Origin of the sequence: Aquirufa esocilacus (assembly GCF_042715595.1) — a bacterium.
GTDB lineage: Bacteria > Bacteroidota > Bacteroidia > Cytophagales > Spirosomataceae > Aquirufa > Aquirufa esocilacus.
Map to the genome: position 1 here is coordinate 556,987 of NZ_JBBKXX010000001.1, position 56,687 is coordinate 613,673.

Annotated in this window: 56 protein-coding genes and 1 tRNA gene (1 of these 57 running past the window's edge); 29 read left to right on the plus strand and 28 right to left on the minus strand. The window is 40.6% G+C overall.

Features of this window, described 5'->3' with window-relative positions; genetic code table 11:
* Positions 1-182 precede the first annotated feature (182 nt).
* Positions 183-3,542 (plus strand): TonB-dependent receptor, encoded by a 3,360-nt coding sequence (locus SKC37_RS02355; protein WP_377979928.1) that lies wholly within the window; start codon positions 183-185, stop codon positions 3,540-3,542.
* 415 nt (positions 3,543-3,957) lie between these two features.
* Here SKC37_RS02355 and SKC37_RS02360 read toward each other — a convergent pair whose 3' ends face one another.
* The 4 genes from SKC37_RS02360 to SKC37_RS02375 are packed head-to-tail and all read right to left on the minus strand — an operon-like array spanning position 3,958 to position 8,278.
* The gene (locus SKC37_RS02360) at positions 3,958-4,929 is read right to left on the minus strand and encodes a UDP-glucuronic acid decarboxylase family protein (RefSeq protein ID WP_377979929.1); all 972 of its coding nucleotides are present in this window, start codon (positions 4,927-4,929) and stop codon (positions 3,958-3,960) included.
* Between the two features lies 1 nt (position 4,930).
* Entirely contained in the window at positions 4,931-6,241 is a 1,311-nt protein-coding gene (locus SKC37_RS02365; RefSeq protein ID WP_377979930.1) for a UDP-glucose dehydrogenase family protein, read from the minus strand.
* 4 nt (positions 6,242-6,245) lie between these two features.
* Positions 6,246-7,838: an alkaline phosphatase PafA gene (gene pafA / locus SKC37_RS02370; protein WP_377979931.1), complete on the minus strand. Its 1,593-nt coding sequence runs from the start codon at positions 7,836-7,838 to the stop codon at positions 6,246-6,248.
* On the minus strand, positions 7,835-8,278 hold the full coding sequence (locus tag SKC37_RS02375) for a type I restriction enzyme HsdR N-terminal domain-containing protein (RefSeq protein WP_377979932.1): 444 nt from the start codon (positions 8,276-8,278) through the stop codon (positions 7,835-7,837). The genes pafA and SKC37_RS02375 overlap by 4 nt, the downstream gene beginning before the upstream one ends.
* Positions 8,279-8,346: 68 nt before the next feature.
* Between SKC37_RS02375 and SKC37_RS02380 the strand changes: the two genes are divergently transcribed.
* Entirely contained in the window at positions 8,347-9,120 is a 774-nt protein-coding gene (locus SKC37_RS02380) for an AMP nucleosidase (RefSeq protein ID WP_377979933.1), read from the plus strand.
* A 37-nt stretch (positions 9,121-9,157) separates the two neighbouring features.
* Here SKC37_RS02380 and SKC37_RS02385 read toward each other — a convergent pair whose 3' ends face one another.
* Genes SKC37_RS02385 through argS form a run of 4 tightly spaced genes read right to left on the minus strand, consistent with a single transcriptional unit; the run spans position 9,158 to position 13,851 of the window.
* Positions 9,158-10,510, minus strand: coding sequence for a tetratricopeptide repeat protein (locus SKC37_RS02385; RefSeq protein ID WP_377979934.1), 1,353 nt, complete (start codon positions 10,508-10,510; stop codon positions 9,158-9,160).
* A gap of 33 nt (positions 10,511-10,543) precedes the next feature.
* Entirely contained in the window at positions 10,544-11,452 is a 909-nt protein-coding gene (gene menA, locus SKC37_RS02390) for a 1,4-dihydroxy-2-naphthoate octaprenyltransferase (protein WP_377979935.1), read from the minus strand.
* Position 11,453: 1 nt separating this feature from the next.
* On the minus strand, positions 11,454-12,035 hold the full coding sequence (locus tag SKC37_RS02395) for a glutathione peroxidase (RefSeq protein ID WP_377979936.1): 582 nt from the start codon (positions 12,033-12,035) through the stop codon (positions 11,454-11,456).
* 46 nt (positions 12,036-12,081) lie between these two features.
* On the minus strand, positions 12,082-13,851 hold the full coding sequence (gene argS, locus SKC37_RS02400) for an arginine--tRNA ligase (protein ID WP_377979937.1): 1,770 nt from the start codon (positions 13,849-13,851) through the stop codon (positions 12,082-12,084).
* Positions 13,852-13,964: 113 nt separating this feature from the next.
* On the opposite strand from argS, the gene SKC37_RS02405 reads away from it, so the two are divergent.
* Both SKC37_RS02405 and SKC37_RS02410 read left to right on the plus strand, forming a co-directional pair.
* Positions 13,965-14,519: an L-threonylcarbamoyladenylate synthase gene (locus SKC37_RS02405; RefSeq protein WP_377979938.1), complete on the plus strand. Its 555-nt coding sequence runs from the start codon at positions 13,965-13,967 to the stop codon at positions 14,517-14,519.
* Positions 14,520-15,959 (plus strand): CCA tRNA nucleotidyltransferase, encoded by a 1,440-nt coding sequence (locus tag SKC37_RS02410; RefSeq protein WP_377979939.1) that lies wholly within the window; start codon positions 14,520-14,522, stop codon positions 15,957-15,959. It begins immediately after the preceding gene.
* Between the two features lie 48 nt (positions 15,960-16,007).
* Here the strand turns inward: SKC37_RS02410 and SKC37_RS02415 are convergent, their stop codons facing one another.
* The 3 genes from SKC37_RS02415 to SKC37_RS02425 form a co-directional block, all read right to left on the minus strand.
* Positions 16,008-16,637, minus strand: a complete 630-nt coding sequence (locus SKC37_RS02415; protein WP_377979940.1) for an NAD(P)H-dependent oxidoreductase — start codon at positions 16,635-16,637, stop codon at positions 16,008-16,010.
* Between the two features lie 167 nt (positions 16,638-16,804).
* Complete coding sequence (locus tag SKC37_RS02420) at positions 16,805-17,380, minus strand: YceI family protein (RefSeq protein ID WP_377979941.1); 576 nt, start codon at positions 17,378-17,380, stop codon at positions 16,805-16,807.
* Positions 17,381-17,392: 12 nt separating this feature from the next.
* Positions 17,393-17,857, minus strand: coding sequence for a MarR family winged helix-turn-helix transcriptional regulator (locus tag SKC37_RS02425; protein WP_377977899.1), 465 nt, complete (start codon positions 17,855-17,857; stop codon positions 17,393-17,395).
* A 110-nt stretch (positions 17,858-17,967) separates the two neighbouring features.
* On the opposite strand from SKC37_RS02425, the gene SKC37_RS02430 reads away from it, so the two are divergent.
* Positions 17,968-18,576, plus strand: coding sequence for a Maf family protein (locus SKC37_RS02430; RefSeq protein ID WP_377979942.1), 609 nt, complete (start codon positions 17,968-17,970; stop codon positions 18,574-18,576).
* On the opposite strand, the gene SKC37_RS02435 is transcribed toward SKC37_RS02430, so the two are convergent.
* Positions 18,569-18,895, minus strand: coding sequence for a HesB/IscA family protein (locus SKC37_RS02435; RefSeq protein WP_130896345.1), 327 nt, complete (start codon positions 18,893-18,895; stop codon positions 18,569-18,571). The two genes, SKC37_RS02430 and SKC37_RS02435, sit on opposite strands and share 8 nt — an antisense overlap.
* A 150-nt stretch (positions 18,896-19,045) precedes the next feature.
* On the opposite strand from SKC37_RS02435, the gene sufC reads away from it, so the two are divergent.
* Genes sufC through SKC37_RS02465 form a run of 6 tightly spaced genes read left to right on the plus strand, consistent with a single transcriptional unit; the run spans position 19,046 to position 23,447 of the window.
* Positions 19,046-19,798 (plus strand): Fe-S cluster assembly ATPase SufC, encoded by a 753-nt coding sequence (sufC, locus tag SKC37_RS02440; protein ID WP_223130438.1) that lies wholly within the window; start codon positions 19,046-19,048, stop codon positions 19,796-19,798.
* A 1-nt stretch (position 19,799) separates the two neighbouring features.
* The gene (gene sufD / locus SKC37_RS02445) at positions 19,800-21,011 is read left to right on the plus strand and encodes a Fe-S cluster assembly protein SufD (RefSeq protein WP_377979943.1); all 1,212 of its coding nucleotides are present in this window, start codon (positions 19,800-19,802) and stop codon (positions 21,009-21,011) included.
* Between the two features lie 2 nt (positions 21,012-21,013).
* Positions 21,014-22,240: a SufS family cysteine desulfurase gene (locus SKC37_RS02450; protein ID WP_377979944.1), complete on the plus strand. Its 1,227-nt coding sequence runs from the start codon at positions 21,014-21,016 to the stop codon at positions 22,238-22,240.
* Positions 22,240-22,656: a SufE family protein gene (locus SKC37_RS02455; RefSeq protein ID WP_377979945.1), complete on the plus strand. Its 417-nt coding sequence runs from the start codon at positions 22,240-22,242 to the stop codon at positions 22,654-22,656. Before SKC37_RS02450 ends, SKC37_RS02455 begins: the two co-directional genes overlap by 1 nt.
* A 31-nt stretch (positions 22,657-22,687) precedes the next feature.
* On the plus strand, positions 22,688-22,999 hold the full coding sequence (locus tag SKC37_RS02460) for an iron-sulfur cluster assembly protein (protein WP_223131844.1): 312 nt from the start codon (positions 22,688-22,690) through the stop codon (positions 22,997-22,999).
* Between the two features lie 34 nt (positions 23,000-23,033).
* On the plus strand, positions 23,034-23,447 hold the full coding sequence (locus SKC37_RS02465; RefSeq protein WP_130896355.1) for a BrxA/BrxB family bacilliredoxin: 414 nt from the start codon (positions 23,034-23,036) through the stop codon (positions 23,445-23,447).
* A 65-nt stretch (positions 23,448-23,512) separates the two neighbouring features.
* Here the strand turns inward: SKC37_RS02465 and SKC37_RS02470 are convergent, their stop codons facing one another.
* The gene (locus tag SKC37_RS02470; protein WP_377979946.1) at positions 23,513-26,341 is read right to left on the minus strand and encodes a M16 family metallopeptidase; all 2,829 of its coding nucleotides are present in this window, start codon (positions 26,339-26,341) and stop codon (positions 23,513-23,515) included.
* 77 nt (positions 26,342-26,418) lie between these two features.
* Positions 26,419-27,822 (minus strand): tetratricopeptide repeat protein, encoded by a 1,404-nt coding sequence (locus tag SKC37_RS02475; RefSeq protein ID WP_377979947.1) that lies wholly within the window; start codon positions 27,820-27,822, stop codon positions 26,419-26,421.
* A gap of 86 nt (positions 27,823-27,908) precedes the next feature.
* Between SKC37_RS02475 and SKC37_RS02480 the strand changes: the two genes are divergently transcribed.
* The 6 genes from SKC37_RS02480 to SKC37_RS02505 all read left to right on the plus strand — a co-directional run bounded on the left by SKC37_RS02480 (position 27,909) and on the right by SKC37_RS02505 (position 34,031).
* Complete coding sequence (locus SKC37_RS02480; RefSeq protein ID WP_377979948.1) at positions 27,909-28,838, plus strand: Ppx/GppA phosphatase family protein; 930 nt, start codon at positions 27,909-27,911, stop codon at positions 28,836-28,838.
* Between the two features lie 55 nt (positions 28,839-28,893).
* Positions 28,894-29,643 carry a MotA/TolQ/ExbB proton channel family protein gene (locus tag SKC37_RS02485; RefSeq protein WP_377979949.1) on the plus strand — a complete coding sequence of 250 codons (750 nt, stop codon included), beginning with the start codon at positions 28,894-28,896 and terminating at the stop codon, positions 29,641-29,643.
* A 4-nt stretch (positions 29,644-29,647) separates the two neighbouring features.
* Positions 29,648-30,049 (plus strand): ExbD/TolR family protein, encoded by a 402-nt coding sequence (locus SKC37_RS02490; RefSeq protein ID WP_377979950.1) that lies wholly within the window; start codon positions 29,648-29,650, stop codon positions 30,047-30,049.
* Positions 30,050-30,053: 4 nt separating this feature from the next.
* A complete protein-coding gene (locus tag SKC37_RS02495) occupies positions 30,054-30,566 on the plus strand; it encodes a DUF421 domain-containing protein (protein WP_377979951.1) in 513 nt (170 codons plus the stop codon).
* Positions 30,567-30,631: 65 nt separating this feature from the next.
* On the plus strand, positions 30,632-33,094 hold the full coding sequence (gene thrA, locus SKC37_RS02500; protein WP_377979952.1) for a bifunctional aspartate kinase/homoserine dehydrogenase I: 2,463 nt from the start codon (positions 30,632-30,634) through the stop codon (positions 33,092-33,094).
* A 1-nt stretch (position 33,095) separates the two neighbouring features.
* Positions 33,096-34,031 (plus strand): homoserine kinase, encoded by a 936-nt coding sequence (locus SKC37_RS02505; protein WP_377979953.1) that lies wholly within the window; start codon positions 33,096-33,098, stop codon positions 34,029-34,031.
* On the opposite strand, the gene SKC37_RS02510 is transcribed toward SKC37_RS02505, so the two are convergent.
* A complete protein-coding gene (locus tag SKC37_RS02510) occupies positions 34,028-34,897 on the minus strand; it encodes a tyrosine-type recombinase/integrase (RefSeq protein ID WP_377979954.1) in 870 nt (289 codons plus the stop codon). The two genes, SKC37_RS02505 and SKC37_RS02510, sit on opposite strands and share 4 nt — an antisense overlap.
* Before the next feature lie 37 nt (positions 34,898-34,934).
* Positions 34,935-35,129, minus strand: coding sequence for a 30S ribosomal protein S21 (gene rpsU / locus SKC37_RS02515; protein WP_130896373.1), 195 nt, complete (start codon positions 35,127-35,129; stop codon positions 34,935-34,937).
* Positions 35,130-35,254: 125 nt separating this feature from the next.
* Between rpsU and metG the strand changes: the two genes are divergently transcribed.
* The gene (gene metG / locus SKC37_RS02520; protein WP_377979955.1) at positions 35,255-37,285 is read left to right on the plus strand and encodes a methionine--tRNA ligase; all 2,031 of its coding nucleotides are present in this window, start codon (positions 35,255-35,257) and stop codon (positions 37,283-37,285) included.
* 230 nt (positions 37,286-37,515) lie between these two features.
* Here the strand turns inward: metG and SKC37_RS02525 are convergent, their stop codons facing one another.
* Together SKC37_RS02525 and pth are read right to left on the minus strand one after the other, a co-directional pair.
* Entirely contained in the window at positions 37,516-37,974 is a 459-nt protein-coding gene (locus SKC37_RS02525; protein ID WP_377979956.1) for a hypothetical protein, read from the minus strand.
* A 248-nt stretch (positions 37,975-38,222) separates the two neighbouring features.
* Positions 38,223-38,783 carry an aminoacyl-tRNA hydrolase gene (gene pth, locus SKC37_RS02530; protein ID WP_377979957.1) on the minus strand — a complete coding sequence of 187 codons (561 nt, stop codon included), beginning with the start codon at positions 38,781-38,783 and terminating at the stop codon, positions 38,223-38,225.
* Between the two features lie 82 nt (positions 38,784-38,865).
* Between pth and SKC37_RS02535 the strand changes: the two genes are divergently transcribed.
* Positions 38,866-39,615 carry an SDR family NAD(P)-dependent oxidoreductase gene (locus tag SKC37_RS02535; protein ID WP_377979958.1) on the plus strand — a complete coding sequence of 250 codons (750 nt, stop codon included), beginning with the start codon at positions 38,866-38,868 and terminating at the stop codon, positions 39,613-39,615.
* Here SKC37_RS02535 and rlmB read toward each other — a convergent pair.
* Complete coding sequence (gene rlmB / locus SKC37_RS02540) at positions 39,612-40,406, minus strand: 23S rRNA (guanosine(2251)-2'-O)-methyltransferase RlmB (protein ID WP_377979959.1); 795 nt, start codon at positions 40,404-40,406, stop codon at positions 39,612-39,614. The genes SKC37_RS02535 and rlmB overlap by 4 nt on opposite strands.
* A gap of 90 nt (positions 40,407-40,496) precedes the next feature.
* On the opposite strand from rlmB, the gene SKC37_RS02545 reads away from it, so the two are divergent.
* Positions 40,497-41,267 (plus strand): class I SAM-dependent methyltransferase, encoded by a 771-nt coding sequence (locus SKC37_RS02545; RefSeq protein ID WP_377979960.1) that lies wholly within the window; start codon positions 40,497-40,499, stop codon positions 41,265-41,267.
* Positions 41,267-41,905: an O-methyltransferase gene (locus SKC37_RS02550; protein ID WP_377979961.1), complete on the plus strand. Its 639-nt coding sequence runs from the start codon at positions 41,267-41,269 to the stop codon at positions 41,903-41,905. The genes SKC37_RS02545 and SKC37_RS02550 overlap by 1 nt, the downstream gene beginning before the upstream one ends.
* Here SKC37_RS02550 and SKC37_RS02555 read toward each other — a convergent pair.
* Positions 41,882-42,790, minus strand: coding sequence for a lytic transglycosylase domain-containing protein (locus SKC37_RS02555; RefSeq protein WP_377979962.1), 909 nt, complete (start codon positions 42,788-42,790; stop codon positions 41,882-41,884). The two genes, SKC37_RS02550 and SKC37_RS02555, sit on opposite strands and share 24 nt — an antisense overlap.
* A 58-nt stretch (positions 42,791-42,848) precedes the next feature.
* Between SKC37_RS02555 and SKC37_RS02560 the strand changes: the two genes are divergently transcribed.
* Together SKC37_RS02560 and SKC37_RS02565 are read left to right on the plus strand one after the other, a co-directional pair.
* The gene (locus tag SKC37_RS02560; protein ID WP_377979963.1) at positions 42,849-43,421 is read left to right on the plus strand and encodes a DUF3109 family protein; all 573 of its coding nucleotides are present in this window, start codon (positions 42,849-42,851) and stop codon (positions 43,419-43,421) included.
* A complete protein-coding gene (locus tag SKC37_RS02565; protein ID WP_377979964.1) occupies positions 43,421-43,738 on the plus strand; it encodes an MGMT family protein in 318 nt (105 codons plus the stop codon). The genes SKC37_RS02560 and SKC37_RS02565 overlap by 1 nt, the downstream gene beginning before the upstream one ends.
* Here the strand turns inward: SKC37_RS02565 and mtgA are convergent.
* The 3 genes from mtgA to SKC37_RS02580 are packed head-to-tail and all read right to left on the minus strand — an operon-like array spanning position 43,730 to position 46,887.
* The gene (mtgA, locus tag SKC37_RS02570; RefSeq protein WP_377979965.1) at positions 43,730-44,512 is read right to left on the minus strand and encodes a monofunctional biosynthetic peptidoglycan transglycosylase; all 783 of its coding nucleotides are present in this window, start codon (positions 44,510-44,512) and stop codon (positions 43,730-43,732) included. The genes SKC37_RS02565 and mtgA overlap by 9 nt on opposite strands.
* Positions 44,513-44,537: 25 nt before the next feature.
* Positions 44,538-45,653: a radical SAM family heme chaperone HemW gene (hemW, locus tag SKC37_RS02575; protein WP_377979966.1), complete on the minus strand. Its 1,116-nt coding sequence runs from the start codon at positions 45,651-45,653 to the stop codon at positions 44,538-44,540.
* Positions 45,654-45,657: 4 nt separating this feature from the next.
* Positions 45,658-46,887: a M16 family metallopeptidase gene (locus SKC37_RS02580; protein WP_377979967.1), complete on the minus strand. Its 1,230-nt coding sequence runs from the start codon at positions 46,885-46,887 to the stop codon at positions 45,658-45,660.
* A gap of 68 nt (positions 46,888-46,955) precedes the next feature.
* Here SKC37_RS02580 and SKC37_RS02585 point away from each other — a divergent pair, with 68 nt between their 5' ends.
* On the plus strand, positions 46,956-47,954 hold the full coding sequence (locus tag SKC37_RS02585; RefSeq protein WP_377979968.1) for a glycosyltransferase family 9 protein: 999 nt from the start codon (positions 46,956-46,958) through the stop codon (positions 47,952-47,954).
* Here SKC37_RS02585 and SKC37_RS02590 read toward each other — a convergent pair.
* Genes SKC37_RS02590 through rfbC form a run of 3 tightly spaced genes read right to left on the minus strand, consistent with a single transcriptional unit; the run spans position 47,927 to position 49,957 of the window.
* Positions 47,927-48,847 (minus strand): aspartate carbamoyltransferase catalytic subunit, encoded by a 921-nt coding sequence (locus SKC37_RS02590; RefSeq protein ID WP_130896400.1) that lies wholly within the window; start codon positions 48,845-48,847, stop codon positions 47,927-47,929. The genes SKC37_RS02585 and SKC37_RS02590 overlap by 28 nt on opposite strands.
* Positions 48,848-48,849: 2 nt before the next feature.
* Positions 48,850-49,392 (minus strand): bifunctional pyr operon transcriptional regulator/uracil phosphoribosyltransferase PyrR, encoded by a 543-nt coding sequence (pyrR, locus tag SKC37_RS02595; RefSeq protein ID WP_377979969.1) that lies wholly within the window; start codon positions 49,390-49,392, stop codon positions 48,850-48,852.
* A 25-nt stretch (positions 49,393-49,417) separates the two neighbouring features.
* A complete protein-coding gene (rfbC, locus tag SKC37_RS02600) occupies positions 49,418-49,957 on the minus strand; it encodes a dTDP-4-dehydrorhamnose 3,5-epimerase (RefSeq protein ID WP_377979970.1) in 540 nt (179 codons plus the stop codon).
* 88 nt (positions 49,958-50,045) lie between these two features.
* Between rfbC and pyrF the strand changes: the two genes are divergently transcribed.
* Both pyrF and SKC37_RS02610 read left to right on the plus strand, forming a co-directional pair.
* Entirely contained in the window at positions 50,046-50,870 is an 825-nt protein-coding gene (gene pyrF, locus SKC37_RS02605) for an orotidine-5'-phosphate decarboxylase (RefSeq protein WP_377979971.1), read from the plus strand.
* A gap of 1 nt (position 50,871) precedes the next feature.
* Complete coding sequence (locus SKC37_RS02610) at positions 50,872-51,279, plus strand: DUF2721 domain-containing protein (protein ID WP_377979972.1); 408 nt, start codon at positions 50,872-50,874, stop codon at positions 51,277-51,279.
* 203 nt (positions 51,280-51,482) lie between these two features.
* Here SKC37_RS02610 and glgB read toward each other — a convergent pair whose 3' ends face one another.
* Positions 51,483-53,381 (minus strand): 1,4-alpha-glucan branching protein GlgB, encoded by a 1,899-nt coding sequence (gene glgB / locus SKC37_RS02615; protein WP_377979973.1) that lies wholly within the window; start codon positions 53,379-53,381, stop codon positions 51,483-51,485.
* Positions 53,382-53,509: 128 nt separating this feature from the next.
* Between glgB and SKC37_RS02620 the strand changes: the two genes are divergently transcribed.
* A tRNA-Glu gene (locus SKC37_RS02620) sits at positions 53,510-53,581 on the plus strand.
* 83 nt (positions 53,582-53,664) lie between these two features.
* Positions 53,665-55,014, plus strand: a complete 1,350-nt coding sequence (locus SKC37_RS02625; protein WP_377979974.1) for an alginate export family protein — start codon at positions 53,665-53,667, stop codon at positions 55,012-55,014.
* Here SKC37_RS02625 and SKC37_RS02630 read toward each other — a convergent pair.
* The gene (locus tag SKC37_RS02630) at positions 54,991-56,448 is read right to left on the minus strand and encodes a sodium:solute symporter (RefSeq protein ID WP_377979975.1); all 1,458 of its coding nucleotides are present in this window, start codon (positions 56,446-56,448) and stop codon (positions 54,991-54,993) included. The genes SKC37_RS02625 and SKC37_RS02630 overlap by 24 nt on opposite strands.
* Positions 56,449-56,499: 51 nt before the next feature.
* Here SKC37_RS02630 and SKC37_RS02635 point away from each other — a divergent pair, with 51 nt between their 5' ends.
* Positions 56,500-56,687, plus strand: the 5' portion of a protein-coding gene (locus SKC37_RS02635) for an ATP-dependent Clp protease adaptor ClpS (RefSeq protein WP_223130470.1). It continues 145 nt past the right edge of the window; only the first 188 of its 333 coding nucleotides appear in the window; it begins with the start codon at positions 56,500-56,502; its stop codon lies off the right edge, out of view.

Consider the following 56,687-nt stretch of genomic DNA (forward strand, 5'->3'; position numbering starts at 1 on the left):
AGGACTATAAGAGGCTGCTACTGCTAGGATATTGCAGGTTTTTTAAAGATTAGTCCTAAATATCAACGAATTACCCCATTTTCAGTGAAAATACTTTTTTGAGATATTTTGGAGTATTTGATTTTTCTAGTTTATTTTGTGTTATCATTTCTCAAATTATTATATAACTAAATTCCAAATTTATGCAGAGAAGGTTTATTACTAAATCAGTGTTATTAGGAGCGTTTTTTGCGCTTGTGATGGCACTACCTGTTGGGCAAGCCTTTGCTCAGGGGTCTACAACATCCGCTTTGTCGGGTACTGTTGTGGATGAAAAAGGAGAAGGGTTACCAGGTGCTACGGTAATCGCAGTTCACGAACCTACGGGTTCTCGTTACGGTGCATCCACTCGTGGAGATGGTCGTTACAACATCGTTAACATGCGTGTAGGTGGTCCTTACAAAGTGACTGTATCTTTCGTAGGTTACAAAGAATCTGTTCAATCAGGTATTTCTTTGACGTTGGCTTCAGAACTTCGTCAAAACTTTAAATTAGAATTAAACCAAGCTCAACTAGAAGAAGTTAAGGTGGTTGCGTCTCGTTCCTCTGTGATTAACTCTGGTCGTACGGGTGCTGCTACTACAGTTTCTAACAGCTCTATCACTACTTTACCTACGTTAAACCGTTCGTTAGGTGATTTCGCTCGTTTAGATCCTCGTGCAAACGGATTGAACTTCGCTGGTCGTAATGCATTATACAATAACGTAACGGTAGACGGTGCGTTCTTTAACAATGCGTTCGCTTTATCTCCTACGATTGGTGGTCAAGCTGGTGCTTCTCCAATCTCTGTAGACGCGATTGATCAATTCCAAGTATTAATTGCTCCTTATGACGTTCGTCAAGGTATGGCAACGGGTGCTAACATCAACGTAGTAACGAAATCAGGTACAAATGATTGGACTGGTTCTGCTTACTATTTTGGTACAGACCAAAACCAAGTAGGTAACAAAATCGGTGACGTAACTAACCAATATGGTAACTTCCAAAGAGGTCAATTCGGTGGTCGTATCGGTGGTGCTATCGTAAAAAACAAATTGTTTATCTTCGGATCATTTGAGCAAGAATTACAAACTCAACCAGGATCTAACTTTGTGGCGCGTCGTGCGGGTTCTACAGCTGGTAACCAATCGGTTGCAACTGTTGAGCAATTAGAAGCTATTAAAAGCTTGTTGAAATCGAAGTTTAACTACGATCCAGGTGCTTACGAGAACTGGGACAAAGAAAATTATTCACAAAAAGCGAACATTCGTTTAGATTGGAATATTTCTGACAAGCACAAGTTTAACTTGAAATACAACTACCTACGTTCTTATGCTGATGTTAGCCCATCTTCATCTGGATCTTTATCAGGTGGTCGTAACCCATCAGCTACGGTATTACCTTTCCAAGGTTCATTATACCGTATCAACAACAACTTAGATTCGTACATTGCTGAATTGAACTCAACGTTCTCAAGCAAATTAGCGAATAACTTGACTGTTGGTTACACACAAATGCGTGACTTCCGTCAATCACCTGTAAATAACACTCCGTTCCCTACAGTTGATATCGGTAACAATAACTTGAACGAGTTAACTGCTTTTGGTTTCGAGCCATTCTCAGCTAACAACATCTTGGATTCAGATATCTTCCAATTATCTGACAACTTGACTTACTATGCAGGAAATCACGTATTTACCTTAGGTGCTGCGTTTGAGATGAATGCATTTAGAAATGGTTTTGCTCCTAACTACTATGGTGGCTACCAATTCAAGTCAGTAGATGACTTTATTGCCTCTGTAAATACAGGTGTTTCTAATGCAGTTCAATACCAACAATCTTGGTCTAACTACGCTACGTTCCCATTTGCGGAAATGAAGGGTAATACGACTTCATTGTATGTACAAGATGAAATCACAGCAGCTAAAGGATTGAAATTAACTTTCGGTCTACGTGCAGATGGAACTTCATTCCCAGTAGATAATGATCCTAAGTATAACAATGCGTATGTTCCTAGCTTGACTTTCCGTAATAACACGGTGTTAAGAACAAACCAATTGCCAGACTTTACGACTTTATGGTCTCCACGTTTTGGATTTAACTGGGATGTGAAAGATGATAAGACTACACAAGTACGTGGTGGTTTAGGTATCTTCTCTGGACGTGTTCCTTACGTTTGGTTATCTAACCAATTGTCTAATAATGGTGTGTTATTTGGATCTGAGCGTTTAACAAATCCAACAAACCGTCCATTCAACGCGAATGTAGATGCTTACCGTCCAGCGGTAGCTACTTCTATTATCCCTACGTCTTATAACTTAGCGGTAACAGATCCTAACTTCAAGTTCTCTCAAGTATTCCGTGCTAACTTAGCGGTAGATAAGAGCTTAGGTAATGGTTGGTTAGTATCAGTGGAAGGTATCTACACGAAGGATATCAACGCTGTCTATTTGGAAAACGTAAACTTACCAGATTCGAAAGTGAAAGCGGTAGGTGCTGATAACCGTGTTATTTATTACACAGCAACGAACGGAGTTCCTACCAATACGAAGATCAACCAAATCTATGGTAACGTTAAAGGAGTTAACGCTCCAGCTGCGGGTAATTCAGGCTTGAATCCAAACATCTCTGATGCGATTGTCATCAAGAATACACAATTAGGTTATTCTTATGCATTAACGGCAACGGTTTCTAAGGCATTTGATAATGGTTTATTTGCTTCCTTATCTTACACAAACTCTGATTCTCGTTCAGTGAATGACGGTGGTTCTATCGCTCAATCACAATGGAGAGATCGCGTTGTGTCTGGAGATCCTAACGAAGACGTAGCTTCTTATTCTTCTTATATGCAATCACACCGTTTCAACGCGTATGGTTCATATAAATTGAATTACTTGAACGATAAGGCTTCAACTACATTTGGATTTACGTATTCAGTTGCTCCAGCAGGTCGTTTCTCTTACACGTATTCAGGTGATATGAATGGTGATGGCCAAACAGCGAATGACTTAATGTACATCCCTCGTGGAGAAGGTGAAATCATCTTGAAAGACAAAGTTATTTCTTACAACGTTTCTCAGAAATTCACTTACACGGCAGCACAACAATGGGCTGATTTAGATAAGTACATCTCTCAAGATGCTTATTTGAACTCTCGTCGTGGTCAATATGCTGAGCGTAACGGTGCTGAATTACCTTGGGCTGCAAACTTTGACTTCAAAGTAATCCAAGATTTCTACATCAATGTAGGTGGTAAGAAAAATACGTTACAATTCACTTTGGATGTATTTAACTTAGGTAACTATGCATCGTCACAATGGGGCTTAAATCAAACAGCTTTACGTGCTGGTTTAGTATCTTACTTAGGTAATGATGCTGCTACAGGTAAGCCAACGTTTGAATTCCCTCACCGTTACCAAGGTAACCCAACATCATCTGTACCATTGACAGATTCATTCCAACGTAGCTTTGGTTTAGGATCAAGATGGCAAGCACAGTTTGGTGTACGTTATATCTTTAACTAATAAAAAAGGGGACTTAGGTCCCCTTTTTTATAGAGTATAGATTATAGAGCATAGAGTATAAAGTAGGTTAACAAAAAAGGCGCTTTAAGCGCCTTTTTTGTTTGTATAGGAAATAATTTCCTCCGGGCTGATTTCCTCCGGACTCATTGACTAAGCCGAGGGTGGCTCCGCAGCTTGAGGCGACTCTTTGACTACTGTTTTAGAGTAGAGATTGTAGAGTAGAGAGCATAGATTTGGTTAACAAAAAAGGCGCTTAAAGCGCCTTTTTTGTTTGTATAGGAAATAGGTTCCTCTGGACTCTTTTCCTCCGGACTCTTTTCCTCCGGACTCTTTTCCTCCGGACTCATTGACTAAGCCGAGGGTGGCTCCGCCGCTTGAGGTGACTCTTTGACTACTGTTTTAATCCGCTTCGCGACTAAAACTCTTTATGATGCGCCATTCTAAACAAATCGTCCTTACTCAACGACTTGAAATAATCGTAAGTGATCTTCAATCCCTCTGCACGACTCACCTTGGGTTCCCAGCCTAGAATGCTGCGCGCTTTGGTAATGTCTGGTTTGCGTTGTTTAGGGTCATCTGTAGGTAATGGAAGTGAGATAAGTTTCTGCGAGGTACCCGTTAATTTGATGATTTCCTCGCCAAATTCTTTGATCGTTATCTCATCCGGATTTCCAATATTCACAGGTTGAGCATAATCGCTCAATAAGAGGCGATAAATGCCTTCAACTAAATCATCTACGTAACAGAATGAACGTGTCTGAGAACCATCGCCAAACATCGTTAAATCCTCACCACGTAACGCTTGTCCGATGAACGCAGGCAATACACGACCATCGTTTAGTCGCATGCGAGGACCGTAGGTATTAAAAATGCGAATAATACGTGTTTCTAAACCGTGGTAGGTATGATACGCCATCGTCATGGCTTCTTGGAAACGTTTGGCCTCATCATAAACGCCACGTGGTCCTACGGGATTCACATTTCCCCAATATTCTTCTGGTTGTGGATGTACGTTCGGGTCACCATACACTTCGGAAGTGGAGGCAATCAACACACGTGCATTCTTAACGCGGGCTAAACCCAAACAATTATGAATACCTAATGATCCTACTTTTAAAGTTTGAATAGGTATCTTCAAATAATCAATAGGAGAGGCAGGCGAGGCGAAGTGCAGGATATAATCCAATTCTCCCGGAACGTGAATGAACTTGGAAACATCGTGGTGGTAGAACTCAAAGTGTTCTAATTTGAACAAATGTTCGATGTTCTTTAGATCGCCCGTGATTAAATTATCCATAGCGATGACGTGGTAACCCTCTTTGATAAATCGATCACATAAATGAGATCCTAGAAATCCAGCTCCGCCGGTGATTAAAATTCGTTTCATATTAGTGTATGGTTTGGCGGCCAATGGAATAATAGGTGTAGCCTAGTTCCTGCATTTGGTTTAATTCATACAGATTTCTTCCGTCAAAAATGACTTTATTCTTCAATAAGCTATCCATTCGATCAAAGTCTGGCGTTCTGAATTGAGGCCATTCTGTGACGATTAAAAGAGCATCAGCGCCTTCTAAAGCTTCATATGGGGTTTTGGTAAACGTAATTTTATCCCCCATTAATTGCTTTACATGTTCCATTGCCTCTGGGTCATAGGCACTCACAGTGGCTCCTAATTCAAGTAAAGCATCGATATTGTACAAGGATGGTGCCTCACGTATGTCATCGGTATAAGGTTTGAATGCCAAACCCCACATCGCAATCTTCTTTCCAGCTAAATCACCTTTGAAGTGTTTCGCTAGGTGAGGAATGAGTTTTGTTTTTTGGCTTTCATTTACCTGCATTACCGAGTCCAAAATCTTAAACTCATAATCGTTTTCTGCTGAAGTCTTCGCTAGTGCTTGCACGTCTTTAGGGAAGCAGCTTCCTCCGTAACCAATCCCTGCGAACAAGAAGCGTTTCCCGATGCGAGAATCTGTTCCGATTCCTTTGCGCACCTCGTCCACATTCGCACCTACGAGTTCACATAAGTTTGCAATCTCGTTCATAAAGGTGATTTTGGTCGCTAAAAAGGCATTAGCTGCGTATTTTGTTAATTCAGCAGATCTTTCATCCATAAAGATGATGGGATTTCCTTGCCGAACTAAAGGGGCATATAAGCGTGACATTAAGTCTTTTGCACGATCTGATTGAGTACCGATTACCACTCGATCGGGTTTCATGAAATCCTCCACTGCTACCCCTTCGCGTAGGAATTCGGGATTAGAAACTACATCGAATTCGACTGTAGCGTTTTTAGCAATAGCTGCTCTAACTTTATCAGAGGTTCCCACGGGAACTGTACTTTTGTCGATGATAACGGTATAATCTGATAAGATGGGTCCTAAGTCATTCGCCACCTGCAGAATGTATTTTAAATCGGCAGATCCATCCGCGCCTGGAGGGGTAGGGAGGGCTAAGAAAATGACTTTCGCTCCATCAATACCCTCTTTCAATGAAGTGGTGAAATGAAGTCTACCTTCTTGGGTATTTCTTTGGAATAAATCATCTAATCCAGGCTCGTAAATGGGAATTTTCCCTGCCTGCATTTGCTGAACTTTTTCTGCATTGATGTCTACGCAAGTCACTTGGTTTCCTGTTTCAGCGAAACAAGTCCCTGTCACTAAACCTACGTATCCGGTTCCTACAACGGCTATTTTCATATAATTACTGTATTACTTTTCCAATACTTCCTGTGGGTTCGCTAATTTTTAACCAATTGGCTAACGTACTTGCGATATCACTGATATTTGTTCTTTGGCTTATTTCTCTTGGTTTAACATTCCATCCGAAGAAAAGAAGTGGCACGTGTGTGTCATAAGCGTATACGGTGCTATGAGAAGCGCCCGTTTTGTAACCTGAAACCCATTGTGGTCTCAACAAGTACATAAAATCGCCACTTCTTGCTTGGTTGTACCCATTCGTTAAAATTTCTCGGTAAATGGCAGGAATAGGGCTTAGTCCTACTTCTCGCATATTGATGAATTCAGCGACACCGGGTTGGCTTTTAAATGATTTCTCCAAAATTTTACCTACGGCCTCCTTTGAAATTTTGAACTTGTCTAAGTTCGCGTGATTCAAGTAGATTTGGTTATTTTCCACCCCCACGATTAAATTAACATCCCCGAATTCCTTATTCAAAGCCGCTTTTGCATCACTTACTGACTTGCCATTATCAAATGTTCCTCCTGGCATACGTTTGCTATTCAAATAATTTTGATTATCCGCAACGGCATGGTCTGCTGTTAGAAAAACGAGGTACTGATTCTTACCAATTTTGGCATCCAAATAGTCCAAGATATCTGAAATGTCTTTATCTAAGCGTAAATACGTGTCTTCTACTTCAATAGATTGAGGCCCAAACGCATGTCCAACGTAATCGGTTGAAGAAAAACTAAGTGCCAAGAAATCGGTTGTTCCATTCTTGCCTAATTTCTCTTCCTCTAATGCCTTTAGCGCAAAATCTTTCAGTAAGCTATTGCCATAAGGAGTTCTGCGAAATCCTTCTAGCATATTATTTCCTTTTAAATCGTGTGGAAATGTGGACGATTTTTCTGCCCCAATTCTTCCCTCATACGGGCTGTCATCTTCGGCAGAGCGCGTGTAGGTGGTAATGGGATATAACGTGTTCCAGCCTTGGTTTAAGTATTTTTGAGGTCTACCTTCTCCATTGAATTTTTGCACCCAAGTGGGTAATTCTTTCAGATAGAATGTAGAGGAAATCCAAAAACCATCGGCTGAATCATACCAATAGGAGGCATCTGCCGTATGACCACCCGGAATGATAGAGCCGCGATCCTTTAACGAAATGGCGATGGTTTTCGACTTATAATTCTGCGCCATCTTTAACTGATCGGTAATCGTTGAAGTAAAAAGATTGCGCGGTGACATCATGCCTGCTTTGCTTTTGCTTCCTACCGTTTGTACCGTAGAATCATCTACACAATATACTTTTTTGCCTGATGCTACATCGATCCAGTCGTTCTCTACAATGCCATGAATGGCAGGAACTGATCCTGTATAAATACTAGCATGGCCTGCGGCTGTGACTGTAGGAGCGTAATTGTAGTGATTGTCGGTGCAATTAATACCCTCTCTCATCAGACGCTTGAATCCTTTGTCAGAATAGCGGTCGTAATATTTATAGAGGTATTCGTAGCGCATTTGATCTACGACAATACCCACCACTAAGGCTGGTTTCTTTTGTGCTAACGTTGGGAATGATAAGAGTCCTAAGAAAATGAAAAGTAGTTTTTTCATAGATAAGGGGGGAATTCGTTGATAGTTTTTGTTGAATGATGTAAAATGGTATTTTGTAAGCCATTGGTAATGACTAGGTACTCTGCTTTTTGTGTTTTCTGGTATTGGCTAATTTGTTGTAATGTTGTTAAACTAATATCCACCTGCGGCGCTTTGCATTCAATCAACATAAATACCTCACCAGTTGACTTATAAATGCGGATATCCGTTCGTCTATTTAATTTATCTACTTTCATTCCTCCCTCGATTTGGAATAAAGAGGCAGGGTATTTTAAGTAGTTAACCAAATAGTGTAAGCAATGTTGCCTAACCCATTCTTCAGGAGTCAGTAATCGATATTTCTTAGAGATCTCCTCGAAAATGTATAGTTTTCCTTCATTTTTCTTTACTTTGTACGAATAGGCAGGAAAGACTAGGTTTATTTCTGGAGATGTAATCATCTATTCATCGATATAACCTCTAAATTAATCTTTTTGCTTTATTAATTCATCACATCCAAGCGTATAATATGAAAACGAAAGAGGAAATTGTTCAAAATTGGTTGCCGCGCTATACAGGAACGAATTCGGAGGATTTTGGACAGTATATCTTATTGACCAATTTTAAGAATTATGTGGATATGTTCGCGGAGAAATTTGGCGTGGATATAAAGGGTCACGATCGCCCCATGCAGACTGCTACGGCACATAATATTACCATCATCAATTTCGGGATGGGGTCGCCCATGGCCGCTACGGTAATGGATATTTTATCAGCAATTAGTCCGAAAGCTGTCCTTTTCTTGGGGAAATGTGGTGGATTGAAGAAGAATCTAGCCCTTGGGGATCTGATTCTGCCCATTGCTGCCGTTAGAGGGGAGGGAACATCGGATGAATATATGCCTAAAGAAGTGCCAGCTTTACCGTCTTTCCGTTTACAAAGAGCAGTTTCTTCTATGATCAAGAAACACGAATTGGATTATTGGACAGGTTTAATCTATACAACGAATCGCCGTGTTTGGGAGCATGATGAAGTATTTAAAACCTATTTATCAGATATTCGAGCGATGGGAATTGATATGGAAACAGCCACCATTTTCACCGTGGGTTTTAAAAATAAAATTCCACATGGCGCCTTATTATTAGTATCTGATAATCCAATGACCCCTGATGGCGTAAAAACGGATGCCAGTGATAAAAAAGTGACGGCAAATTTTGTCGACAAACACCTCCAAATAGGTATTGATGCCTTAGAAGAATTAGCTAATTCCGGAGAATCCGTTAAACACTTACGGTTTGATTAATCATAAAAAAGGCCTTTAAATTCAAAGGCCTTTTTTATTAGTTACAGTAATCGCGTATTACATTATAAGCTGGAGAATAACCTAATTCACCTGCTTTACTTAAGTCTAAGCATCCTGTAGGATCATTTAGGGCAAGTTTAATAATGCCTCTTACGAAATAAGCATCTGCAAATTTCCCATTTAATTCGATCGCATTATTGCAATCTTGAATGGCATTGCGTTGGTCCCCTAAGCTAGATTTAGCGATACCACGTTGGAAATAAGCAGCTGCATAGGAGGGTTGAAAGGAGATAGCGCGGTTGTAGTCTTCAATAGCGCTTTTTGGGTCCCCTGATTTTGTCTTTGCCAAACCTCGGTGGAAGAACACTTCCGCTCTTCCAGCACTCATATCGCTCATTTTTGTTCGATCTACTAAACCGTTACGAAGTTCGTCTAACTGGATTTTGCCTAATTTAGCGGTATAAAGAATCTTTGCATTTTCATTGTTACCAAACTCAATCGCTTTCGTGAAGTCTTCCATCGCAGCTCGTTGGTCGCCTAATTTTGCTTTGACAAAACCTCGTCCATATACGGCCTCAATTTTTTCCGGATCTAATTCTAAAGCCTTGTTGAAGTCCTCCAGAGCTCCTTTTTCGCCATTTTCCCCTCGGTAATTTTCAAGATAGGCTTTGCATAAGCCAGAGTAATACCACTCATCCGCTTTTTCAGGACTTAATTTCAAGACTTCAGAGAAGTCAGCCAATGCCCCTTTATAGTCAGCCAATTTCATCTTTGCAAAAGCCCGACCCGAAAGGTAATTAGTCCGTTTAGGAGTAATCTCGATAGCTTTGTTATAATCTTCGATACTACCCGCGAAGTCCCCTAATTTTGATTTACTATCTGCTCTTACAGCTAAGGTAGGCGCATAGTCTGGGATTAACTCAAGGGATTTGTTGAAATCAGTAATCGCTCCACGGAAGTTTTCCAATTTGTACTTAGAAATACCGCGGCTTAAATAGGCTGTGCCTTCTAAGGGATTCAATCGAATTGCTTCATTGTAATCTTGAATCGCTAGTGGATGGTTATCTTGTTTGCTATAACTTTGGCCACGCGCCACATAGGCTTCAAAGTAACTAGGCTTTAATTCTAAGGCTTTGTTGAAGTCCAAAATGGCTCCCTGAAAATCTTTTAAATTATACTTAGCGAAACCTCGATTATAAAAGGCGATTGGATTAGGATTTGCTGCTGATTTTTCAATTTCTAAGCTGAAATTTCTCAAGGCATCTGCATAATTACCAGTCTTGTTTTGATTTAACCCAATCTCTAAATGATTGATTTCAGTAGATTGCGCTGTTAAATTTAAACTGCTTGTTGCTAATACAAATACAAGTAGGAATGTATGGAGTTTCATTTCGCTAGGTTTATTCTGTAAAAATAAGCGAAATTACTGGCTTGTTAAAATTTGAATGATTCCGAAAACTAGGATCAAAAATAATGTACGCAGTGCTGTTTTTTTCAAATAGGGATCTATTTGTACGGAGCTCATCCCCGGGTGTAATTCACGGAACAAAACAATGATCGGGTAAATGCCCAAGATGAGCAATTGTTGGTAGCCATTTACCGGAATGCCAGCCGCAAATGGGTAGGCATAAAAACAGGCCATTGCTAAAATATAAAGAGCTTTTTGGTAATAAAACCCATTTATCTTGCCTATTCTTACGGGAATCGAATTCTTGCCTGACTTTATATCATTATCGATATCTCTCAGGTTATTTAAATTTAATACAGCGACAGATAAAAAACCACATCCTGAGGCGGGCAATAATAAGATTAAATTTAAGCTAAATGTTTGTAGGTAATAAGTCCCCATCGTTCCTATTAGACCAAAAAATAGAAATACGGATATATCCCCTAAGCCCATATATCCATAGGGTCTTTTGCCCACGGTATACGCGATGGCTGCGGCGATAGCCGCTAGGCCTAGGCCTAGAAAAGTGCCCCATACTTCTAGTGGAGCATTCTTGAGTCCGAAAAATAATAAGGAGTTACCTGAAAAAAAAGAAAGAACTGCAGTCCAGATAACGGCAGTTCTCATCTCTTGTTGACTAATTTTTCCTGTTTGAACAGCTCTTAAAGCCACTTTACGATCTGCGTTATCGACTCCATTCGAAAAGTCTCCTAGGTCATTCGCAAAGTTCGACAAGATTTGTAATAAAAGGGTAGTTAGGGTCGCGAGAATGGCTATGAGCAAATCAAATTTTCCAGAAGCGTATGCTAAAAAATTACCTAATAAAATACTCCCTAAAGCTAGCGGTAAAGTTCTTGGTCTTGCCGCGTCTACCCATCTATTCATCTTATTTTCCGATCGCAGCTAAAAATTCTGGACTGTTGGGTTTGATGCCTGAAGCAAAGAAGTTTTGTAATTCTCCTTTCTCGTTGATCACGTATTTGCAGAAATTCCAGCTAGGCTCTTTCTCGTTCCAGCCATTCTTAGATTTATCCGAAAGCCATTGGTATAGGTCACATTTTCCTGATCCTTTCACTACGACTTTTTCCATCATTTGAAAAGAAACACCGTAATTTAATGAGCAGAATGAAGAAATCTCTTCGTTTGATCCTGGTTCTTGTCCCCCAAATTCATTCGCTGGAAAACCTAAAATAACGATGTCTTTGTTCTCTTTGTGGAATTTTTCCCAGTCTGCGTATTGTGGAGTGTAACCACATTTAGACGCCGTGTTCAATACGATAATTTTCTTTCCTTTGAATTGAGAGAAATCAATCTCTTTTCCATCGATTCCTTTCATTTTGAAGGAATGGAAGTTCGTAGCTGCTGCTGATATTTCCATTTTTTCTGGTCTGTTTAAGACTGTTTTCTGTGTAAATGGTAGGGCCAAAGCCGTCAATAACGATCCGATTTTCATAAAACTTGCGATCATAATGATGATTATTAAAAGGGTGAGGTAAAGGTATTTACGTTTCAAATTACATTCGATTAGGTGAAACTATACCTAATAACGACGTAGCATGCTGAATTGTTTTTCCAGTGAGCTCAGCTAAGGTAAGTCGAATGTTTCGCTTCACCTCATTTTCCTCTGATAGAATACTCAATTCATTATAGAACTTATTAAAAGTTTTTGCTAAATCGTAGGAATAATTGGCAATCACGGAGGGAGCAAAGTTCGCTGCTGCTTGTGCAATTTGAGCCTTATATTCCCCTAATAAATAAATCAATTCTTGTTCTGATTCGGCTAAGTCTGAATCAATAGAAACAGTCGAAATGGAACCGCCTTTGCGTAGAATAGAACAGATTCGGGCGTGAGTATATTGAATGAAAGGTCCTGTATTTCCTTGGAAGTCGATGGATTCTTCCGGGTTGAATAACATGCGTTTCTTCGGTTCTACCTTTAATAAGAAATACTTCAAGGCTCCTAATCCTAGGTTATGGAATAATTCGTTTGATTCCGCTTCTGTGAAGCCATCGATCTTGCCTAATTCTAAGGTACGATCTTTCGCCGTTTGAATCATTTCAGCCATCAAATCATCGGCATCAACCACCGTTCCCTCTCGCGACTTCATCTTGCCGCTTGGTAAGTCTACCATTCCATAGGAAAGATGAAAGTTGCCTTTTGAAAAAGGCTTGTTTAATTTCTTTAAAATATGGAATAGCACCTCGAAGTGGTAATCTTGTTCGTTACCCACCACATAAACCGATTGATTTGCTTTGAAATCTTCGTATTTTAATTGGGCTGTTCCCATATCTTGGGTGATATAAACGGAAGTTCCGTCCTTACGTAATACCAGTTTTTCATCTAGTCCCTCGGCCTCTAAATTGATCCAAACGGATCCGTCTGGCTTTTGAAAAAATACACCCGCAGCTAATCCTTCGTCTACTAATTGCTTTCCTAACAAATAGGTATTGGATTCGCGGTAAATTTTATCAAAAGAAACGCCCATCGTTTGGTAGGATTTTTCAAATCCTGCGAAAACCCAGGCGTTCATTGTATTCCACAAGTTCATCACCTCTTCGTCGCCTTGTTCCCATTTCAACAGCATTTCCTGCGCTTTTAATAGAATGGGAGCTTGTTTTTTAGCTTGCTCTTCGTCTAAACCATTGGCCTTTAACGCTGCGATTTCTTCCTTGTAAGCTACATCGAAGGCCACGTAGTATTTACCCACTAGGTGATCGCCTTTTAAACCTGATGTTTCAGGAGTCTCCTGGTTGCCAAAAAGCTGGTAAGCCAGCATTGATTTGCAAATATGTATGCCGCGGTCGTTCACTAAGTTCGTTTTGACCACTTCATAGCCACCTGCCGCTAAGATTTGGGCCACAGAAAAACCTAAAAAGTTATTACGTAAATGGCCTAAGTGCAAGGGTTTATTGGTGTTAGGAGAAGAATATTCTATGAGTACTTTTTCCCCTTTTGATTCAATTTGGAATGGATTATTGTCTGATGCCACGCTTGCAAGCAATCCTAACCAAGCAGAATCGTGAACAGAAATATTTAAAAAACCTTGAACAACTTGATAGGCTTTAACGATTGAACAATTCGCTACCAAATACTCACCTAAATCCGTCGCAATAGCTGCAGGAGCCTTGCCAGCTTGCTTAGTGTAAGGGAAAACAACTAAGGTGTATGCCCCCTCAAATTCTTTTTTTGTTTCTTGTAACGCGATTTCGGTTACGTCGATTTGGAAAAGATTTTTTAATCCTTTAGCGAGTTCTAGCTGTATTTGTTGTTGAATTGTTGACATCTAAATGGCTGTAATTTATCAATCTTCAAAGGTAGCTAAATTCGCTCTAAACATTGCTTCTGATGCTCAGAAATGAATAAATTAATCTTACCTTTGCCCTAATTATGCAAAATATGTACCACGAAGCAATACAAACTTTAAAATCAGGAGGCGTGTTATTATACCCGAGTGACACGATTTGGGGCTTAGGCTGTGATGCGAGGAATGATAAGGCGATTGAGGCAATTTTTGAATTAAAGAATCGACCAGCCAATAAGGGTTTGATTTTGTTGATTTCAAAGATTGAACAATTGAGTGAATACGTGGAGCAGGTGCCAGATCTTGCTTGGGATTTAGTAGAATTTGCGGAGGATCCTTTGACAATTATATATCCGAAAGGCAAAAATGTATCTCCCTTATTACTTGGTCCAGACGGTAGCATTGCCATTCGTTTGGTGAAAGATGAGTTCTGTAAAGGGTTGATTTATCGTTACCAAAGAGGTATTGTTTCTACTTCTGCTAATCTTTCAGGGGAACCATCTCCCATTAATTTTGCAGGAATTGCACCATCCATCGTAGCTGGGGTAGCTCAGGTGTTAAAGAATCCAGCAGGGGAGGGGCCGGCGAAAAAGGCGAGTAAAATTGTGCAATTAGGCCTATATGGCGATTATAAGTTAATTAGAGGATAGATGAAAGATGGGATGGAGATTGTAGCAGATCCAATATTCTCCAAAATAGGCTCAGCAGCTGATCGTTTGGGGGTGGATAGTTACGTCATTGGTGGGTATGTGCGTGATGCGATCTTAGGTCGAGATTGCAAAGATATCGATGTGGTTTGCATCGGTTCTGGCATTGATTTAGCCCTAGAAGTAGCCAAAGAATTCGATTTGCCTGAGCACGCGGTGTCTGTATTTAAGAACTTTGGCACAGCTATGATCAAAGTCGATGACTGGGATCTTGAGTTCGTAGGCGCGCGCAAAGAATCCTATAACCGCGATTCCCGCAAGCCCGTAGTGGAAGAGGGGACTTTAGAAGATGACCAAAACCGCCGTGATTTCACTATCAACGCGATGGCGGTTCAATTGAATAAGGCGAATTGGGGCAAATTATTGGATCCATTTAATGGCCTCGATGATCTAAAGGCCAAAATCATTCGCACCCCTTTAGCACCTGGAATTACCTTTTCAGACGATCCACTTCGGATGATGCGGGCGGTTCGATTCGCCGCTCAACTCGGATTTGATATTTTACCTGAAACATTTGAAGCCTTAAAAACAGAGAAGGATCGCTTAGCTATCATCTCGATGGAGCGCATTTCAGATGAGTTGAATAAGATGATTCTCTGCAAAAAGCCGTCTTACGGCTTCCTTTTGCTTGATGCTTGTGAAATTCTCCCCATCATTTTTCCTGAGTTCATGAAGCTAAAAGGCGTGGATACAGAAGATGGAAAGGGGCACAAAGATAATTTTTACCACACCTTGCAGGTTTTAGATAATATTGCCGAAAACACGAATGATCTTTGGTGGCGTTGGGCTGCTATTTTGCACGATATTGCCAAGCCGCAAACCAAACGTTTCGCCCAGGGTAAAGGCTGGACTTTTCACGGCCATGAAGAAATGGGTGCACGTCAAGTACCGAACATCTTCAAACGCTTGAAACTGCCTTTAAACGAGAAGATGAAGCTAGTCCAAAAGCTAGTTCGACTACATCTACGTCCCATTGCTTTATCAAAAGAGGAAATTACCGCTTCTGCCTTGCGTCGCCTTTTGTTCGAGGCAGGTGAGGAATTAGAAGCCTTGATGACATTGTGTCGGGCTGACATTACGTCCAAGAATGGCGACAAAGTCAAACGTTACTTACGTAATTTTGATATTGTTGAGCAAAAACTAAAAGAGGTAGAGGAAAGCGATTCACTTCGAAATTTTCAACCCGTTTTCTCTGGTGAAATCATCATGCAAGTCTTTGATATTGGTCCAGGCCGCGAAATTGGCTTAATAAAAATTGCCATGCGAGAAGCCGTTTTGGAGGGGACTATCAGAAATGAATTGGCCTCTGGTTGGGATTTATTAGTAGAAGAGGGGCGAAAGCTTGATCTTACACCGGTCGTTTCTCTCGCTGAAATTCAATAAAAAAGGCTCCGAATTCGGAGCCTTTTCACATTCTTAGGCAGATGTATATTACAAGTTGATCACTAGATCTTCTTTCGCATAACGAACTTTAGTCGCTGTTGCCATAAAGTCATTCGTTGCATCACGCTCACCTACTGCAAGCATTAATACCGAGTGTAAGCCCATTGCCTCTAATCCTAATAACTCATCTAATTGAGCAGGAATAAATCCTTCCATGGGTGTAGAATCAATTTGTAACTCTCCCGCCGCTGCTAAAGCAGTACCCATCGCTAAATATGCTTGACGTGCAGCCCAATTTCTTTTTGCTTCTACTGGACGACCTAAAAGTGAACCAGCGATTGCTCCACGGTAATCTCCTAGCATATCCACTGAAAGACCACGTGTATCTGCCACTAATTGGATGAATGCATCGATTTGAGCTTCAGTGATGTCATTCCATGCCGCAAATACTAACAAGTGAGATGATTCTACTGCTTGAGGTTGACCATATGCAATCGGTTGAATTTTTGCTTTTAATTCTGGGTTTTCAATGACCAAAATTTTGTATGGTTGTAAACCAAAACCGGAGGCTGAAAGGCGGATTGCTTCTAATAAAGAATCCATTTTTTCTGCGGAAACTTTGTTTCCAGTCATTCTTTTGGCGGCGTAGCGCCACGATAATGAGTCGATTAAAGACATATTGTTGAATGGTGAATGGTAAATGATAAATGTTAAGGCTTATTCTAGAAAATGCCCTGTGATATATCTAAAGTTTAAGATTATAGAGAGGAGAGTAGAGAGAAAATTTTAAAGTGCAATCTCATAAAACATTGTCGTAAGGCAGTTTTAGAGATTGCACTTTGAAATTATTCGCTTACTAATGATACTGTCAAAGCGAAATCATCATAAATCGCCTTGTCACCAATCGAATCAAAGAATTTCTTCGAGCCGTATTTAATGTTGAAGTCAGTACGATCGATTGTAATGTTTGCTTTAGCGTTCAATTTTCCACCTTTAACTGAAATTTCAGCTGGGAAAGTGATTGATTTTGTGATGCCTTTTACTGTCAAGTTACCAGTTACTTGGTTTCCTGCGACTTTAGTGATAACGAAAGTGGCTGTTGGGAATTTTTCTACTTCGAAGAAATCACCTGAAGTGATGTGTCCGATGAATTTTTGGTTGTAACCTGGATCTGTGATATCTAATGCTTTGATGGTTTTCAAATCAATGGTGAAGTTTCCACCGATCAACTTTTTGCCATCAATGTTCAGAGCACCAGCAGAAATACCAACAGTACCGTTGTGCTCTCCAGTTACTTTCTTCGCTAACCAAGCGATAGAGCTAGCTGTCTTGTTTACGTTAACTACTTTCGGTGCAGCTACACCAGCGAAAGTGATTAGGCCTAAAGCCAAAGTTGCAATAACTACTTTTACAGATTTCATATTATTTATTGTTTAATTGTGAGAAAATACGGTTCTAAATTCGTCTAAAATTTGGTTCATTTCTTCGAGCCTCTTAACTCCTAAAGCGTCGAAATGTTTTCCCCAGTCATTTTGGACTTGGTCTACTTGGGTTAATAAATCCAGTCCAGCTGGTAAAATCAATACATCTACAGCTCTGCGATCTTGAGGACATTCGCGGCGTAGGACTAATTTCTTTTCTACTAATTTATCCACAAGTCGTGAGGCATTAGACATTTTGTCTAGCATACGCTCAGTGATGGCTAAAACGGTCATTGGATTTCCTTGTTGTCCACGAAGAATACGAAGTACGTTGTACTGTTGTACCGTAAGTCCAAAAGGTTTCAATAATTCCTGTTGTTGCTGAACGATCCAGTTACCTGTATAGATGGCGTTTACAACGGCTTTAGAAGCTTCTGATGGAAATTTTGATTGTTTTAAATCTTCGGAGATACCCATGTTGAAAATTTGATGTTGTAAAATTAAATGTAATTACATTAAATACAAAGGAAAATATATTTATTTTAACCAAAACCCTGATATTTTTAATTTTTGGGCTATTTTTGAACATGCAGACATCTTTATCCCTTCAATACCCTTTTATTCTTGCTTCTAATTCTCCCCGTCGAAAAGAGATCTTGCGTTCCGCCGGATTCGAATTCTCCGTTTTACCTAGTGATGTGGATGAATCCTTTTCTGCAGACATGAAGCCTCAAGAAGTGCCGGTGCATTTGGCAGAAAGAAAAGCGAATGAATTAGCTAGAATTTCCCCTAATGCCTTAGTGTTAGCAGCTGATACGGTGGTGATTTTAGGAAAGGATATATTGAATAAGCCTCAAGATAAATCGGAGGCAATCTACATGTTGCAGCAATTGTCAGGGAAAACACACGAAGTAGTAACGGGAATTGCTTTACACACACCTCAAGGCTTATTTACGAAGGCAGACTCTGCGCTTGTGAAGTTTAGAGTTTTTGAAGACTGGGAAATTGATTTCTATGTACGCGAAGGATCCTGCTTGGATAAAGCGGGTTCCTATGGGGTACAAGATTTCTTAGGAATGGTGGGAATTGAATCCATCCAGGGCTCTTTTTACACAGTAATGGGATTGCCCATTTTTGACGTGTATCAATTAATGAAACCCTATATTTTAGATGGTAAACAGTTAATGATTAGATAGAAAAACTCTCTCCGCATCCACACGTACGACTTGCGTTCGGGTTTTTGAATTGAAAACCTTTTCCGTTTAAGCCATCAGAGAAGTCTAATTCAGTGCCAGCAAGGTAGAGGATCGATTTCTTGTCTACCATCACTTTTACGCCTTTGTCCTCGAAAATCATGTCGTTTGGTTGAGCTTCTGCAGCAAAATCCAAATTGTACATAAGGCCTGAACAGCCGCCACCTTCTACGGCTACCCGGATGTTGAATTCCTCCGTTAAACCTTCTTTAGAACGTAATTCTTTGATTCTATTGGCAGCTAAATCCGTTATCGTAAGCATGGTGGTCGTATTTTGATGAAAATCTGATACAAAAGTAGCCCTTTTTTTGATAAAAAAAACCTTTATTTAGAGTGAATCTAAATAAAGTCTAGTTTTTCAAAACCATTGGTCTTAATTTTGTGTTTCAATTGCAGATTAAAAACATATACCATGCTTTCAATAAAGAATTTACAAGCGAGAATAGGGGAGAAAGAAATCTTGAAGGGGATTAATTTAGAAATCAAAGCCGGTGAGGTTCACGCTATTATGGGACCCAACGGATCAGGTAAATCGACCTTAGCGTCCGTTTTAGCTGGTCGTGAAGATTACGAGGTGACAGGTGGTTCCGTTGACTTTTTCGGAAAAGATTTACTGGATTTAGCTCCCGAAGAACGTGCAGCAGAGGGTTTATTCCTTGCATTTCAATACCCAGTGGAGATTCCAGGGGTATCTACAACGAACTTTATGAAGTCAGCGGTAAATGAAATTCGCAAATACCGTGGCGAGGAACCCTTGGACGCTGTTCAATTTTTGAAAATGTTCAAAGAGAAGATGAGCTATGTGAATATAGACCAAAGTTTATTGTCTCGTGCCTTAAACGAAGGTTTCTCCGGTGGTGAGAAGAAAAGAAATGAAATCTTCCAAATGGCAGTCTTAGAACCTAAGTTGGCCATTTTAGATGAAACGGATTCTGGTTTGGATATTGATGCCTTGCGTATCGTGGCAGAAGGAGTGAATAAATTGAAATCCCCAGACAATGCGACGATTGTGGTGACACACTACCAACGTCTTTTGGACTACATTATTCCTGATTTTGTACACGTTTTGTACAAAGGAAAGATCGTGAAATCAGGTGGAAAAGAATTAGCGCTTGAATTAGAAGAGCGTGGATATGATTGGATTATTTCAGCTTTAGGAGAATAAGATGTTGTATACAGAATTAACGTCATCGGCTCAGAAAGAGGCTTTAGAGCGTTTTAAGGCCAAAGGATTTCCTACCAACAAATGGGAAGAATGGAAGTATGCGTCCTTGAAATCATGGAATGAAAAAGACCTAGATTGGACTCCTGCTACTTTAAATGAAAATCTTTCAGCGAGTTTACAAACGCAAAATGGGAACACTCGTTTTCATGGTGCATTGCCTGCAGGGGTAGAATTCATTTCATTCGATGCTTTCATAGCTGCCAATCCAGTGTTAGCAGCTACATGGGAGCAGCGTTTACCTATTTTGGATCAGAACTCGTTGTATGATTTAAATACCGCGCTTTCAGTAAATATGCAGGTTTTGTGGGTCAAAGCAGGTGTTTCAGTTGATCAGGTGATTACACACGATTATATTTTATCTGTGGCAAAAGCCTCAGCTATTCAAAGTCGTTTGATCGTCTATCTAGAAGCAGACGCTTCTTTGACTTTAATCGAGCGAGCATTTACCATGGAAGGTTCAGCGGAGGTTTTGTCCAATTTTGTACAAGAAATATATGTGAGTGAGAAGGCGAATTTGACCTATGTAAAGGAGCAAGATTTGGCCCAAAACACGACTCACATCGATCATACGTTTATCACTCAGCTTTCGAATAGTCAGGTTGATTTGTTTACATTCTCCCTGAATGCCGCTTATTTACGTAATAACCTGCATTTCTACAGCGATGGCGAAAATGTGGTTTCGAATCTGAATGGCCTGTACGTGCCAGGAGAAGATCAATTAATGGATTCTCACACGGTGGTAGATCACCGCAAACCGAACTCCGAATCGCATGAATTATACAAAGGCGTGTTACTAGGAAACGCGACTGGAGTGTTCAATGGTAAAATTTTTGTGCGTCCAGATGCGCAAAAGACCAATGCATTCCAAAGTTGTAAAAACGTCCTTGCGTCCACTCGAGCTACGATGAATACGAAGCCTCAATTAGAGATTTGGGCGGATGATGTGAAATGTTCCCATGGAACGACGACAGGTCAATTGAACGAAGAAGCTTTATTCTATTTACGTTCAAGAGGTATTTCTTTAGCGAATGCGCGAACTTTATTGTTACTCGCTTTTGTTCAAGAGGTAATCGATCGCGTAACACACGAGGAAACGAAGTTGCGTTTGACAGATAAAATTATTTCAAAAATCCAGACTTCCTTAGCGATTTAATCATGGCGGAAACATTAAATATAGATCAAATTAGAGCGGATTTCCCTGTTTTACATCAACAGGTGAACAAGGCTCCTTTGATTTATTTTGATAATGCAGCGACCACTCAAAAGCCAAAAGCCGTTATCGATGCGCTTTCAGCCTATTATGAGCAGGATAATGCGAACATTCACCGAGGTATTCACACCTTGGCGGAACGTGCAACAACCGCTTATGAGTTGACTAGAAAAAAGCTAGCGGCCTTTTTGAATGCTCGTTCCACAGATCAGATTATTTTCACTTCGGGGACGACAGCAGGTATTAATTTAGTAGCCCAAACTTTTGGACGCGCTAACGTCGGTAAAGGAGATCAAATCATCGTTTCTAATTTGGAACACCACTCAAACATCGTGCCTTGGCAGATGATCGCGGAGGAAAAAGGGGCAGAGATCAAAGTGATCCCTGTGAGTGATGCCGGTGTTTTAGATATCGAAGCTTATAAAGCTTTATTGAATCCCAAAGTCAAATTAGTCGCAGTCAATCACGTATCTAATGCGATTGGAACGATTAATCCCATTGTTGAGATTATTTCGTTGGCACATGAAGTAGGGGCTAAGGTATTAATTGATGGGGCACAATCTGTCGCGCATTTAGCCGTAGATGTGCAAGCCTTGGATATGGATTTCTTTGTGTTTTCTGCGCATAAACTTTTTGGACCTACAGGCGTGGGAGTGTTGTACGGGAAGCGTGATTTATTAGAGTCTATGCCGCCTTACCAAGGAGGAGGGGAGATGATTAAAGAGGTGAGTTTTGCCGGCACGACTTATAACGAATTACCCTATAAATTTGAAGCAGGAACGCCTAATATTGCAGATGTGATTGCATTTGGAGCTGCTTTGGACTATGTTCAAGCGATTTCAGCAGAAGCATTAGCGGCGCAAGAAGAAGCACTTTTAGCCTACGCAACACAGAAATTACAAGAAATTCCGGGTCTACGTATCGTGGGAACGGCACCAGAAAAGATTGCGGTTATTTCATTCGTTATTGACGGAGTTCACCCACAAGATATAGGCGTTTTATTAGATAAATTTGGTATAGCGATTCGTACCGGACATCACTGTGCGCAGCCATTGATGCAGCGCTATGAGCTAGTTGGGACGTGCCGTGCCTCTTTCGCTTTTTACAATACGTTCGAGGAAATTGATCGATTCGTACTTTGTCTAGAGAAAACTTTACAGATGTTAGGATAATGGAACAGCCAATAAACGAAATTCAAGAGGAATTAATTGAAGAGTTCGGTCTTTTTGAAGATTGGGCGGATAAATACGAGTATTTAATAGACTTAGGTAAGAAGTTAGCGCCTATGTCAGATGCCTTTAAAACGGAGGATAATGTGATCAAAGGCTGCCAAAGCCGCGTTTGGTTACACGCCGAAAAGCAAGGCGATTTAGTCGTTTTTCAGGCGGATTCTGAGGCCATTATCGTAAAAGGAATGATATCGATGTTGATTCGGGTTTTGTCGAATCACACGCCAGCGGAGATTTTAGCCGCTGATTTATACTTTATCGAGCAAATTGGGATGAGCCAGCATTTGGCCCAAACCAGATCAAACGGATTAGTTTCCATGGTAAAACAAATGCAACATTATGCGTTGGCCTTCTCTTAAGCGATTATTTAGTATGGAAAATTCAAGTCAAATGAATGAGGTAGAATTAAAGGAAAAGGTGGTTAAGGCGATTAAAACTGTCTATGACCCAGAAATTCCAGTAGATGTGTACGAGCTCGGATTAATCTATGAAATCAAGATTTTCCCTGTGAATAACGTGTATATCTTGATGACCTTAACATCACCCTCTTGCCCATCTGCAGAAAGCATACCGGTGGATATTGAGAAAGCCGTTCGGGAGATTGAGGGAATAGCAGAGGTTTCTGTTGAATTAACATTTGATCCTCCTTATGAGCAGGATATGATGTCTGAAGTGGCCAAATTAGAACTTGGTTTTATGTAATTGCGTTTAATTTTAAATCTAAAATAGTATATATATGTATCCAGAACATTTAGTACATCCTATGCGGATGGATATCGTTGCCGGTGGTTTCCAAGAATTGAAGTTAGCTTCAGAAGTAGAAGACGTAATGGCTAAGCCAGGAACAACCTTGGTATTTTTTAACTCAGTTTGTGGATGTTCAGCTTCTACAGCTCGTCCAGGCGTAAAACACGCGGTAGCTTCATCAGCTAAGAAACCCAATCAATTAGTAACGGTTTTCGCTGGTGTAGATCCTGAAGCGGTTCAAAAAGCACGTGAGTATACCTTGCCTTATCCTCCATCATCTCCATCCATTGCTTTGTTCAAGGATGGCGAGTTAGTTCATTTCGTAGAGCGTCACCACATCGAGGGTCGTTCAGCAGATATGATTGCTGGTCACTTAGAAGGTGTATTTGACGAGTTTTGTTAATATCAATACCATAAAAAAGGGAGCTTCCATCAGGAGCTCCCTTTTTTATGTCCTTTCAGAAAGGATTATTGCTTAGGCGCACCGCCCATCGCTCCTGATTCTGAATTACTATTTTTCGCTTTCTCAGCCATTTTCTTTGCAGCACCCTCATAGTCACCTGCTTTAATGAAGGACATCTTCAATAAGTCGATTGATTTTTGAGTAGCCTCTTGAATTTGTGCTGGAGTTAAGCTCTTCACTTTGTTTTCTAATTCTTCAGACCATTTCATATTACGGCCTAAGAACAAGTTGCTGTTCAAGCTTCCTACTAAAGCATTGTCTTGAGAACGCGTCACTTGACGAGATTGTAACCAAGATTTTTTCGCTTCGTCGATCTCTTTCTGAGTGAAACCTTCTTTCAATACTTTCTCAATTTCCTCTTTGAAAGCAGACTCAAGTTTCGCTAAATTCTCTGGAGCATAAATAGCGTAGCCGATGAAGGCACCACTTTGGTCTAAAGGACTAGCCACGAATTGAGAACCTACACCGTATGACAAACCGTCTTTTTGACGAATACGGTTCATTAAACGAGAGCTTAAGCCGCTACCACCCCCTAACATATAGTTAGATAATTCTAAGGCAGCATAATTTGGATCGCTATCTGAGATTTTCAAAGGCTGATAAGCTAAGAAGAATGCATTTGCTTTATCTGGTGTTTCGATGGAGATCGCCTTGCCACCTGTTTCTTTGAATACCTCTGCCACACGTTTGTAAGGCTTCGGAGACTTCCAGTTAGCAAATTCAGCTGTAATTAAATCTTTCAATTCTTTTTCATCAAAATCACCTACTGCAGAAAATGTTGCATTAGATGCGCCATAGAAGTTCTTGTAGAAATTAACAGACTCTTCTAGTTTTACCGCGCCATAATTAGCGATTTGTTCTGCCATAGTAGGTTGGTAACGAACGTCCTTCTTATCATAGTGACCAGCTCTTAATTGACCTAATGCTTCTGAACCTTTCGCTTGTGGCTCACTTTTTTGGCCTTCGATAGCGGTTAAATTCTCTTGCTTTAATTTTTCGAATTCAGCTGATGGGAAAACGGGTTGCTTTAATGCTTCAGCCACTAATTTCATTGCTGGGATTAAATTCTCGCGCGTTGTCTCAATAGAAACGTTTGCTTGGGTGGCACCACCTGAAATACTTACACGCGCTTTCAACTTGTCTAATTCGTCTTGGAATTGTTGACGCGTGTGTTTGGCTGTTCCTTTTGTTAACATGTCAGCTGCTAAGTCAGCCGCTGTCACAGTTCCCATTAATGATTTTTCATCACCAAAACGTAAAGTCATACGAGCATAAACGGAATTACCACGTGTTTTCTTTGCTAATAGCGCTAATTGAACTCCACCGATTTTCTCCGTCTTCGTGCGTGCATCAATGTTTGCTGGAGATGGATCAAAAGCCTCACCTTGGCTAACTGCTGCTTTAGGCTTGAAGTCTTTTAAAATCGTAGCTACGTCTTTTGCTTCAGGAATCTCAGCACGTACTGGTTTTTCTGTAGGATAGAAAGTGCCTGATGTTCTATTAGACGATTTGAAGTAAGCTGCTGCCACACGCTGAATATCCTCAGGAGTTATTTTCTCTAATTGATTACGTGTGTGGAATAATAAACGCCAGTCGCCTTGAGCGATGTATTCTGATAAACCTACGCCCACACGTTGTGCGTTATTTAGTAATAACTCGATATTCTTGATGCCCTTCGTTTTGATACGATCGACTTCTTCCTTAGTTGGAGGAGTTTTGGCAAAATTCTCAATGGTGTTAAACATGATCTGACGAACAGAATCCACTGATTTCTCTTTTAAAACTTCCGCGCCGAAATAAATCAACCCCGGCTCCTTTAATTGGAATGAGAATCCAAACTGGCTACTTGCTTTCTTCGTATCAATTAACGCCTTGTATAAACGTCCTGATGGTGCATCTGTCAATAAATCAGCCATCACATCTACAGCCACATAATCCGGGTGTAAGCCAGAAGGAATATGGTAGGCCATACCTACTACTTGTACATCACCCACGCGGCGAAGAGACACTTCTCTTTCTCCATCTTGTGTAGGTTCAGCCGTGAAAGTAGGCGTTAAAACACGCTCAGGACGTGGAATAATGCCAAATTTCTCGTTGACTAACTTTAATGTTTTAATTGGGTCAAACTTACCTGCCACTAACAAAACCGCGTTATCTGGCTGGTAGTATTTACGGTAATAAGCTTGTAAGTTTTCGATAGGCACTTTTTCGATGTCAGAACGAGCACCGATAGTGGAGTTACCATAGTTGTGCCATAAGAAAGCCGTAGAAACGATTCGCTCCATTAAGACACTACCTGGATCATTCTCGCCACGTTCGAATTCGTTACGAACAACTGTCATTTCGGTTTCTAATTCGCTCTTCGCAATACGTGAGTTGATCATACGATCAGCCTCCATATCTAAAGCCCAATCTAGATTTTCATCTGTTGAAGCGAATGTTTCGAAATAGTTCGTGCGATCTAACCAAGTGGTTCCGTTGAATTGAGCACCATGATCAGAGATCTCTTTCGCTACTTCTTTGTGTTTTTCTTTTGTTCCCTTGAACACCATGTGTTCTAACAAGTGGGACATACCTGTTTCACCATAACCCTCGTGACGAGAACCTACTAAATAGGTGATGTTAACGGTAATTGTTTGCTTCGATGGGTCTGGAAATAATAATACTTTTAAGCCGTTGGCTAATTTGTATTCCGTAATTCCTTCCGCTTCCGTTACCTTTTCGGGTATAGGAAGGCTAGCGGATGCCTTTTGTGTGGTTGGAGTGGGTTTAGGCTGAGCCATTGCAGGTTGCAATAGACAAAGCAGTAAACCCGATAGAATAATTTTCTTCATAGGGTATTTTGTTTTGAGAATCGAAAATTAAAAATTTATTAAATCTGAGGTACTGATAAAATGATGAACGGCAAAAATTATTTCTTGTACTGCTGAATTAACTTATATATCGCCTTTTGTGTTTCCATATTGGGGAAATATTCGAAAATAATTTCATGCTTATCGTAATCAAGAAGAAGACCAGATTCTAAAAAATGAAAGGCTTCTTTAAATTGCCCCGCTTTGATTAAAAAGATAGCCGCACGGTAATACAGGTCTGCTTCCTCTGGAAGTTCATCGATGGCAGAAAGCATAATTTCTGCACACTTTTCGAAATCATTCAAATCATAGTGCAATTGTGCCCATTTGACCCAAGTGGGAGCGAAGAAGGAGTCTAGGTCAACGGATTTGGCATAAGCCTCGTCAGAAGAAACCGGATTGCCTAAATAAGCCTCTACATCCGCTAAACCTGTCCAATACAAGGGATTCGTATCGTTTAATTTCAGTGCTTTCTTTAGAAAATGTAAGGCTTCAAACCACTTGTCCAGTTCAGTCAAGCAAACGGCTAAACCATAATAGCCTTCATCCCAAAGAGGGTCCACCTTAATTGCCTCCTTATAATGGGTTAATGCCTCGTCAAAACGACGTTGACGTTCGATACTAGCACCTAAACAACAATAGAGTTCCGGATTCGGATCGTCATATTTTAAGCAAAGTTGATAGGATTCCTCCGCCTTAGCATACTCCTGAATATTCATGTAGGTATTCCCTAAATTGAATAAAGAGGAGCCAAACGTAGGTTCAATCGCCAAAGAATATTCATAGGCATCGATGGCCTTTTCAAATTGCTTTAGCTTCGAATAGGCGATGCCCAAATTATACCAAGCCGTAAAAGAAAAAGGATCAGCATCAATGAATTGCTTATAATAGGGAATACTCTCTTCGATTTTGCCTATTTCATCTAAGCAATTTGCGAGTTCCACTAGCGCGTTTTCATTTTCTGAATTCAGCTCTAAACACTTCTTTAACATGTCTACCGCCTCCCGGGGTTTACCCCAGGCTTGGTAACTTAAGCCGATACGGAAATAGACCTCGTCTTTTTCTTCCGTACGGTCTAAAGATGCTAGAAATAGTTGGATGGATTCTTCGTGTTGCCCCATTTGGCTTAATAAATAGCCTTTAACAAGGGTTAATTCGATATCATTGGGGAAAAGTAAGATGGCATTTTCAATTAATTCCATCGCCTCTTCCGGCTTCTGCATTTCACCTAAGATTTGTGCTTTCAGGGTGATTAATTCCAGCGAATAACTGTAATGACTCAGGCCTAAGTTGACAGCCTCTAATGCTTGGTCAAAACGCGATTGAACAAAGTAGTGTTCTGCGATTTGCTCCAATGTCTCTGCATCGAAAAACGCGTTTTCTTGCTGATTCAACATGTTCTCGTACCGTTGAACGGAAGATTGTATGTCTTCTTTATTCTCGTCGAATTCGGGATCTAGCATTTAGTAGGATACATTTCTACTAAAATAATGAATAATATTTATTCTTGAACGCCTTTTCGGCTTATTTTTGTTCCAAACAACTCATAATGTCAAAAATCTGCGCAATTGCGGACCTAGGTACGAATACCTTTCAATTATTGATTTCTCCTCTAGCTGATTTCCGGGTGGAGGATCATTTGCAGCGACCGGTCGGTTTAGGTATGGGGGCAATGGAGGAGGTGTTTTTACAACAGGATGCGATGGATCGGGCCTTAGTTTGTTTAGCAGAATTTAAGCAGGTTTTTTTGGCCAAAGGTGGGGATCTAACTGATTTTTATGCCATCGGGACAAGCATTCTGCGCCGGGCCTCGAATGCCGGAATGTTCCAAGAGAGTGTTTTGAGCGAATTAGGGATTCAAATACGCATCATCAATGGAATCCAAGAGGCTGAATATATTTATACGGGTATACGAAATTCTTTGCCGGATCGTTGGGAGAAAACGAGTTTAGTGATGGATATAGGTGGGGGAAGTGTAGAGTTTATTTTATTTATAGGTCATAAGGTACTTTATCGCGTGAGTTTGGAATTAGGTGGCTTACGTTTGAAATCACTTTTTTCTGTAGATAACGAGTTTAACCTAGCTATTCTACCTGATTTAGACGCGTATGTTTCGAAGGAAATGAAACCACTTTTGGAAGCTTGCGCTGAGGCTAAACCAACTGTTTTGATAGGAGCTGCGGGGGCTTTTGAAACAATATTGGATTTAGAGAATAGACCTGGGCTGACACCTGCGTCCTGTGAGATAAATTTGAAAACGTTTTTTTTGCACAAGACAAATTTAGATGCCTTGCGTTATGAAGAGCGGGTGGACTACCCTGGTATGAAAGCTTTTAGGGCGAGTATTTTCCCTTACGCGACATTTTTAGTGGATAAAGTTCTGCGGGAATTAGGGATAAAGGAACTTTGGTTTTCGTCGTATAGTTTGAAGGAGGGATTTTGGTTTACAGAACTCCAAAATCAAGCAAATCGACCGTAGTATTTGAAAAAAAAATTGTAAACTTGTAGTAAATAAGATTAATCAAACTCATCATATGGCTTTTTCGCTAGCAACTATTTTACTTCAGGCGGGCACAGTGACCGTCGATTCTACTGCAGCTTTGGCAGATTCTATCGTTAATTCAGCTCCTGTTCAAGAAGTTACGAAAAAAGTGGTGGAGGAATTTTCTGTATTAGACTTATTAGGAAAAGGGGGATATGTGATGTATCCAATCGGTTTCTTATTCGCTGCAGCAGTATTCTTGTTTATTGAGCGGTATTTATATATCCGTAAGACAGCAAGATTAGATGAAGATTTTTTACACAAGATTCATGACATGTTGCAGGCAGGAAACGTGCAAGGTGCCATTAATTTCTGCAAGTCGACTTCTTACCCAATTGCTAAGTTATTAGAGAAAGGATTGTCGCGCCTTGGTTCTCCCATTCGTGATATTGAAGCGGCGATTGAGAATAAGGCCAAAGTGGAGATCTACAATATGGAGAAGAACCTAGGTATCCTGAGTGCCATTGCTCGAATTGCTCCCATGTTTGGTTTCTTAGGTACAGTAACGGGTATGATTCGTACTTTCCATAATATTTCGATCTCGAATAAAATTGATATTTCAACGATTGCAGGTGGTATTTACGAGAAAATGGTGACTTCCGCGTCTGGTTTAATCGTGGGTATTATTGCGTATGTATTGTATACTTTATTGACAACAATGATCGATCGTACGATCAATAAAATGGAAATTACAGCGATTGATTTCTTAGATATTCTTCACAAACCAGCGTCTAAAGCCTAATTCGATGAACTTCAGAAAAAGAGCCAGAGAAGCATCAGAAGTTGAAACAGGAGCCCTAGCGGATATTCTTTTCTTTCTATTGATGTTCTTTTTAATGATTTCGACGTTAGCTTCCCCAGATGCCATCAAGTTGCTTTTGCCAGAAACAGCAAAACCAATGCCTACTCCTGCAAATGAAGTGATTCGTTTGACGGTAGACGAACAACTAAATTATTATATTGATGACCGTCTAGTCGATGTGGCTAATTTAGAGTCAGAATTAACCAGAGAAGCGACTTCTAAAAAGGCGGTTACTTTAGTGGTTCGAATGGATCGAAACCAAACAGTGCAAGAATTAACGAACATCTATGACCTGGCAGCTAAATTGAAATTGTCTATGGTGATGGCTGCGGAAAAGAAAAAGTAAAAATATGGAAGGCTATGTAATCATCGCCCTCAAATCAATAGCCGTTTACGTGTTCATCGTAGCGGCTATTCGTGTTTTTGGGAAGAAAGAGTTTGCGCAATTATCGGTGGTGGATGTGGTTTTCATCTTATTAATTTCGAATTCCGTGCAGACAGCGATGGTAGGGGAAGATACAAGTTTATCCGGCGGTTTAGTGGCAGCGTTGGCGTTATTTGCCATGAATTACGTTTTTAAGCGTATTTCTTTGGGGAGCGAATCAATGAGTAAAGTGATAGATGGGGAGCCAGTTATGTTGATTTATAATGGGAAAGTACGTCCGAATGCGTTGAAAGAAGCATCCATTTCATTAGAGCAATTAAAAGCAGTGGTAAGGGAGCACGGAGTAGAAGAAATAAGTGATGTGAACTTGGCTATCTTTGAAGTAGATGGGAATATTTCCGTTTTAAGTGATAATTATCGGAATTTGACTAAAAGAAAACGAAAAGGACACCGAATTCTTGGGCAAAATACGGCCTAAAATCGTATATTTGTACTATATCTCAGCTGTTTGTAGAGTTGAGAATCATTTTGTTTTCTTAATTAATGGAAAAAATCCTAAAATTTGGTGGGACCAGTTGTGGTAGCATCGAAAGCATTCAATCCGTTTTGGCGATTATCGAGTCAAACGGAAAATCTTCCTCAGATTTTGCTGTTGTCTTTTCTGCGATGAGCGGTGTAACCAATCATTTGTTGGAAGCGGGCACCCTTGCAGCTCAGCCGAAAAGCACGGTAAATACACTGATTGAGACAATTGAAACACGCCATTTTGAGGTAATTAAGCACTTTATTCCAGTGACCGGACAAAGTCAGGTAATTGCTCATGTGCGTACGTTAGTGAATGAATTGCGCGATGTGTTGAAAGGGATTAACTTGATTAAGGAGATTTCGCCTAAGACCTCTGATGCGTTAGTTAGTTTTGGAGAGCGATTGTCCACTTATTTAATCTTTGCCATCTTACAACAAAAAGGACTTCCGGTTTTCTACGTGGATGCGCGAGAGATTATCAAAACAAATAGTACATTCAGCCATTCTGAAGTAGATTTTGAGGTGACGAATCCGTTGATTACTGCCTATTTTGAGACAAATAAGGGTAAAATTGGTCTAGTGACTGGTTTTATTGCCTCTAATGCGAAAGGTGAGACGACGACTCTAGGTCGGGGAGGATCTGATTACACAGCCTCCGTGATAGGAGCTGCTTTAGGGGTTAAAGAGATTGAGATTTGGACGGATGTGGATGGGATGATGACGGCTGATCCACGAAAAGTGAAGTCAGCCTTTACGATTCCCTCGATTTCCTATGCAGAAGCGATGGAATTGACTCATTTTGGTGCCAAAGTGATTTATCCGCCCTCCTTGCAACCTGCTTTTGCTAAAAACATCCCGATTCGGGTGCTGAATACGTTTAACCCTAGCTTTGCTGGGACTGTGGTTAGCAAGGAACTGACGGGAAGTCCTTATATCATTACAGGAATTTCATCGATAGATCAGCTGGCACTAGTTAATTTGCAGGGGTCAGGTATGATTGGTGTGGCGGGTGTTTCTGCCAAATTATTTACAGTTTTAGCCCGCGAAAAAATATCAGTAGTCTTGATTTCTCAAGCGTCTTCTGAACACAGTATCTGTTTTGCGATCGATCCGTCAGTTTCTGACAAAGTTCGGAAAGTGTTAGAAAAAGAGTTTGCCGCAGAGATGGTTGCGGGGGATATTGAGGGAATTGATATTCAAAAAGAACTGTCTGTTATTGCTGTAGTGGGTGAGGGGATGCGAAAGCATACTGGTGTAAGTGGAAAATTATTCTCTTCTTTAGGGAAAAATGGGATTAATATTGTCGCGACAGCCCAGGGGTCATCGGAGTTGAATATATCGGTGGTCATTGAAAAAAAGGACCTTTCTAAGGCCTTGAATGTTATTCACGAGACATTCTTCTTTTCTCAGATTAAAACATTGCATCTTTATTTAGTGGGTGCGGGTTTAATCGGTAAGACATTATTAGAGCAAATTATTGGTCAGGAGCATTATTTGGCTAAATACAAAGGCATCAAAATCCGATTAACCGGAATCGCCAATAGCCGAAAACAATTAATTAAAGAGGAGGGCATTGAATTAGATCAGGCTTTACGCTTACTTGATTTGGATGGGGATACAACCGATTTAGCTGGATTTATTACTAAAATCAAAGCCTTAAACTTACCCAATTCAATCTTTGCAGATTGTACAGCGAATAAGGAAATATATACGAACTATTTAGGTTTGTTCCAGTCTAATATTTCAGTCGTAACACCTAATAAAGTCGCGAATTCAGGCCCGTATGATTTGTATGCACAATTACATCAAACGGCTCTAGCAAAAGGTGTTAAGTTCTTGTATGAGACGAATGTGGGGGCTGGTTTGCCTGTGATTAATACTTTGCAAGGTTTGATTGCTTCAGGGGATCGCTTCGAGAAAATTGAGGGGATTCTTTCCGGAACCTTATCGTTCTTGTTTAATCAATTTAAGCCGGGCAAGTCATTTGGAGAGGTTTTGAGAGCTGCAAAGCAAAAAGGATATACGGAGCCAGACCCGAGGGAAGATTTGAGTGGAATGGATGTGGCGCGTAAAATCTTGATTTTGAGCCGGGAGATTGGTTTGAAATTAGAATTCTCTGATATAACGATTGAAAAGATTATTCCTACCGCTTGTGAGGCAGCTCCTACGGTGGACGCATTTTTCGAGGAGATTGATAAAGCGAATGATTTCTTCGAAAAATTAGTCAATGATTCGGCAGCGAAAGGTGAAGTTTTGCGTTATATCGCTTGTTTAGAGGACCAAAAAATCACCATCGGATTGCGCTCTGTTGGACCCGCTCATCCGTTCTATCAAATGGATGGAGCGGATAATGTGATTGCTTTTACAACCAAGCGTTACCACGACCGCCCTTTAGTCATTAAAGGGCCAGGGGCAGGTGCTGAAGTGACTGCATCCGGTGTTTTTGCAGATATTGTATCTATTGGTAGTCATCTCGCATAATATGGAAAAGATACGTGTTTATGCTCCGGCGACTGTCGCCAATGTGGCCTGCGGATTTGATATCTTTGGATTTGCCGTGAATCATCCTGGGGATGAAGTGGTTTTGGAAAAGAAATCTACTCCTGGTATCATTATTAAAGAAATTACAGGCGACGATGGCCGTTTGCCTAAGGCTGTAGAGAAAAATACAGCCGGAATTGCCATTCAAAAATTTCTCGCCTATATAGGTCGGGAAGACCAAGGTTTTGAATTGTCTTTGCATAAGGATATGCCTTTGGGTTCTGGATTAGGTTCTTCGGCAGCTTCAGCAGTGGCAGGCGTTTTTGCAGCAAATGAATTGCTGGGCCGCCCTTTATCCCAAAAAGACCTCTTACCATTCGCGATGGAAGGTGAGCGCGTCGCCTGCGGCTCCGCGCACGCAGACAACGTGGGTCCCTCTCTTTTAGGTGGCTTTGTTATTATTCGTTCCTATGACCCGCTAGACATCATCCAAGTTCCCGTGCCAGCGGATTTATACGCGAGTATTGTTCACCCTCAAATAGAGGTGAATACGAAAGATGCGCGTGGAATATTAGATAAGGAAATATCATTGTCCACTACTATCACGCAAATGGGTAATGTAGCCGGATTAGTTGCAGGATTGCTTTTACCTGACTATGAACTAATTGGTCGCTCACTTGTCGATGTAATTATTGAGCCATCTCGTGCAATATTGATTCCTGGTTTTGCGGAAGTAAAAGCGGCAGCGATTGCAAATGGAGCTTTAGGATGTTCTATTTCAGGATCTGGTCCCTCTCTTTTCGCTTTATCTAAAGGGGAGGAAACAGCCCAAAAGGTAGCCCAGGCCATGGCCGCAGAATTTGCATCTTTAGGTATCGGTTCGGAACAGTATGTCTCTCAAATCAACCAAAAAGGCCCAATCGTATTAGCTGATTAAGCTTTTGGATGTGCTTGGAGGTAGATTGCTTTCATTTTCTCCATGGAATTGTGAGTGTACACCTGTGTTGCAGCTAAGTTTGCGTGGCCCAATAATTCCTTAATGGCATTTAAATCAGCCCCTTTATTCAATAAATGCGTAGCGTACGTATGGCGTAATACGTGTGGTGAGAGCTTCTCTAGTTGGCTGTATTCCCCTAAATTTCTCTTGACCAAGCGTTGTACAAACATGGGGTATAAGGGTTCTCCTTTATCCGTGAGTAATAAATGGGTGTGTTCCACAGTGCAGAAGCTGCGATACGCTGCAATTAAATCGATGAGTAGTCCTGGTATAGGAATCACCCGTTCCTTATTTCTCTTTCCGATTACTCGGATTGTTTTAGCGGCTAGGTTGACCTGAGAATTTTGCAAAGAAATCAATTCCGCCAAACGAATCCCTGTTCCATATAATAAAAACAAGATGAGTTCGTCTCTGGCTTCACTGAAATTCGTTGCGATTTTCCGGTTATCTACCAGCTTTTCCATCTCTGATTCCCGGACAAATTGGGGTATCTTCTTAGTAGTTTTAACCATCCTGATGGAAGTCATCGGGTTCTCTTTCATTTTCCCCGTTCGTAAAAGATACTTATAGAAAGTGCGGAGTGTAGCTAATTTGCGGTTGATGCTCCGGTTTTGGATGGAATCATCGGACAAACTGATGAGCCATTTACGAATAGTTAACGCTTGAACTTGAGATAGCTCCATGGGAGCGATGAAAGCGGTAAACTGTTCTAAGTCAGTAGAGTAGGAGGTAATCGTGTGCGAACTGAGGCGCCTTTCGATGGACAGGTGGTCCAAAAAAAAATTGACTAATTCAGGATTCATCATCGAAATTAGTCAATTCCTTTAAAGAATGTATAGGAAATTAGTTATTAATATTTCCGTAAGTGATTTGCTTGTAAGCAGCACGAATCATTTCTTTACGACGACCTACAGAAGGTTTTTCAAAAGCAGATCTTCTACGTAGTTCTTTTACTACACCTGTTTTTTCAAATTTCTTCTTGAAGCGCTTTAAAGCCTTATCAATTGATTCGTTCTCTTTTATCGAAATAATTAACATTTTCTTTTGTCTGTTTTTTTAAATTGTGTGCAAAGATAGTTATTTTTTTTTGATGCGCAATAGGTAAATCGATTATTTCAATGAATGTTTTTGCCTATTTTTGTGCTTTCATTTTACCTACTTTTATGTCAGACTTTTCACGGACTACCGTTACTGCCGCGTTGATTTATGCGAATGGCCCTATTCATATTGGTCACTTAGCCGGTTGTTATTTGCCAGCAGATATATATGTTCGGTATTTACGCTTGCAGAAAAAGGATGTGATTTTCGTGTCTGGAACAGATGAGCACGGAGTGCCTATTACGATTAAGGCTGCGAAAGAGGGTAAAACTCCTCAGCAAGTAGTGGATTATTATTACAAGGAGATAAAGGATTCATTTGAGCAATTTGGTATTTCCTTTGATATATACGGTCGTACATCTGATCCTGTCCACCATGAAGTTTCCCAAGAATTCTTTTTGAAATTATACCAAGAGGGGAAATTTATTGAAGAGGTAACAGAGCAATTCTACGATGAAGAGGCGAAGCAATTCTTGGCGGATCGTTATATCACGGGTGATTGTCCCTCTTGTAAACAACCTGGCGCCTATGGTGATCAGTGTGAAAAGTGTGGTACGACGCTTTCTCCTACGGAATTATTAAACCCGAAATCGGCTTTGAGTGGATCTAAGCCCGTATTGAAGCCAACCAAAAATTGGTTCTTGCCCTTAGATCAATGGCAGTCTGAATTAGAAAAATACATCAACTCGCATCCAGAATGGAAGTCGAATGTAACCGGTCAAGTGAAGTCTTGGTTGCAAGAAGGCTTGAAACCACGAGCGATGACGCGTGATTTGAATTGGGGTGTGCCTATTCCTTTGCCTGATACGGCGGGCAAAGTGCTTTATGTGTGGTTTGATGCTCCTATCGGTTATATTTCCATGACGAAGCAATTAACGCCGGAATGGGAGACTTATTGGAAAGCAAAAGATAGTCGGATTGTGCATTTTATTGGGAAAGACAATATTGTCTTCCATTGTTTGATATTTCCTGCTATGTGTTTGGCGCACGGAGGTTACCAATTAGCTGATCAGGTGCCAGCGAATGAGTTCATGAACTTAGAGGGTGATAAGATCTCCACGTCGCGTAATTGGGCGGTTTGGTTGCATGAATATTTAGTAGACTTTCCGGGTAAGCAGGACGTTTTGCGGTATGCCTTGACAGCTTCTAGTCCAGAAACAAAAGATGCAGATTTTACTTGGGCTGATTTTCAGACCAAAAATAACTCCGAATTGGTGGCTATTTTAGGTAATTTCGTGAACCGTGCTTTTGTGTTAATTGATAAAAACTTTGGATCTGTAGTGCCTCCTAAAGGGGATGGCACTGGATTGGAAGCAGATTTGATGGCAGCAGTGACTGAAATACCAGCTAAATTGGCTGCCGCATTAGAAAATTATAAATTTCGCGATGCCTTGGTGTTAGCGATGGAGATTGCCCGTTTAGGTAATAAATATTTAGCGGAAGCAGAGCCTTGGAAGATCATGAAAGAGGATACGGCGAAAGCTGGAACAGTATTGAATTATGCGGTCCAATTAGTCGCTCAGGCAAGCATTGCATTAGAACCATTTATTCCATTTAGTGCACAAAAATTACGTTCTGCACTTGGAATGGAAAGTTTTGAATGGTCTAGTATAGGTGATTTTGAGGTAATTTCAGCAGGAACAGCCTTGCAAAATCCAGGCTTGTTATTCGAGAAAATTGAAGATGATGTGGTTCAAAAGCAAGTAGATAAATTAGCTCAAACAAAAGCGCAGATGGAAATAGCCACTAAAACGGTGCCGGCTTTGAAAGAGACGGTAGCCTTTGGTGATTTTGCCAAAATGGACATCCGCATCGGAGAGATCATCGCGGCGGAGAAGATGGAGAAGAGTAAGAAATTGTTGAAACTTCAGGTGAACGATGGTTTTGTGACACGTACCATTTTGTCCGGCATTGCGGAACATTTTGCTCCAGAGGAACTAGTGGGTAAGCAAGTGACATTTTTAGCGAACTTAGCGCCACGTAAGATGATGGGAATTGAAAGCGAGGGAATGATCTTGATGGCAGAAGATGCTGACGGGAGTCTAGCGCTTGTGCAGCCTAATAAGCAGATTTGGAATGGAGGAACCGTTAACTAGGGCATTCTTTACGGTAGGGTATAAAATAAAAATAAGGTCAGAAGAAACTTCTGGCCTTATTTGTTTAACCTCTAAACCTATTTAACTATGAAAATTTATACAAATATAATGCTTTAGTGGATATTTTATAAGTTTAGTGCAAAAAAAATAAAAAAAAAGGTGAAGTTAAAAACTTCACCTTTTTCAATTACCTCTAAACCTATTTAACTATGAAAACTACTAACAATCTACTATAACACAACAATCAAGTGCTCTTGCTGTTCTGAGCTGTTATCGAAATTATAGTCGATAATAGGCTCAGTACTTACAAATGACCAAGCTAGGTTGATCTTTTTCGCCTCTTGATTAATTTCTTTGATCCAGTTTAACGTCTTTGTGTCTGAAAAATTTTGTCCTTGTTCAGAAATAGTTTTGATGGTTTGGTTGAAAACCACTTTTTCTGCATCAGATACTTTTAGATACTCAGTTTTGTTATTTTGGAAATCTTGTAAAATCGATATTGTCAAACTCGCCGCGCTTGCGCTCTTTACTTGAGCATCTTTACGTATCAACGAGGTGATCACTTCTGATAATGTTTCTGTTTTTACTAATAAATCGTTTGAACGATTAAATGAACGCGCTTCTTCTCCTGCAACCGCAACTAGGTTTAATCCAATTAAACAGCTAGCTAATAATAATGTCTTTTTCATATTTTTGTTATATTTATTATCTAAATCAACGATGCAAAATTATTGCATTTTTTTAATATGTCAAAACTTTATTTTAGTCTATTTTCAGTTTAATTTTTTATAAAATTGCGATTTTGAATCATAAATCAGAATATATTGTATTACAATTGAAATTTCGCAGAATAATATTTGGCTAATTATTTTAAATCGTTTGAAACATTCTTAATTGAAAATTGCGGAAAAATTCAAAGATTCTTTAAAAAGTACAATCATTGGTTGTATTTGTTCATTGTTTTCGTCAGCCCGTCAACGCAGAATGATTCTATTATCTCCGAGGTTTTGTCCAAAATGAACGGAATTGTTTCTAATTCCGCCTCAGAGAAGTTACTTAATACAAAGTCAGCCTGTCTTCCTTTGGCAAAATCAGAGCCGATTCCCATGCGCAAACGAGGGTATTCTGTACCTGCTAGAACGCTTTCTATACTTTTAAGGCCATTATGTCCACCAGATGAACCTTTGGGTTTTAGACGAAGTGTTTCAAATGGAAGTGCTAGGTCATCCACTAGGACGAGCATGCTTTCCTTTTCAATCTTATAATAGGAAAGCCAATAGTTGACGGCTTTGCCACTCAGGTTCATAAACGTGGTGGGTTTGATTAAATAGATGGTGTGACCATTTACTTTATAGGACGCGACGGAGGCTAGTCGATCGGTTTTGAAGTTTATGTTTTGTTGTTTGGCCAAAAAATCTATTGCCATAAATCCAATATTATGGCGAGTAAATAAATATTGTGGGCCTATGTTGCCCAATCCAACGATTAAAAAATTCATAGGTTAGTCAATTTTGATACAAATTACGCTCAAATTTTTTAGAACACCTCTTTGCGCTTACCTTAGCATAAAATTTAATCCTATGAATAAAATTGCCTGCATCACAGGAGCTAGTTCTGGCATCGGTCGCGCCACAGCTCATGCCTTAGCCAAAGAGGGTTTCCAATTAATCCTTTGCGGGAGAAGAAAAGAGCGCTTGGAGGAGCTGCAGGCTAGTTTATCTGTTAATTCAACGCTATTGACATTTGATGTCAGTGATCAGCAAGCCGTTATTGATGCTTTTGAATCGCTTTCTGTTGAGTGGAAAAATATTGATGTCTTGGTAAATAATGCGGGTAATGCACACGGAATGTCTGCCATTCAGGAGGGGAATGTAGCTGATTGGGATGCGATGATGGCCTCCAATGTGACAGGCTTATTATATGTCTCGAAAGAGGTGATTAAAGGTATGGTGGCGCGAAAAATAGGCCACATCATTAATTTGTCTTCGATTGCAGGAAAGCAAACTTATCCTAATGGTAATGTGTATTGTGCATCCAAAGCGGCCGTTGAGGCCTTGTCTGCTGGCATGCGCCAGGATTTAAACCCGTTCGGGATTAAGGTTTCTAATGTGGCTCCAGGTGCAGTGAATACGGAGTTCTCTGAAGTACGCTTTAAGGGGGATCAAGCTAAGGCGGAAGCAGTTTATGCTGGTTTCGAACCTTTAGTGGCAGAAGACGTGGCGGAATTAATTCGCTATATCGTCTTAGCTCCCTCGCACGTCAATATTGCGGACGTAACTATTTTGCCGACAGCGCAAGCGTCAGCTTTTCAAATTCTTCGAAAAAATTAAATAGAACGTTGGCGAACAGTCTCAAAAATGATGACTCCCGCAGCAACCGATACGTTAAGTGATCCTACTTGACCCGTTTGTGGGATTTTAGCGATCTCATCTGACTTGCGGATGATTTCGTCTGTGATTCCATCTTCTTCTGATCCCATAATGATGGCAATCGGATCTTTGTAGTCTACTTCGTAAATCGTGCTTTTGGCTTTTTCTGTACAAGCGACCACGCGCAATCCTGAATTTTGCAAAAAGTCAATCGTTTGGATTAAACTATCTTCTCTACATACCGGAATGAAGTTTAAAGCACCAGAGGAAGTTTTCATCGCATCTGCGTTGATTTGAGCAGCTCCACGAGAGGGTAAAACGATCGCGTGAACACCCGCACATTCTGCTGTACGTGCGATCGCACCGAAGTTTCTCACATCTGTAACGCGGTCCAAAATCAGTATAAACGGTATTTCGCCTTTCTCAAAGGTGTCTGCAATGACATTCTCTAATTTAGCATAGTGAATAGCAGAAACGAAAGCGATGGCTCCTTGGTGATTTTTTCGCGTAATGCGGTTCAATTTTTCTAAAGGAACCTTTTGTACTTGAATACCTTTTTCCTTGGCTAAATCAAGGATTTCAGTGTTTCCTAGTTCTCTTTGGACTAATAAACGATCAATTTCTTTCCCAGAACGAAGGGTTTCTAAAACAGATTGTACCCCAAACACAAACTCTTTATTGTCTGTTACAGGAGCTGTAAAATGTCTAAATGGTCTCTTAAATGGGGGTCTTGATGCGTTTTCTTCTGACACGTTGTTGCTTGAAATTTTGCACGAAGGTCGTCATTTTTTTTAACATTTCAGCTAGATAATTCCTTACCTTTGTGTCTTAATCATAATAGAATGTATAAAACTACCGAAATTGCGTCGTCTGATATCCCATCAGATAATCCCGTTCACCAACGCTTGTTGTATCCCTATATCCACGTCAGCAAATTGCTTTCTGGCAATGTATTGGAGATTGGATGTGGTACTGGCCGCGGTGTAGGTGTATTAGCAGAGGCGGTAAGTGATTACACTGGAGTAGATAAGAATACGGAATTGATGGAGAGTTTATCTAAGACTTATCCTAAGTTCAAGTTCATCGATATGTTTTTACCTCCATTACAGGATCTGCCATCGAATCATTTTGATTATGTCGTAACCTTTCAAGTGATTGAACACATCGAAAACGATGATTTCTTTTTAGCGGAAGCGGCGCGTGTATTAAAACCAGGGGGTAAATTGTATTTGACGACGGTGAATAAGAAATTCTCATTAACTCGTAATCCGTGGCATGTACGCGAGTATTTAGCACCGGAATTGCGTGACTTGATGAAGAAACATTTTTCAGTGGTAGTGACGGAGGGTGTGCACGGGAATCAAAAAGTGATGGATTATTACGAGGAAAATAAGGTAGCAGTGAAGAAAATTACTCGATTTGATATTTTTAACCTACAATATAAATTACCTAGAACCTGGTTACAGGTGCCTTATGATATCGCGAACAGAATGAGCCGTTTATCGATGTCTAAGTCGAATAATTCACTTGTTTCATCCATTCAAGTGGACGATTATTTCTTAAGCCAAGATCCTGATAATTCGTTGGATTTCTTCTATACTGGAATTAAGTAATGGAATTCATTGACGAAAGGATTGAGGAATATGCGCGCCTGCATTCTGAGCCAGAAAATGACTTGTTAAAGGAATTGGTTCGAGAAACGCACGCGATGGTATTGCAACCGCGTATGCTTTCAGGCCACTTGCAAGGACGTTTTTTATCTTTCATTGCTAAAGTTTACCAGCCTACACTTATCCTAGAAATAGGTACATACACGGGTTATTCTGCCCTTTGTCTTGCTGAAGGATTAAAATCAGGTGGACAATTAATCACCATCGATGTTAATGAGGAGTTAGAAACGTTCACTCGTTCGTTCTTTAACCGCTCTGCATTTAAAGAGCAAATTGATTACCGAATAGCCGATGCAGCTGTCGAAATTCCCGCTATTGATGGACCGATTGATTTGGTCTTTATAGATGCAGATAAGCGTAATTATGCCTTGTATTTTGACTTAGTGATCGCCAAAATGCGTCCAGGAGGCCTTATTCTTGTGGATAATGTACTGTGGAGTGGTAAAATCATTGAGGAATCGGCTCGAGATAAATCAACACAAGCTTTGCGTGATTTCAATTCAAAAGTGGCCAATGATTCACGTGTTGAGCCTTTATTGTTACCTATTCGCGACGGATTATTCTTGTTGCGGGTTATCTAATTTCTTTTTAGGAGGTAATAGAAAATCTGTGGGCTCTTCGATTGTTGGAATACGCTTTGAATTATCAAAAAACGGGACATTGGAGGGGTGATATACGATATAATTCTTGTCGTTAGGTACAAAATCGTTCAAAATCCAAGGATTATGCTTCTTTAGATCATCATAACTGACATTCAATTCATCTGCGATTTCATATAGGTTTTTACCGCGTGTGTTCTCATACAACACTAGTTTGGATTGATTCGCGGGTTTAATGCCTAAGGAATCATCTTTCTTGAATTCATCTGCCCAAAACTTTTGGTAGGCTAAAAACCGAAGCACATACCAATCCGTTGTCGAATCGACTTGAATGTCTGATTTTCCCACCCAATCCATCACATAAGGTGTTTTCTTTGCTGTTCCTAAACCCACACGGTAGGAGAGAAGCGTGCCCACCCAGTTGTTTAAGACGCGGTTATTGCGGGTGAAATAGATCGCAGCGCCTTTAGTGGCTTCGATAATGTGCTTGCGTTCGTCTACCTGCTCATTCACTTTCATTCCCATATCCGTTGCCGTTCCAATCTTAAATTGCCAATATCCGACGGCCTGTGAAGAGGAAACGGCAATGGGATTTAATCCACTTTCCTGAACGGAAAGGTATTTGAATTCATTAGGGATGCCCGCTTTTTGTAATAGGGGCTCCATCACGGGGAAATAGAATCGCATTTTTTCTTTCATTCCCTCAACAAATCTTTTGCTACTGCCTAATCGCTTTTGCTCCGATTCTAAGATGGATTTAGCGGAAGGATGGATGAATACTTTCACGTTCCCGATAAGTAGTGAGTCGGGGAAAGAGGTTTTGGCAAAAACCGGTAAACAGAATAAAAGTATCCAAAGGGATTTCATCTTGTAAAATTACCTATATTAACTATAATCTGTACCTTTGTGGTTCAAAAATAAGCAGATGATTTTAATTGACGATACAGTAATCTCTTCCGATGTAGCAGACGAATTTTTCGTGTGTGATTTGGCCAAATGCAAAGGTGCATGCTGCGTAGAGGGAGATTTAGGTGCACCACTAGAGGAAGACGAGTTAGAGATTTTAGAGCGTATTCAGGACGATATCAAACCCTTTTTATCGGAACTAGGTTTGCAAGAATTAGCCAAAACGGGTGCTTGGGTAAAGGATGATGATGGCGATTTTTCTACGCCAGTGATCAAAGGCAGAGAATGTGCATACGCCCTATATGATGACAAGGGTTATTTAAAATGTGGCATTGAGCAAGCTTATTTTGCCGGTAAAACTGATTTTAGAAAACCGATTTCTTGTCATTTGTACCCCATTCGGTTAGCTAAATTAGCTGATTATACTGCACTGAATTATGATCGTTGGTCGATTTGTTCCGATGCTTGTTCGAATGGAGCATCTTTAGGCGTACCTATATATGTGTTTTTGAAAGAGCCCTTGATTCGTAAATTTGGAGAGAAATGGTATGCGGAATTGTGCCAAGAAATCGAGGAGCGCAAAGAAGAATAATGGCAGATTTTGAGGCTATTTACCAGGTTGTTGCATTGATTCCGGAGGGAAGAGTAACATCCTATGGTGCTATTGCTGGTTATTTAGGTTCTAAAGGGGGGGCGCGATTAGTGGGTTGGGCGATGAATGCCTCGCACGGTCAAGCCTCTATACCTGCCCATCGCGTGGTGAATCGCAACGGAGTTTTGACCGGAAAGAATTTTTTTGGTGGAAATCGGATGCAGGAATTACTAGAAGCGGAATGCCTCACGATTAAAGACGATCAGATTCAACACTTCTCCTCCCACTTCTGGGACCCGGCTGTCGAGTTATTGTAAATTTTTCAAATAGTTTTTACCCCCTAATCCTTTCATTTGGCGTTGAATGGCTGATGTGCGTTTACGCACGTAAGCAGATGGATTTTCAATAGAGAATCGGTTTGGGCTTGGTAATACGGCCGCAATTCTGGCGGCTTCGGAAGTACTAATTTCCGAACCACTATGTCCATAGAAGCGTCTGCAAGCCGCTTCTACACCAAAAGTCATAGGTCCCGTTTCTGCCACATTTAAGTAAACTTCTAGGATACGCTCTTTCCCCCAAATTAATTCTATCAAGAAAGTGAAATATACTTCTAGGCCCTTTCTGAAATAGCTTCTACCTTGCCACAGAAAAACATTTTTTGCTACTTGTTGGGAAATGGTACTGGCTCCTCTAATTTTTTTTCCTTTCATGTTGTGCTTTACGGCACCTAACATGGCATCAAAATCAAATCCATTATGGTCAGGGAATACTTGATCTTCCGAGGCTACCACGGCGATAGCAGCATTTTTATCTAAATCTTGGTAAGACGTCCACTGACTGTAAATTTTAGACGGCTTTCCCTCCATCATAGCTTTGATTTTTCGGGAGGCCATAGTAGGCGTAAAATAGACCGGAAAGAATTTTAAAAATACTACCGAAAATAGGCTAAAGCCCCAGAGATAGAGAAAAAACAGCCCAAATATTTTAAATAAAGAGCGCTTCTTAGGGCTCTTTTTAGTCAAGCGTTGAAATTTATTTCCTCCGCTGGCTGGGCCGGGTATTTTTTTATTGATTTCAATTCTCTTTGCCATACAAGTGTAAATTTACAAAAAGGCCTCAGACCACAAAAATATCACTGCTTAAACGATCCGCTAGTAATTTTCCGGTTCCCACGAGTATCAGGTTTTCGCCGGTTACTTGCGCATATCCTTTGTTTACCCAGTCCTGGAATTCTTTTTCTGGATAATCGAGCCCCAATTGTGCTAAAGTTTCACGAACATAAACGAGCTGAATACCCCATTTAGTACGTAGGCGAACCATCAGGTATTCATTGTATTGATCAGCTAGACTAAGTTCCTCCTTTTCCGCTAATGCAAGACCTGAGGTGATGTATTTGGCGTTATTCGCCACGTTCCATTGCCTAGAATGGCCATTGAAACTATGAGCAGATGGTCCTATGCCTAAGTAAGGTTCCTGCAGCCAATAACTCGTATTATGGATAGAATAATGGCTATTTTTGGCAAAATTCGAGGTTTCGTAACCCTCGTAACCTTTAGATTCTACATATTCGCGGACCTGCATAAAGGCAGATGCCATGGTAGAATCCGGAATTTCCTGAAAAGTCCCTTTCTTTTTTTGAACGCCAAAAACCGTTTTAGGCTCCACCGTTAAGCTGTAAGCTGAAATATGTTGTACTCCTAGGGATGTGGCTTTTTCTAAATCTTGGGTTAAATCCGCTTCTGAGTTGTCGGGAATTCCGTAGATTAAATCAATGCTGATGTTCGCAATTCCGGCTTTTTGCGCATTTTGAATCGCTCTAGTTGAATCAGATGCCTGGTGATTACGGTTCATCAGGACTAGGTTTTTCTCCTGAAAGGATTGAATACCGATGCTCAGGCGATTGATTCCTTTGGAAGCAATCATCTCGCAATATATTGGTGTTAAATCTTCTGGATTTGCTTCCAAGGTAATCTCAGCATCGTTTGCAATGGCGTGATAACTGCGAATGGTATCGAAAATCAATTCAAACTCCGCAACATTTAAGAGGGACGGTGTACCACCTCCAAAATAGATGGTTTTTAATTCAGCGCCTTTTAAATAGTCTTTCTGCGCTGCTATTTCTCGACAAATTGCGTTGACCATTTCCTCTTTTCGACTCGTATTCGTCGAAAAATGAAAATCGCAATAATGACAGGCTTGTCTACAAAAGGGGATATGGAGATATAGGTGCACGGAATTAAGGTTCGAAAATCAAACAACTCAAAGTGGCTGGATTTAACATTTCTGTCGCCAGGGATTGAATGTGTGCGCTATCGATCAGGTCAATTTGTTCGAAAATCTCCTCTAAACTCTCAATTTTCTCCCGATCAAGGAGGTTTTTAGCCATCATTAACATGAAGTTGAGATTTCCCTCTTCAGCCATGGCTAATTGCCCTTTTAATTGGCTTTTTATCTTAGTCAATTGAGGTGTAGTCAATTCCTTTTCTTGCAATTTTGCGAACTCCTTATGAATCAATTTTAAGGATTTATTCACCTGATTAGGTTCAGTCCCAAAATAAATGGCCCAATAACCCGAGTCTAAAAACGAAGTCAAACTTGCCTCAATGGAATAAACTAGGCCATGTCTTTCCCTTACTGAAACGTTTAACAACGAATTCATTCCAGGTCCTCCTAGTAGATTGACTAATAGGAAAAAGGCTAGTCTATTTGGATTTTCAATGGCAAAAGATTGACGACCTAATGCCACGTGAGATTGCGTAATGCCTCTTTTAATGACTTTTGTTTGTGGAATCATCGGCGATGGAGCCACTCGTTTCACGATTTGCTTTTTTGCCTGTATAGATCCCAAATGCTTTTCTGCCCAAGCAAAAACTTTCCTAGGATCAAGTTTACCAATCGAGGAAAAGACAATGCGAGAGGTATCTAAATTGCGTTCGATAAAGGTTTCTAGGTCCTTTTTTTGGAAAGCCTGAACTGTTTCTGTCGTTCCTAAAATATTGACGCCTAAGGGGTGATTGGGGAATAATAATTCATCAAAATCATCCTGAATGGCTTCTTCCGGAGCATCATAATACATTGACATCTCCTCTAAAATGACAGAACGCTCTTTTTCCAATTCCTTTTCTGGAAATACGGATTCAAACGTAATGTCAGTTAATAGTTCTAAAGCCCGTTCGAAATAGGGACTTAATATGGAGGCATGAAAACAGATTTTTTCTTTGGTGGTGTAGGCATTCAATTCCCCGCCATAAACTTCGAGGCGGTTAATGATCTGCATATTGTTCTTTTTCTTCGTCCCTTTGAAGGCCATGTGCTCCCAAAAGTGCGCTAAACCCTCTTCTCCCGCTAATTCATCTCGACTTCCGATGTCTAACATAATCCCTAAATGCGAGATCTCTGTGTGAAGCACTTGTCTGTGCACCACCGTGATTCCGTTTGAGAGGGTATGCAGGTGAATGGAATTCATAAATGGGGTTTTGGTGAAAAATGTCTCAAAAATAAGTAATTTTATGGCTAATCGCGTCCTTTTCTTCTATGAAAACTGTATCCAAGGTGTTAATTATTCAGACCGCTTTCCTCGGGGATGCGGTTTTAGTAACGTCATTATTGGAGAAAATCCGGATAGAATCCCCTGAAACGGCCATTCATTTGTTAGTAAGGAAAGGGAATGAGTCTATTTTTCAGGCTTACACACATCCTTGTTTGGAGCGCGTTTGGACCTATGATAAGTCCAATAAACGAGCTTCTTGGCTTGATTTACGCACTAATTTGAAGCAAGAATCCTTTGATAAAGTTTTTGTGGTACAGCGATTCTTCGGAATGGGTTTGTTGAGTCTGATGATTGGTGCCAAGCAGGTTTTTGGGTTTGCAAAGAATCCACTATCCTGGTTTTTTACGAAGTCTTATCCACACCCTTTTGGGAATGGGATCCACGAGGTAGAACGGAATACGGCTTTATTGAGCGATTGGTTAGGGGATAAAGTCTTTAAACCTTTTTTGAATCCAGTTAAAGTTACGCCTCCAGTGTCGAATTATATCTGTATTTCTCCTGGTAGCGTTTGGGAGACGAAGCGTTTACCCATTCAGAAGTGGATCGATTTCATTCATTTATTGCCTCGTGATCAGGCGGTTGTATTAATGGGTTCTTCTAACGAGAAGCATTTGTCTGATGAGATTGAGCAAGCCTGTCAAGGTTGGCCTATTTACAATGAAACAGGTAAACACGCCTTGTTAGCTTCTACGTCTATTTTTGCCCAAAGTAAAGGTAATTTCGTAAACGATTCAGGTCCGATGCATTTGTCCTCTGCCGTAAATGTACCTACGGTTGCTTTGTTCTGTTCTACGATTCCGGATTTTGGTTTTGGACCATTAGCTGATCACAGTCAAATCGTTGAGGTATCAGAAAAATTGAATTGTCGTCCTTGTGGAGATCACGGCAAGAAAAATTGCCCACTAGGCCATTATGCCTGCGGAAATCACATCTCTTCTCAAAAAATGTTATTGGCTTACGAAGCTCTCGAAGCAAGTAAATAAAGGACAGCCATTCTCACGGCCACGCCATTTTCTACCTGATCTAAGATGATTGAATGCGGCGAATCTGCTGCATCAGAGCTTAATTCCACCCCACGATTAATCGGTCCAGGGTGCATTAAAACGATTTCTTTAGGTAATTCCTCCAGCATCGCCCGGTTGATCCCGAAGAACTGCGAGTACTCCCGAAGACTTGGGAAGTATTTGATTTGTTGTCTCTCTAATTGGATACGTAACACGTTTGCGGCATCGCACCAGGCTAAGGTACTCTTTACATCGTGTGAAACTTCTACGCCTAGGCTTTGTATGTGCTTCGGAATCAAGGTGCTAGGTCCGCAAAGACGAACTTCAGCTCCTTGTTTTTTCAAGGCGTAAATATTGGAAAGGGCTACGCGTGAGTGCAAAATATCTCCGATGATGGCGATCTTTTTGCCGGCTAAATCACCCAATTTCTCTTGTAGTGAGAAGGTATCTAATAAGGCTTGCGTTGGATGCTCGTGCGTTCCATCACCTGCATTGACGATGTTGGCTTTGATATGTTTCGCTAGATAATGTGGTGCACCTGGACTGGCGTGGCGCATCACAATCATATCGACTTTCATTGCCAAGATATTATTGACTGTATCCAATAGAGTTTCTCCTTTTTTTACTGAACTGCCTGAAGCGGAGAAGTTAATGGTATCAGCAGAAAGTCTTTTCTCTGCTAATTCAAAGGATAATCGAGTACGAGTGGAGTTTTCAAAAAAGATGTTGGCAATCGTCACATCCCGTAGAGAGGGAACTTTTTTAATCGGTCTGTTCAAGACCTCTTTAAATTCTCTGGCCGTTTTAACAATCAATTGAATGGATTCTTCATCCAGATCTTTGATTCCTAATAAGTGTGGCGACTTTAACATAGTTATTCAGGTTGAGGAATTAACCAAATTCTGTCCGCTTCATGGCCTTGTTCCGTCCATTCCACGAGTACTTTTTCGGTGGGTAAGGTATTCACACTTTTACCCACGTAATCTGCGTTAATCGGCAAATCACGGTTATAGATACGGTCGATTAAGACACATAATTCCACTTTAGCCGGTCTTCCAAAACTAGTCATCGCATCCAGCGCCGCCCGTACCATTCGGCCCGTGGCTAAAACGTCATCTACTAAGATTACACGCTTGTTTTCGATCAAAAAGGGTACATCGGTTGAATTAGGCGATACGGTTTCTCTCCGGCGGTAATCGTCACGGAAGAACGTAGCGTCTATTTTTCCTACGCTAGGAGCTTTATCAAGGTGTTTGCTTAATTCTTTCGCGATACGTTCTGCAAAGAAAATTCCGCGCGGCTGTAAGCCTAGAATAACAGTTTCAACATCCTTGATTTGATTTTCAATGAGCTCTTGACACAACCGAGAGATGGTTATTTCGAGTAATGGGCTTGATAAAATCAGCTTGCGAGTCATTGATGCAAAGATATCAAAATTTTATTTAAAAAATCGGGTAATTGGGGTCAAAATCAGGTAGAATTTGGTCCTTATCCGATACAATAGGGTTTTCAACGCCCCATTCAATCCCTAATTGCGGGTCATTCCAGCGTATCCCTGATTCAGCCTCTTTGTTCCAAAAATTCGTGCATTTATACACAAAAATCGTCTCTTCTAGGGCGATAAATCCGTGGGCGAAACCGATGGGTACATACAACATATTGCCTTTATCTGCATCTAAAACGAATTTTTCGTGCTGTCCGAAAGTAGGGGAGTCCTTACGTAAATCGACTACGACGTCCAGGGCTTTTCCGGTCATCACTCGAACTAATTTCCCTTGTCCGTTCGGATTGTGTTGGAAGTGTAAGCCTCGCAATACACCTTTCGTAGAAAAAGAATAGTTGTCTTGCACAAAATCTTCTGGGATTCCATTGGCTGCAAAGCGCGTCTGGTTGTAGGATTCGTAGAAAAATCCACGTTCGTCGTGAAATTTAGTCGGTATGCACTCGATAACTCCGGATAAACGCTGTGTAATGAATTCCATTTGTTGGTTTTTGGCAGGGAAAGGGATAGATTTGTGGCAAAATTAATCCAATTTAGGCTTATTCCAAAGGCCATTTTCCCTCCATCTTATGAATTCAGCGGAATTAATTAAGCAGATTGAACAAAAGAGAACCTTTTTATGCGTCGGTTTGGATACCGATATCTCATTAATTCCAAGTCGGTTTAAGACTGAAAAAGATCCCATTTTTGCCTTTAATAAAGCTGTCATTGATGCTACCTTGCCTTACGCAGTCGCTTATAAACCTAATATCGCTTTTTACGAGGCTTTAGGGCCTGCTGGTTGGGAAAGTTTGCAGAAAACGATGGAATATATGCCTAAAGACGTATTTTCTATCGCAGATGCGAAGCGGGGAGACATTGGAAATACGGCTACGAAATATGCTCAAACTTTTTTTGAGCCTGCTCGTGCCGGTTTTGATTTCGATTCCGTAACGGTGGCGCCCTATATGGGAGAGGATTCGGTGACTCCTTTCTTGCAATTTGAAGATAAGTGGGTGATTCTGTTAGCCTTGACCTCTAACTCAGGAAGCAATGATTTTCAACAAATGAAAGACGAACACGGTATTCCTTTTTATGAGAATGTCATGCGTAAATCGATGGAATGGGGGACTGCAGATCAATTAATGTTTGTGATAGGAGCCACTAGGACAGATTATATTGCCAAAGTTCGTGAAATTGCTCCTGATAATTTCTTCTTAGTTCCTGGAGTAGGAGCACAAGGAGGAAGTCTTTCAGAGGTGGCCAAATTTGGGATGAACAGTCGCGTGGGCCTTTTAGTGAATTCCTCTCGTGGAATTATTTATGCTGGCGATGATACCTCGGTTTCTGCCGCTAGAGAGGCGAAAAAAGTACAAGAAGAAATGAATCAGTTACTAGATCAATACTATAAGTAATATGGAATTAAGCATTGGTACCCCAGCCTTATTGTTCTCAACAGTTTCCTTATTGATGATTGCTTTTACAAATCGCTTTATGTCGATGGCCTCGTTAATTCGCGGTTTACATGAGAAGTTTCAACAGAATCCTGATGATGCGATTCGCATGCAAATTGATAACCTGCGATTACGGATGAAATTGATTCAGCGGATGCAGATTATTGCGATTGTGAGTTTGATTTTGAGCGTGGTGTGTATGTTTCTGTTGTTTATGAACCAACAGCTCATTGCTCGTTGGTTTTTTGGAATCGGCCTTTTAGGAATGAGTATTTCTTTGGCTTTAAGTGCTTGGGAGATAACGATTTCCACCAAAGCACTCGAAGTGGAGCTTTCGGATATGGAAGATGTTATAAATAAGAGGAAATAATGCTATTTTTTATCTGAATAGTAAAAAATAACTATCGAAATATTTTCCGCCTATAAAATATTTACTACTTTTGTATACAATAATTACATTTCATACAAACGAAGATTTTGAATGACTTAGGTCATTAAAAATACTACTTAGGCGGATTGAATAAAGGCTCGGAATTTTTCTGAGTCTTTATTGTTTCTAGCCATTCCAGATGATTAGGCCTTTAAAATAAGCGCAGAAAGAGGAGGGAGGTTGATTGCGATCGAGAATGCCTTCCCTTGCCAGTTAATTTCTTCCGTCATAGTGGCTCCTGAAACAGGGTAATTACTTCCCCCAAATTCGACTTTATCCGAATTGAATACAGTCTTCCAAACGCCAGGAAGCGGTACACCTATCCGGTACGCCTCTCGTGGTGCCGGCGTCAAATTCAAAATCACAATCACTTGTTGCTTTGCTGTTTCTCCTTTGCGGATATACGAAATGACAGAATTGCCTTGGTCGTTTGATTCGATCCATTCAAATCCTTCATTTTCAAATTGCTTGCTGAAGAAAGCCGGCTCAGTGCGATATAGTTGGTTTAATGCTTTCACCGTTTCTTGAATTCCTCTGTGGGCAGGTTGTTCTGTCAGATGCCAATCGAGGCTTTGGGTATGATTCCATTCTTCTCTTTGGCCAAATTCTCCACCCATAAACAATAAATGAGAGCCAGGATGTGTGAATTGCTCTGCTAACAGTAAACGAAGATTCGCGAATTTTTGCCAATCATCACCTGGCATTTTATTCAAAAGGGAGCCTTTTCCATAGACCACTTCGTCGTGTGAAAGTGGTAAACAGAAATTCTCTGTGAATGCATATATAAGGGAGAAAGTCAGCTCATTGAGGTGATGCTGGCGGTAAATCGGATCTTTTTGGAAGAAACGTAGGGTGTCATTCATCCATCCCATCATCCATTTTTGGCCAAAACCTAATCCACCCATATGAACCGGCTTCGTCACACCAGGGAAACTTGTAGACTCCTCGGCAATCATTTGGATGTGAGGGAATTCACTATATATGTGGCTGTTCAAGTCTTGTAAAAAGGAAATAACTTCGAGGTTATGGTTGCCACCAAACTGGTTCGGTTCCCATTCTCCATCATTTCTCGAATAATCTAAATACAACATCGATGCTACTGCATCCACACGCAATCCATCCACGTGGTAACGATCGCACCAGAAAAAGGCGTTTGACATCAAAAAAGAGCGGACTTCGTTCTTGCCGTAGTCGAAGATGTAAGATTTCCAATCTGGGTGATAACCACGTTTCGGATCCGGATGCTCATAAGCACTGCTGCCATCAAAGTTGTATAATCCGTGCGCATCGCCCGGAAAATGGGAGGGAACCCAGTCTAAAATCACGCCAATTTCCGCCTGATGAAAGGCTTCCACTAGACGCATAAAGCCTTGAGGATCTCCAAAACGTGCTGTAGGAGCAAAGTATCCCGTTATTTGATAGCCCCATGAAGGATCATATGGATACTCCATCACGGGCATAAATTCCACGTGCGTAAAGCCCATTTCTTGGACGTAATTCACCAGCTTAACCGCTAAATCGTCATAAGTCAGGTAATCATTTTCTAAGGTCTTCATCCAAGAGGCTAAATGTACCTCATAAATGGACATAGGAGCATTTAACGCATTTTTAGAAGCTCTGACTTCCTGCCATTGGGTATCTTTCCACTCTTTGTACGTATTCCAAACGATACTCGCCGTCTTAGGTGGAGCCTCGCAATACAAGCCCATGGGGTCTAGTTTCTCCAAATATTCTCCACCTGCCGTTTCAATTCCATATTTGTAGGTTTCACCGGTTCTTACCCCTGGAATAAAACCCTCCCAGATGCCGGATGAGTCCCAACGAGGAAATAATGGATGAGAATAATGATCCCAATAATTAAAATTACCCGTTACAAACACATTTTTTGCATTTGGAGCCCAAACCGCAAAAAAGGTTCCTACGGTCCCTTCGTGCTCTATCTCAAAAGCCCCTAATTTCTCATAAAGTCTTGTATGTTTGCCATTTAAGAACAAGGCAATATCAAAATCTGTTAGTCTAGAATAGGGTTGTACGTTCGCCATAAGGGGTTCTGCTTCAATGATTAGGCTAAAATAGCGAAAATAAATTAGAAAATAATTAGTGTTTTTTTAGCTGGTAGTTTTGAATATAAAAGGGAAAAGCCTACCTTTGTGCCACCAAAATAAATAATGGTCCGTTCGTCTAGGGGTTAGGACACGTCCCTTTCACGGATGAAACACGGGTTCGATTCCCGTACGGACTACTTCGGTAGGCAAAAAACCACACAGGACGTGTGGTTTTTTTGTTTTTAAATGAGTTCATTTGTCCTTTGAATTGATTTTACCCTTGAGAATTTTCTTTTTCCTCCTCCTTTCTTTCTCCATTTCAGCACAGCAAATTGCTCGATTGCGATTTGATGATAACTTTTCTGCCCTGAAAAATGATAGTTTAAAAAAGGAAGTGACAGATTATTTGAAAGAAATTCGCCTGGGAAAAGAGACTAGATTAAGTATTGGTGGCGAATGGAGAGAGCAATACCAGTCGTATACCCAATTTAATTTTGGTGAGGTCCCTGCGGATTTTGTGACCCAAAGTCCATATCAATTAATGCACCGAACAATGTTGCATGCAAATATCGAGTTTCCTCCTGGTTTTCGTGTATTTACACAACTAAACAGTACAGCTCGTTTCTTTAACCCCAATCCGATTACAGGACAATTGGATCAGAATGTGTTATCGCTGCATCAATTATTTGTTGATATTCCCTTGGCTAAGCCATTAAAATTGCGCGTTGGAAAGCAGGAATACTCGTTGGGTTTGGAGCGATTTGTGGCTACGAGGGAAGGGCCTAATACGAGAACTCCTTTTTATGGAATCAATCTGAAATACCAGCAAAAGAATCTTCAGTGGGATGCATTTGTTTCGCATCCGATTCGCATTAAACCGGGGGTATTTGATGATGAGCCTACGGAGGAGATTCTGGGCGGAGTATATGCGAATTACCGTGCTCAAAAAAGAATGCAGTTTGAACCCTATTATTTTTATTTCGAAAGTGATTTACGGGAGTATCAATTCAAGCGTGGCTTGGAAAAGCGTCATACGTTTGGTTTGAGGTCCTTTTCTAGTCCAGGAAATTGGAATTACGACATTGAATTAGCGGGCCAAACGGGTCAATTTAATGACCTGTCTATCTCAGCCTTTATGGGTGTTTGGGACTTTAATGTGGCCTTTAAAAAGGCGTTTTATGTCGGATTCTCAGGAAATTATGTGCCAGGTGATCATTCGGCTTCCGATACTAAATTGAATACATTTAATACCTTGTTTGCGAGACCACCTTTTGGCCAAACCGTCGCTTTAAATATTACGAATACGTGGAATTTTAGCCCCTACATTCGGTACCAGGACTTCAAGAAGTGGTTAGTAACGGGTAGAGCATCTTTCGTATCACGAGAGAGCACGGCTGATGGTATATTTACCCCCAATATGACCCCAGCAAGGCCTATTCTAGGTAAAAACTTAGGAAGCGTCGCTAAAGATATCTGTAACATTTATGCCTTAGACGCCCAGTTTTTCCCTACTAAACACTTTAGCTTTCAAGTAGAACTAGGCTATTGTGATGCTGGCGATTACCTAAAAGAAAGTGGTTCAGGCCAAAACGTCCACTATTACGCCTTACGCAACGTGTACCGATTCTAGGTTTTTGTCCCGAATCAACCACAACATTACGAAGCAAATCGCTCCGTTCAGGATCAATTTAGCGAACCCAAATCCACCAAATAAACTCTGCGCTTGTAATTCTAATACGAATGTAATAACAGGAGAGAGTAGACAGATAATAGGCACCCATTTATCACGGATAGCATATTTCGTAAACAAACCGAACGAGAATAAGCCTAACAAAGGGCCATAGGTATATCCTGCTAAATTAAATACCGCGGCAATTAATTCAGAAGTGTTGAAGATATGGAATAGACCGATTACGACGAAAAACAAAGCCGAAAATCCGATGTGTACGAAATGTTTCATCTTCTTTTGCTTGTTTTCTTTGAATTTCTCAATGCTCAAGAAATCGATACAGAAAGAAGTAGTTAAGGCCGTTAATGCCGAATCAGAACTGGCATAAGAGGCAGCAATAATGCCTAATAAGAACGTTACAGCAGCTAAAGTCCCAAATTCGCCACCTAAGGCTAACATTGGATACAATTCATCCGTTTTCGTTGGAATTGCAATCCCTTTTGAGGCGGAATAAATGTACAATAAGGCTCCCAATGAAAGGAATAAGATGTTGATAAAAAGAAGCACCCAGTAGAACCAGAACATGTTTTTCTGTGCTTCTCCGATCGATTTGCAGGTCAGGTTCTTTTGCATCAAATCTTGATCTAAACCCGTCATTACGATGGCAATGAACACGCCTGCTAGAAAGTCTTTTCCAAAGAAATGGGGATTCTTCCAATCCCATTCAAACAAATGCGAATACTTGCTCGCGCTCACTTGCTGAATCATGTCAGGGATGCTCATGTCCATTTTTTGGCCCACTAAAACTATTGTAATGAAGAGCGCAATCAATAAAAACAAAGTCTGTAATGTATCTGTCCAAATGATCGTTTTAACCCCTCCGCGGTGCGTATACAGCCAAATCAAGAAGATCGAAACGAAAACTGTCACGATAAATGGCACGCCGATAGGGGCGAAGATGGCAATTTGCAACACATTAACAGCGAGGTACAAACGAGCGGCAGAACCGATCGTTCTAGACAATAAAAAGAAAGCAGAACCGGTCTTGTAGGACCAAAAACCAAAGCGTTTTTCTAAATATCCGTAAATGGAAATCAGATTCAATCGATAATACAAGGGCATTAAAACCAGTGCAATAGTCAAATAACCAAAGGAGTGACCTAAAATAACCTGATAGTAGGTGAAATAGGTTTTTCCCACCGCACCCGGCACTGAAATGAAAGTTAAGCCAGAAATCGACGTTCCTATCATCCCAAAGGCCACTAGCCACCAAGGCGACTCGCGATTAGCTGTAAAAAATGCGTGGGTATCAGCGCCTCTAGAGGTAAAATAAGAGATCGCTAACAGCAGGCCAAAATAGAGGGCAAGAATTCCTCCAGCTAATTGTACAGACATAAGGTTTGGAACGGATTTTTTTTTAAATTTGATTTCAAATTCATCAAAAATATGGAATTCTGTGTAGATAGTATTTATCGTCTACCTTTTTCTTTTCAAAATCAGGAAAAATGGCAAGAAGACACGTCGACTCTCGTAGAGGAAGAGGTGATCGAGGCCCATCAGCTGATTGTCTACAATGATGAAGTCAATTCCTTTGAATATGTCATTTTAACGTTGATTGAGGTGTGTGAACATAC

Excerpts from the sequence above, each read along its gene's own strand:
- SKC37_RS02355 (WP_377979928.1), top strand. The coding sequence starts at position 183 with ATGCAGAGAAGGTTTATTACTAAATCAGTGTTATTAGGAGCGTTTTTT.
- SKC37_RS02360 (WP_377979929.1), bottom strand. The coding sequence starts at position 4,929 with ATGAAACGAATTTTAATCACCGGCGGAGCTGGATTTCTAGGATCTCAT.
- SKC37_RS02365 (WP_377979930.1), bottom strand. The coding sequence starts at position 6,241 with ATGAAAATAGCCGTTGTAGGAACCGGATACGTAGGTTTAGTGACAGGG.
- pafA (WP_377979931.1), bottom strand. The coding sequence starts at position 7,838 with ATGAAAAAACTACTTTTCATTTTCTTAGGACTCTTATCATTCCCAACG.
- SKC37_RS02375 (WP_377979932.1), bottom strand. The coding sequence starts at position 8,278 with ATGATTACATCTCCAGAAATAAACCTAGTCTTTCCTGCCTATTCGTAC.
- SKC37_RS02380 (WP_377979933.1), top strand. The coding sequence starts at position 8,347 with ATGAAAACGAAAGAGGAAATTGTTCAAAATTGGTTGCCGCGCTATACA.
- SKC37_RS02385 (WP_377979934.1), bottom strand. The coding sequence starts at position 10,510 with ATGAAACTCCATACATTCCTACTTGTATTTGTATTAGCAACAAGCAGT.
- menA (WP_377979935.1), bottom strand. The coding sequence starts at position 11,452 with ATGAATAGATGGGTAGACGCGGCAAGACCAAGAACTTTACCGCTAGCT.
- SKC37_RS02395 (WP_377979936.1), bottom strand. The coding sequence starts at position 12,035 with ATGATCGCAAGTTTTATGAAAATCGGATCGTTATTGACGGCTTTGGCC.
- argS (WP_377979937.1), bottom strand. The coding sequence starts at position 13,851 with ATGTCAACAATTCAACAACAAATACAGCTAGAACTCGCTAAAGGATTA.
- SKC37_RS02405 (WP_377979938.1), top strand. The coding sequence starts at position 13,965 with ATGTACCACGAAGCAATACAAACTTTAAAATCAGGAGGCGTGTTATTA.
- SKC37_RS02410 (WP_377979939.1), top strand. The coding sequence starts at position 14,520 with ATGAAAGATGGGATGGAGATTGTAGCAGATCCAATATTCTCCAAAATA.
- SKC37_RS02415 (WP_377979940.1), bottom strand. The coding sequence starts at position 16,637 with ATGTCTTTAATCGACTCATTATCGTGGCGCTACGCCGCCAAAAGAATG.
- SKC37_RS02420 (WP_377979941.1), bottom strand. The coding sequence starts at position 17,380 with ATGAAATCTGTAAAAGTAGTTATTGCAACTTTGGCTTTAGGCCTAATC.
- SKC37_RS02425 (WP_377977899.1), bottom strand. The coding sequence starts at position 17,857 with ATGGGTATCTCCGAAGATTTAAAACAATCAAAATTTCCATCAGAAGCT.
- SKC37_RS02430 (WP_377979942.1), top strand. The coding sequence starts at position 17,968 with ATGCAGACATCTTTATCCCTTCAATACCCTTTTATTCTTGCTTCTAAT.
- SKC37_RS02435 (WP_130896345.1), bottom strand. The coding sequence starts at position 18,895 with ATGCTTACGATAACGGATTTAGCTGCCAATAGAATCAAAGAATTACGT.
- sufC (WP_223130438.1), top strand. The coding sequence starts at position 19,046 with ATGCTTTCAATAAAGAATTTACAAGCGAGAATAGGGGAGAAAGAAATC.
- sufD (WP_377979943.1), top strand. The coding sequence starts at position 19,800 with ATGTTGTATACAGAATTAACGTCATCGGCTCAGAAAGAGGCTTTAGAG.
- SKC37_RS02450 (WP_377979944.1), top strand. The coding sequence starts at position 21,014 with ATGGCGGAAACATTAAATATAGATCAAATTAGAGCGGATTTCCCTGTT.
- SKC37_RS02455 (WP_377979945.1), top strand. The coding sequence starts at position 22,240 with ATGGAACAGCCAATAAACGAAATTCAAGAGGAATTAATTGAAGAGTTC.
- SKC37_RS02460 (WP_223131844.1), top strand. The coding sequence starts at position 22,688 with ATGAATGAGGTAGAATTAAAGGAAAAGGTGGTTAAGGCGATTAAAACT.
- SKC37_RS02465 (WP_130896355.1), top strand. The coding sequence starts at position 23,034 with ATGTATCCAGAACATTTAGTACATCCTATGCGGATGGATATCGTTGCC.
- SKC37_RS02470 (WP_377979946.1), bottom strand. The coding sequence starts at position 26,341 with ATGAAGAAAATTATTCTATCGGGTTTACTGCTTTGTCTATTGCAACCT.
- SKC37_RS02475 (WP_377979947.1), bottom strand. The coding sequence starts at position 27,822 with ATGCTAGATCCCGAATTCGACGAGAATAAAGAAGACATACAATCTTCC.
- SKC37_RS02480 (WP_377979948.1), top strand. The coding sequence starts at position 27,909 with ATGTCAAAAATCTGCGCAATTGCGGACCTAGGTACGAATACCTTTCAA.
- SKC37_RS02485 (WP_377979949.1), top strand. The coding sequence starts at position 28,894 with ATGGCTTTTTCGCTAGCAACTATTTTACTTCAGGCGGGCACAGTGACC.
- SKC37_RS02490 (WP_377979950.1), top strand. The coding sequence starts at position 29,648 with ATGAACTTCAGAAAAAGAGCCAGAGAAGCATCAGAAGTTGAAACAGGA.
- SKC37_RS02495 (WP_377979951.1), top strand. The coding sequence starts at position 30,054 with ATGGAAGGCTATGTAATCATCGCCCTCAAATCAATAGCCGTTTACGTG.
- thrA (WP_377979952.1), top strand. The coding sequence starts at position 30,632 with ATGGAAAAAATCCTAAAATTTGGTGGGACCAGTTGTGGTAGCATCGAA.
- SKC37_RS02505 (WP_377979953.1), top strand. The coding sequence starts at position 33,096 with ATGGAAAAGATACGTGTTTATGCTCCGGCGACTGTCGCCAATGTGGCC.
- SKC37_RS02510 (WP_377979954.1), bottom strand. The coding sequence starts at position 34,897 with ATGATGAATCCTGAATTAGTCAATTTTTTTTTGGACCACCTGTCCATC.
- rpsU (WP_130896373.1), bottom strand. The coding sequence starts at position 35,129 with ATGTTAATTATTTCGATAAAAGAGAACGAATCAATTGATAAGGCTTTA.
- metG (WP_377979955.1), top strand. The coding sequence starts at position 35,255 with ATGTCAGACTTTTCACGGACTACCGTTACTGCCGCGTTGATTTATGCG.
- SKC37_RS02525 (WP_377979956.1), bottom strand. The coding sequence starts at position 37,974 with ATGAAAAAGACATTATTATTAGCTAGCTGTTTAATTGGATTAAACCTA.
- pth (WP_377979957.1), bottom strand. The coding sequence starts at position 38,783 with ATGAATTTTTTAATCGTTGGATTGGGCAACATAGGCCCACAATATTTA.
- SKC37_RS02535 (WP_377979958.1), top strand. The coding sequence starts at position 38,866 with ATGAATAAAATTGCCTGCATCACAGGAGCTAGTTCTGGCATCGGTCGC.
- SKC37_RS02545 (WP_377979960.1), top strand. The coding sequence starts at position 40,497 with ATGTATAAAACTACCGAAATTGCGTCGTCTGATATCCCATCAGATAAT.
- SKC37_RS02550 (WP_377979961.1), top strand. The coding sequence starts at position 41,267 with ATGGAATTCATTGACGAAAGGATTGAGGAATATGCGCGCCTGCATTCT.
- SKC37_RS02555 (WP_377979962.1), bottom strand. The coding sequence starts at position 42,790 with ATGAAATCCCTTTGGATACTTTTATTCTGTTTACCGGTTTTTGCCAAA.
- SKC37_RS02560 (WP_377979963.1), top strand. The coding sequence starts at position 42,849 with ATGATTTTAATTGACGATACAGTAATCTCTTCCGATGTAGCAGACGAA.
- SKC37_RS02565 (WP_377979964.1), top strand. The coding sequence starts at position 43,421 with ATGGCAGATTTTGAGGCTATTTACCAGGTTGTTGCATTGATTCCGGAG.
- mtgA (WP_377979965.1), bottom strand. The coding sequence starts at position 44,512 with ATGGCAAAGAGAATTGAAATCAATAAAAAAATACCCGGCCCAGCCAGC.
- SKC37_RS02580 (WP_377979967.1), bottom strand. The coding sequence starts at position 46,887 with ATGAATTCCATTCACCTGCATACCCTCTCAAACGGAATCACGGTGGTG.
- SKC37_RS02585 (WP_377979968.1), top strand. The coding sequence starts at position 46,956 with ATGAAAACTGTATCCAAGGTGTTAATTATTCAGACCGCTTTCCTCGGG.
- SKC37_RS02590 (WP_130896400.1), bottom strand. The coding sequence starts at position 48,847 with ATGTTAAAGTCGCCACACTTATTAGGAATCAAAGATCTGGATGAAGAA.
- pyrR (WP_377979969.1), bottom strand. The coding sequence starts at position 49,392 with ATGACTCGCAAGCTGATTTTATCAAGCCCATTACTCGAAATAACCATC.
- rfbC (WP_377979970.1), bottom strand. The coding sequence starts at position 49,957 with ATGGAATTCATTACACAGCGTTTATCCGGAGTTATCGAGTGCATACCG.
- pyrF (WP_377979971.1), top strand. The coding sequence starts at position 50,046 with ATGAATTCAGCGGAATTAATTAAGCAGATTGAACAAAAGAGAACCTTT.
- SKC37_RS02610 (WP_377979972.1), top strand. The coding sequence starts at position 50,872 with ATGGAATTAAGCATTGGTACCCCAGCCTTATTGTTCTCAACAGTTTCC.
- glgB (WP_377979973.1), bottom strand. The coding sequence starts at position 53,381 with ATGGCGAACGTACAACCCTATTCTAGACTAACAGATTTTGATATTGCC.
- SKC37_RS02630 (WP_377979975.1), bottom strand. The coding sequence starts at position 56,448 with ATGTCTGTACAATTAGCTGGAGGAATTCTTGCCCTCTATTTTGGCCTG.